This is a genomic window from Paenibacillus tabacirhizosphaerae (assembly GCF_040812395.1).
Lineage (GTDB): Bacteria > Bacillota > Bacilli > Paenibacillales > NBRC-103111 > Paenibacillus_E.
Genome location: NZ_JBFNXH010000008.1, coordinates 171424 through 229094 on the forward strand (window position 1 = coordinate 171424; position 57671 = coordinate 229094).

The window sequence follows — 57671 nt, forward strand, 5'->3', positions numbered from 1 at the left end:
GCTGGTGATTTCCGTGCTTATCGAACGATAGAAGATGGCTTTCGCGATCAAGATTTGTTATTTCAATTTTCTCGTTATGCGAGAGTGAGACAAGCGGCTAGTGCGGAAGAACAAACGAATGCGCTGCAGAGTAGTGGGTACGCAACGGATCCTGATTATTCTATAAAGCTAAATCAATTGATTCAGACATCCCGATTAAAACAATATGACGAGGAGGTTATGCATATGCTGGAGGAGATGCAGAAACAAATAGAGATTTTGCAAAAACAAGTCGCTGCCTTAGAGGGTCAGTCGTCACTTGATGTTATCCCGACATGGGCGCAAGCTGCTGTTGACGCGGCTGTCGCCGCTGGACTAATTGATACGCCACTTGGAGGGAGTTATGATTTCTACAGGCTGCTCACGGTGCTTCATCGCAAAGGAGTTGTCTAAGTGAAGTTCCAGAAAAAAAGGCCACAGGTGTTGGGGAACTCCCTTAATACACCATGCGGCCTTTTATTTTGACATTTTCACCGTACTTGGCTTTCATGAGCTTGCTTTGTTCCAGCATATAAGCATAAATTTCTTTCAAGCGATTTTTACGAGGCTTAATAGTTTCTTTAATTTCTCCATTGACTACGATGTCATAGACGATCATGTTACACACTCCTTTATTATTCGGCTATAGATATATTGTATGCTGAGAATATTAAATGACGATTAAATTTATTTATCAATTTTGTGAACAAGCTGAAGGTATTGTTAACAGAATGTTAAAGTTTTTGAAAATACGATCATTTTTTTTTATCAGTAAACGTTTAATTTACCATGTGTATAACTTTATACACATTATCCCCTATATAAATAGACGGATTGTTCCACATATTAACATTTTACCCACAAGATATGCACAATGTTCTGTGGATAACGGAACGCTTGTTCTAAATTTTGCCGCATGATAATATAATTACAAATTCTAGGATAAAGGTGATTTCAGGTGAGACTTATTAGTGATGAAACATTGATTGACTCTTATTACAAAGCGCTAGATTTGAGATTAGAGTCAGATTTTGTCGACCTGTTGCTCGCAGAGATAAAGAGACGTAATTTGAAATTAAATGTGTATGTGAAAGATGAAGTCCCTCTTAACTAAACGGACTAGGTTCCTCTAGTTCATCTTATCGTTGATCGATTTGAACGGTGAAGTTGTGCGAGCAAGCGGTGCAGGTAAAGAGATGGAGGCATGGCTTCTGCTCATGCTGAATTTCTCCCATCGAGATTTGATCTATATCACGGTAAGGGGAATAAGGACCGAGGTAATCATCGAATCTGCCGCAATCCGTAGCTTGATGAGCACAAACCGGACATGCTGCCTGGACAACAAACATGCCATTGCAAACTGAACATATATATGACAAAGGGGTATTCCTCCTAATCCGTAGATTAGGAATAGAATACCCCGTTTTATTTCATACGATCATTAAAATTTCAAGTTGCTGCTGTGGCCAGGCGATAATTTCGCAGATGGGTCAATATATACTTTCGCGTTGTTAATGGCAGTCGGCGCTTCACCGAAACCAACGGCGATCAACTTCAATTTGCCCGGATATGTTGTAATGTCTCCGGCAGCGAAAATACCTGGAACGTTCGTTTCCATTCTGGAATCAACGACAATGGAGCCATTCTCAATAGTTAATCCCCATTCGGAAATCGGTCCGAGCGAAGATACGAAACCGAAGTTTACAATGACAGCATCCACATCACGAAGCGTCTCTTCACCGGATTTGATATCTTTCAAAGTGACTTGTTCGATGCGATCGCTACCATGCAGTTTCGTAATCTCTGTCGGCATCACAATGTTTACTTTGGAATTCATCAAGTTCTCAACGCTATGCTCGTGCGCGCGGAACTTGTCACGACGGTGAATCAGTGTCACTTTTTCAGCGATCGGTTCGAGCATGAGCGCCCAATCGACTGCGGAATCGCCTCCGCCGCTGATTAACACTTTTTGACCTGCGAAAGCATTCAAGTCGCTTACAAAATAATGAAGGTTCCTTTTTTCAAATTGAGCAGCTTCCGGTAATTCCAGACGACGTGGTTCGAATGCCCCTACACCTCCAGTAATGATAACCGCATGGCTGTAATGCACGGCTTTATCTGTAGTGACTTCGAAGAGACGCTCCTCTTTTTTATTCACTTGGTGAACTTTCTCTTCGAGACGAACGTCGATAGGGAAGTGTTTCATTTGAGCGAGCAAATTATTAACTAAGTCTTGGGCTGTTACTTTCGGGAAGCCCGCCACGTCATAAATATACTTCTCAGGATATAAGGCCGCTAATTGTCCACCCAGTTGCGGCATGCTTTCAATGACCTTAACGGAAGCTTGGCGCATTCCGGCATAGAAGGATGCAAACATCCCAGCAGGACCACCGCCAATTACAATAATATCAACAACTTCTTGATTGGTTTCTCTCTCGCTCATCCCAGCCTCTCCTCCAGTTCAATTCCTTTGATGATTTTCCACAGGTACACACATATATAATTATTTACTTATTATAATCTGTTCTTCTATTGAAGGAGACAAAAAGCATGATTTCTTTATTTAAATCGCTTATGAATAGGATACGTTCATCTTACTTTGTGAGGACAGGCAAAATTCGCCTTAATGCCCCATTTTAAGCCAAAATAGCACTTGATATTTACTTATGAACATTATATTATATCATGAGTATCGGTTTATGCATGTTGTGTGATAAATCTCATGCTGTTTCATTATAAATCGCTGCGTGTAAGTGCAAAATAGAATCAGTATGCTACTTTGAAGCTGTTTGTGTAATATTTCACAATATAGAGAGCCATAGAACAATAAAATCGGATATGGAAGTGAGAGAAATATGAGTAGAATACCAAGAATCGTCATCTTAGGTGCCGGTTATGGCGGGATCCTTTCGGCAATCCGTCTACAGAAAGAACTCAACTACAACGAAGCTGACGTAACTCTCGTTAATAAACATGATTATCACTACATTACAACACATCTTCATATGCCTGCGGCAGGAACGGATAATCCTGAAAATGCACGCGTGAACATTTTAAAACTTATTGATGAATTCAAAGTAGATTTCGTGAAATCAACCGTTACGCAAATTCGTCCGCACGAGAAGAAAGTCATCTTGGAAGACGGTACGCTATCCTATGATTATCTGGTAATCGGCTTGGGCGGAGAATCGGAAACGTTCGGAATCCCGGGTTTGAAAGAAAATGCGCTCAACATTCGCAGTATCAACAGCGTTCGTTTCATCCGTGAGCATATTGAATATCAATTCGCTAAATATAAACGTGAGCCAGACCGCAAGGACTATCTGACTTTCGTTATTGGCGGTGCAGGGTTTACCGGAATCGAGTTTATCGGTGAATTGGCTGACCGTGTTCCTGAGCTTTGCAAAGAATTCGACGTGGATCCTTCCCTTGTGAAAATATATAATATTGAAGCGGCACCTACGGCACTGCCTGGATTCGATCCTGAGCTTGTCGAGTATGCTATGAAAGTTCTTACGGATAAAGGTGTAACTTTCAAAATCGGTACAGCGATTAAAGAGTGCACACCTGAGGGTGTTCTTATCGCAGGCGATGAATTCATCAAAGCTGCAACGGTGGTTTGGACAGGCGGTATCCGCGGAAACCACATGCTTGACGATGCGGGCTTCGAAACGATGCGCGGCAGAATCAAAGTCGATGAATTTTTGCGTGCTCCGCAGTTCGATAATGTCTATGTAGTAGGCGATTGCTCTATTGTGATGAACGACGAAGGCAGACCGTTTCCTCCTACAGCGCAAATCGCGATGCAGCAAGGGGAAGCTGTCGCTCACAACCTGATCGCTTCCATTCGCGGTTCGCAAATGAAAGGTTTCAAGTTCTCCAACAAAGGGACGGTTGCTTCTTTAGGTAAAGGACAAGCGATCGGTATCGTTGGTTCCCGCAAGCTTAAAGGGAATGTAGCGGCTATGATGAAAAAAGTGGTCGATATGAGATACTTGTATATCATTGGCGGCATTCCGCTCGTGATTCGCAAAGGGCGTTTCTAGTCATTATTGTTAATCGGGGGGATCGCCATGCGGCATTGCAGTGTCCAAGTAAGAGGACTTCTTACCCGGGATGAACTGGACCGCTACAATGCGCTGATCGACGTAGGTCATTACCTAGAGACCGAGAAACGTTACGATTATGTAGCAGTCGTACAAAAGGAAATCGATATTCTCATCTTGCCGGCGATCGAACGGTTGAAAGATAAAAGCCGTCAGCGCGATCGTGATACCGAAGAATATCTGGCTCGTAAGAAACAGATGGAAGCTGAACTTGAAGCTGCACTTCGCGACGACGAGGATGAGGAGTAAGTCGGTGCAAATAGCAAAAGGAAGCGGGCTCTTGATAGCCGGCTTCCTTTTTTCGTGAGGACGATTAAATTTGAATCAATTTGGCAAATTTGTCTGGTGTCAGCAGGTTGCCGACGTAGAAGTCGCCGAACTCGCCAAAGCGCGCGCTTACTTCATCGAAGCGCATTTCATAAACGAGTTTTTTGAATTGAAGCGCATCTTCAGCGAACAAAGTAACGCCCCATTCCCAGTCATCCAAACCAACGGAGCCTGTGATGATTTGTTTGACTTTTCCGGCATAGGTACGGCCGATCATCCCGTGGCTTCTCATCATTGTTTTGCGATCATCCGCAGGGAGCATATACCAGTTGTCGTTGCCATCACGGCGTTTGTTCATCGGATAGAAGCAGATGTGCTTCGCTTTCGGCAAGGTAGGCTTCAAGCGGGCTTGGAGCTCAGGATCATCGGCTGGATCAACCCCTGGCTTGGCCAAATAGCTGCTTAGTTCTACGATCGAAACATAGGAATAAACCGGAATTGTAAAGGCGGCAAAGCTCGATTTATTAAAGGCATTTTCCAAATCGTTCAGCTCTTCCAGCGTTTCGCGCAATTGCATGAATACAAAGTCGGCTTTTTGGCCTACAATGCTATAAACGGCTGTGCTGCCAAGCTTATCATTTTCGACTTGCTGCCATTCAGTCAGGAATGTATTCAGCTCGTCAGCTGCGTGTTTGCGTTCCTGTGGGGTTGCTGCGTTCCATGCGTTCCAATCGATTAGACGGAAGTCATGAAGCGCATACCAGCCCTCCAGTGTTTGTACGGCTTCGCTCATGTAAAGTCCTCCTTGGAGCTTCCATCTGGAAGCTTACGTCGTAAGCACATAGGCTTGAGATTTTTCCTACATTGTATCCAATTCATAGAAAAAGGGCAAATGGACAAAGCGTGACGTGAAAAAATGTTCAATTTGTGTACACTTTACCTGTGCGAATGGGTCGATTACAATTGAGAAGGAAGTTGCATAATTAAAGGGGGAGAATGTTTTGTTTCAAATGATCATTGCCACAGTCTTGATGCTGGTTTTATTTTTTGGGCTGGGCTTTATTCTGAATATGTTAATGAAAACAACGTGGTTTCCGCTCTACGCGTATATCGTTTTGATTATTGGTGTCATCATTTATGGATCCATGGGGACGGCATCGTTTTTGTCCACTGATACAAGTTTCACCTTCGTAGACTTTGTTCCCGCTGTTGGTGGACTAATTGGCGCCATTTTGAGCGGATCAGCCATTAAAACGTTGCGAATTAAAGGCTTCAAAATGTTCTGAATTTACAGATTTTTCAGTGATACGCTTACCCTAGGGTTGGCGTTTTTTTGCATTTGCATCTAAATATTGGGTTGGTGTTGTTCAGGAAAAATTATCTTTTGTCTGTTCCGTTCCAAGCATGTCGATTTTTGTGGTAGACTGATAGAGAGAAGCTGTACAAGCTAGGCTTGACTCGGATTAAGGCAGGATGGTGCTGTAACAGGATGCGAATGACGAATATGCTGCATTTTACAGAAAATCACCGCTTTTGCGTGAGCAGGGATTTCTCTTTGAGCAGCCTGGATTATAAAATGCTTGCGATGATGTATCAACCTATGATCGGAGGCTATGCCATTAGCCTCTATCAACTGCTCTATCAGCAGATTAGCGCTGAGAGAGTAGGTTATTCGCCGCTGGAGCAGCAGCGGAAGTTATTTCTGCTGCTGGAGCTGGAGCAGGGAGAGCGGGGGCGCAAGTACTTGATTGAGCAGTCCTCCAAGCTGGAGGCGATCGGGCTGCTTCAGACAACCCGCAAGTTTCTGACGGCTGAGGAAGATTACATTTTCGAGTACACCTTGTTCGCGCCGCTCGGACCGAACGAATTTTTCCGCAATCAGCATTTGACGCTGTTGCTGCGGGATAAGGTCGGAAAGTTCATGCTGCTCTCCCTTCGGGAGGAACTGCTGGCGCCAGAGCCGGAGGAATGCAGAGACGCTAGCGAAGAGGATTTGTCAGTGCCCTTCTATGACTTGTTCCGTCTCAATACGCAGGTGATTGACTATGAGTTGGAACAAGCGCTCTATGAAGCTTCTGCGGCAAAGCAGGGGGATGGACGCCTCGATGTGACAACCAAAGGATTCCAGTATGCCGATATTATTATGAGATTTCCTCGGGGGGCAAGCAATCGGGTCTTCGTCGAGGCGTTGAAACATAAGCCTGATCAGATGGCAGCGATTAATATTGTGGCGAAGAAATACAACTTGTCCCTGCAGGAGACATGCCGCCTGCTGGATGAGGATGGCGTGTTTGCCGAGGATGGCGAGTTGCAGATGGATTTGCTTCAATATAATGCGAATCTGTTCTATCGCCAGACGAAGAAGCGCGGCGAAGAGCGCGAGCGGACGTTGGCGCGGTCGGAAGAAAGAGGACAAGGCGAGGAACGCGAAGGTACGGAAGAGAACGCGTCAGAAAAGTCAGTGGAAATGCAGTTTTATTTGGAAGTTCCACAACAGTTGCGTGGCGAGTGTACGGATCACCAGTACAATTACATTATGCGTAATGAGCCTTACACGGCGGTGTTGAAGATGTTTTTCACACAGGGCTCGATCCCGGATGGGGTACTTAATATTTTTGAAAAAATTGATTTGAATTATAAATTGCGTGAGGAAGTTATCAATGTGCTCATTCATTTTCTGCATATTGACCGGCGTTCCTGGGCCAAATCTTCGATTGAAGCCGTTGCTTCCGATATGCTGGGTAAACAAATATCAACGTATGAGCAGGCTGTCGATTATGTGCGGGAGAAGATCAGCTACAAGATGAAGGCAGCGTCCAAAGTGGAGGCGGCCAAAGCTGGCGGCGGCGCAGTAACGCGCGGGCGGCAAGGCAAGACACAAAAGCCGCATATCCCGATTGTTGTTCCGGATGCAGGTGCAACGGCTTCTTCCAGGCTTACGGATGAGGAATTGGAAGCGGCGTTGAGGAAAGCGCAGAAGTTGGATGAGCGATTCAACCGCAAGAGTTAACCCGAGGATGATCTGTGAAGCTGGACAAGAGGGCTGCTTCAAGCTTGATTAATTGTCGGTGCATGTGCAAGGTTAGAAGCGCTGTGGAGGAACGTGGGTGCGCTATTTTCGCCAAAAACAGCTTTTTCAGTGGCTGGCGGAACTAGAGTTCGCTATTTTGTTGTTGTTGGCATCCGGGCGCTCTATTTTCCGCGAATAACGCACTCGTGTTCCGCTGCATCGATAAATAGAGCATGTTTATCTCAATTAGCGGATTGTAGTTCCTCATCAGAAGATGAGAGTAGAGAGCTTTAGCAAAACGCTTAGGAGGTGCTGACGATGGAATCCCTGTCACATTTGCTTAAATCAATGCCCGACTCGGAATGGAGAAGGAACGCGGAAGCGAAGATTCGTGTCGTTATGCAGGATCCGCTGATTGCCAAGTTCCGTCAGAAATACCCGTTCGTGGATGATTATACGGTGAAGATTAATATGAACAAGCTGTACCAGCACGTGACTGAGTATAAGAACTGTTCGAATTGTCCCGGGTTGGAGCTCTGTCCCAATGACATGCCGGGTCATTATACGATGCTCATGGCGGAATCGGTGAACGGAACATCTTTCATTCATGAAGAGAAAGTAGCCTGCAAGAAGTTCATCGGCAAGCAGATGCAGGATGCCATTTCCAGCCGGATTCGCACGTTTCACGTCGATCCCGGTTTAATCAATCGTAACTATTCGTTTGGCGATATTATTAGAACAGACTTAGATCGTGCGAAAGCTGTTACTCAAATCAATGATTACGTGGAAATGACGATTGAGGAAGGGCTGCAAGCCAGAGGGCTCTACCTGTCTGGATCGTTCGGCACAGGAAAAACGTTCTTGATGGGTTACATGCTTCATCAGCTCGCCAAAGTGGGGATGACAGGCGCGATCGTTTATATGCCTGATTTTGCAGAAGATTTGAAGGGCATGTTCGCAGAGCCCTACAAGCTCAAGGAAACAATCGACCTGTTGAAGGAAACCGATCTCTTGGTCTTCGACGATATCGGAGCGGAGAATTTGAATCCCTGGCTGCGCGATCATGTAATTGGCGCTATTTTGAATCACCGGATGAATAGGAAACCGACATTTTTTACGTCTAATTATGATCTGTCGGGCCTGGAGAAGCACTTTAGCTTCACGAATAAAGACGGGGATGAGGAGTACAAAGGCCAAAGAATCATGGACCGTATTCGGCCTTTTGTCGATGTAGTGCCGGTGAATGGCACGAATAAGCGCGGAAGATAATAAAAGCAGTACGCACAAGGGAAACTCGTGCGTACTGCTTTTTTGATCCGAATTAATCTTTCTTCAGCTGTTCCAGCTCGACGGTGACATGTTCGATCATTTGCACGAAGGAAGTGAGCTCTTCCGCACTTGCCGCCTGCGTACGAGCGTATTGGGTCGTCTCATGGGCGCCTTTTTTAACAACTTCGAGCTTTTGTGAAATGAGCTTGAGCTTGGATTGAATTTGGTCCAGCGCTTCCCGGGAATGCGAAGCCAGTTTGCGGACTTCGTTCGCAACGACTTCGAACCCGCGGCCATGCTCGCCTGAACGAGCGGCTTCAATCGCGGCATTAAGCCCAAGCAAATGGGTCTGGTCGGAAATTTCCTTCATGACCGAGCCCATTTTGGCAATATCCTTGATCTCGTCATTTAGCTCATCAATCCGTTGGTTGGAGGATTCTTGGGACTCTGCCGTTTGGATGGCGGTATCGGCTACCGTTTGGGAGCTGCCGCCCAGTTCAACCATCATGGAAGCAAGATCCTGCACGGCTCGAGTGATCGTTGACAGTATTGCTTTTTGATCGTCCGCTAGCACTTGGATTTTTTGTTTTTCTTCATATTCATAAGCTTCGAGCACCAGCTGTGAATCCAGATTGAACATTTTGGTTAGGGCGTGAATCACATTGATCCAATCTTCAGGCATGACTTGTTTGAAATGGATAGTGGCTAAATCCGTATATTTCAAGTATGTACCCAGATACCATGCGGTCGTAAGACCGATTTTAGAGTGAATGTTGCCGATCTGTAAGCGCCTATTTATATAATTATCATCAATAAGGCCGGATGCCATGGACATGAAATACCAGCGTTGCGTTTCTTTTAAACGTTCGACTGTGCTGTGCTGCTCAATAATTGCTTTTAATTCTGGCCAAGAGATAATGTCGGCGTATAACTGATCGACCAATGCATCCACAACTTGCCGGAAGGCAGCTTCTTTGCTTTTCAGCAGATGGAGGTCGTCTTCCGTTAAACCGATGTAGGTAAGTAATTTCTTGCGTTCTGGCAGGCTAAGTTTAATCATAAGTGCGTGTTGTCTCCTTCTCGGTGAGGGTCATTGTTGTGTTCATTTTACAAGAAAAAAACCACTTCGCATGTTGTGCAAAGCGGCTCTTTTTTGTAAGCATAATTCTTATTTCATCACTTGAATAACCGTAGCAATGACGGCTACAACGAATAAAACGCCGAAGAAAACGCCGAAGCCCATGCCAACATCCATGAAATCGTTGCGCGGTTCTTCGTAAACGTGTAGCTCAGGGTGTTTAGGATCGCTCATGTGTGTTACCCCCTAACGTCCGACATTCGTATTGTGTAAGCTTAGTATACCCAAATACGCCGAAAGTTGTAAAGCTTGTTAAGTGACAATTATGCAAACAATATCAGTTAGTTGCGGAAATAAGAAAAAAACACTTGACTCTGACATTAGTGTCATGGTTTACAATAAAGACATCCTTACTTGATCAAGAGGGAAAAGGAAAAAGGTGAGCAGCATGCGGATTAGTGAGTTATCCAAGCTTACAGGCGCCAGTATTCGCTCCTTGCGGTATTACGAGAACAAAGGGTTGATTGCTACAGACCGTGAGGATAACGGATATCGTGTGTTTAACCAAATGGCTGTCGAGCGGGTCAAGACCATTCAGTTTTATTTGAGCTTGGGCTTCACGACGGAGCAGATTGAAAGTTTTCTGAACTGTGTGATGAAGAATCAGGAGTCGCAGTGCGATGACTTGCTGCCGCTTTACACGGATAAGCTGAAAGAGATCGAACAGCAAATGGAAATGCTGCAATTGTTGCAGGCGAATCTGAAAGATCGGATCGCTTATATTGAGCAGCAAAGGCTTCACGGACAGCCTGTGAGCCCAATCAGCTAATCGGGGAATGCCAGCTTTTCACTAGCTTGCGGTTCGGTTGAAATGACCACCCAATGTGGTATACTTTACATGTTAACGTTCATCAGTAGCTTATGATCTACTTGATGTTATAAATTCAAATCCATTCTTAGAAGGAGGAACTATCATGGCAATCGTGAATGTTTCCGATAACAGTTTTAAAGCTGAAGTTGAAGGAGAAGGTACAGTACTTGTAGACTTCTGGGCACCATGGTGCGGACCTTGCAAAATGATCGCTCCCGTACTGGAAGAGCTTGATAAAGAAGTAGAATCTTTGAAAATCGCAAAAGTAAACGTGGATGACAATCCAGAGTCTGCTGCGCGTTTTGGCGTTATGAGCATCCCGACGCTGATCGTTTTTAAAGACGGCCAGCCGGTTGATAAAGTGGTTGGTTTCCAATCCAAAGACGCGCTGAAAAATGTAGTAACGCGTCACCAATAATCAAACATGTGTTCTAGAAAATAACGTGAGAAAAAGCTCTTTTTCTGCTATGCTGAGAAAGAGCTTTTTTTTTGTGGGAAAGGGGAAGAAACGCGTGAACGAACATGAGGATTGGGTGGAGCGAGAGCAGAGTTTGGAAGCTATTCGCCATAAGCTGTCTCTGCTGCCCGACAAGCCAGGCTGTTATATTATGAAAAACCGCGAGGGCACTATTATTTACGTGGGCAAGGCCAAAGTATTGAAAAATCGTGTACGCTCCTATTTCACGGGCAGCCATACGGCGAAGACACAGAGACTCGTCAGTGAAATTCGCGACTTTGAATATATTATTACCTCCAGCAATATGGAGGCTTTGATACTGGAATGCAATCTCATTAAGCAGCATCATCCAAGGTACAATGTATTGCTGAAGGATGATAAGACGTTTCCCTACATTAAAATCACGCACGAAGAGCAGCCGCGTCTGGAAGTCACGCGGCGGGTGTTCAAGGATAAGGGGAAATACTTCGGCCCTTATCCGAATGCCTTCGCGGCGCAGCAGACGAAGAAGCTGCTGGACCGGCTTTATCCGCTCCGCAAGTGCAGGACGCTGCCCGACAAAGTATGCCTATACTATCATATCGGGCAGTGTCTGGCGCCTTGCGAATACGATATATCCGCTGAGACGAACGAGCGGATGGTGCAGGAGATCACCCGTTTCCTGAACGGGGGACACGACGAAATTAAAGATGAGCTGACGGCGAAGATGCATGCCGCAGCAGAGGAACTGAACTTCGAGCGCGCGAAAGAGCTGCGCGATCATATTATGAACATCGACGCCGTGATGGAGAAGCAGAAAATTACGACGAAGGATGCGGTGGATCGAGATGTGTTTGGCTATGCGGTCGATAAGGGCTGGATGGCTGTGCATATTCAGTATATGCGGCAAGGTAAGCTCATTGAGCGGCACGTCTCGCTATTTCCTTATTACGGAGATGAGTACAATGATTTCATCACCTACGTGACCCAGGTATACAGCGACAATCCTGCGCTGCCGAAGGAAATCTTCCTGCCTGGTTTCCCGGATTCGGAAACGGTGACAGCGAGCGCTGATGAGGCTCACACAGCGAGTTCGGACAGCTTGGGAAGTGACGGAGTTGCAGTGCTAAACGAGCTGCCAGCATCGGAGGGTGCGGCTCATAACGAAGCAGAAGAGAAGGATGTCCGTGAAGCGCTGGAGTCATGGTTGAAGGTTAAGGTGCATTTCCCGCAGCGTGGCTTGAAAAAGCAGATGGTCGATATGGCCAAGGACAATGCGCGCAATGCGCTGGAGGAGAAGTTCCGTTTGGTAGAACGCGATGAGCGACGGACGATCAAAGCGGTTGAAAATCTCGGCGAGTGGTTGGGAACCGGAACAATCCGCCGCATCGAGGCGTTCGATAACTCGAATATCCAAGGGACGAATCCCGTATCGGCGATGGTTGTCTTCGTGGACGGAAAGCCGGATCGGAAGGAGTACCGCAAATATAAAGTCAAAACGGTACAAGGGCCGGATGATTACGAAACGATGCGCGAGGTTGTCAGGCGCAGGTACGAACGTGTGCTGAAGGATAATCTGACCATGCCAGACCTGATCGTCGTCGACGGCGGCAAAGGGCAAATTTCCGCAGCGATTGATGTGCTTGAGAATGAATTAGGGCTGTTCATTCCGATATGCGGACTGGTGAAGGACGCCAAGCATAAGACCGCGCAGCTGATGATCGGCGATCCGGCAGAAGTTGTTCCTTTGCCGCGAGACTCGCAGGAATTTTATTTGCTGCAGCGCATCCAAGACGAAGTACACCGATTTGCCATTACGTTTCACAGGGAAACGAGGGCCAAATCGATGGTCGCTTCCCAGTTGGATGCTATTCCAGGCATAGGCGAGAAGCGGAGGAAAGCCCTGCTGAAGCATTTCGGCTCGGTTCGCAAAATAAAAGAGGCCGAAGTCGCTGACTTCAAGCCTCTAGGTATTGGTGAAAAGCTGGCAAGCGAGATTCTCAAAGCGCTTCAAGGCGAGGCGGCGGCTCCCCAGGAGTAAGGGGATCCCGCCTTTTTCCATGCAGCCAAGCGAGCACCCATCCGATGAGTGCAGGCAGCAAGATGTAGAAGATGCCAGCAAGCACGTCACTGGTATGCCCAAGCGAGAAGAGCGACATGCCCATGAGAATGCTGTCCATGCAGGCATGTGCAAAAACAGCCGTCATAAAGCCATATTTTAAGAACACATAACCAAGAATAATGCCGATGATGGTAACTTCGACCAATCTCGTATACACGGGATAAATCGGGTACTGCGTATGGCTGGCCGCCCAAATGATGCTTGGCACGAGGATGGCAATGAAGTTAGAACGAAATAATTTCTTGAAAATCATAATGCCAAGCAAACGGTACGTGGCTTCCTCTGAAATAGCGGCGACCCACGCCATCAGCGGGAACAGCCGAGGTTCCAGCATATTCAGCACAGAGTCTGAGGGATCGTTCACCGCCCATACGTCGAAGCTGACCTCACCTGTATAGAAAAGCACTTGTTGGATGCCTAAAATAAAGAGAGCAAGCAAATACCCGCGTCCCATGCCGTGGAAAACTTCCTTGCCAAACCGACGTTCACGCCAGGATGGCCAAGGCCGAGTGCCGAGTGCCTCCCACAAACCGTTGCCAGCCGTTAAGGCGAGATAGAGCGAAACGCCCAGCAGCATCGTAACCACATTCATGAATAAGGTAGCAGCAAGTGTTGCGATTCCGCTATTCGCGGTTCCGGCCATCGCCTTAAATGCAGGGTACATATTGATATTATTGATCACATAGATGGTGATAAAAATTAAGGTCAGCAGCAAACCGCGCCGGAAGTTGATTTGTTTGCGGTATTTGATTGCGTATACGACGGCTGCTATGGACATGAGCAAGGTGAATCCCATGGAAACCCAGGTCATGATCGAAGCGGAGCGGTCTTGCTGGTCCAACCAAGCTTGATGTGAATCTGGCACGCTGAAAAGGGTGGTATATCCGATCAACGCGTTGTCATCGAAATCCATGCGCAGCCGCAATTTGGCTTCGCCGATAGGCTCCGTTTGTTTCTCGTAGAACAGCGTCGTTCCTTTCTCCACCTCACCTACGGGCTTCTCAATGGCTGTAAAATCATCCGGATTCAGTCCTTGGCTCCGCATTTCCTGTTTAGCCAGAATGTCAGCTTTCTGCTTGCTCATGGCAGAACCCGCAGCCGCGATTTCTGTCCAGCCTGTGATACTTGCGTTTGTGTAATTCACTTCAACTTCATATTGCTTTTTCGTTGCTGGATCTAAAAGGCTGACCTGATAATAATCAATGGGAAAGCGTTCTCCGTACTGCTTCTCGTAAGATTCGGATAAATGCTCTTTCTGCAAGTAACCGCTTCTTACTTTTTTGGATTGGTAGACCACGAAAGTTTTCGCGCCGTGAACCCCATATCTTTCGCTTATAAAGTGTTCAGCGCTTTCAGCCGCTTGCTGCTTGGTTATCGCTGGATTTTCTGCAGGAGCAGGTTCCTCCTTTTGCAGTCCATATAGCGCGTTCACACCCACATACAGGGCAATTCCGATGCAAGCAAGTAAAAGCAAAGCCCGGTTCAATTTCGGTTGGAGCATAGATCAGTCCCCTTAGCGTTATTCATGAAAATAGTTACTTTAAAGTTATCATAGTTTACATAGAAAACCAATTTAGTTAAAATCACTCGAAAACCGTGGAAAATGAGCGATTTCGATGGGTATCTCCATCACCAGCTTACGAGAAGCGATAGAATTATCAAAAAACACACTCAAATCCTCTAAAACGAGCTTTGTATGTGGATGCAAACAGATATATAATTCATATCAATTGAATAAAAAGCCGAATTTCTTTTTGAAAACGGGGGAACCATGTAAGTGGGGTGAATTTTGCTTCAGGCTATAAGGTCTGGCAAATAGGGTGGTCCGCGCATCCGAATCCGTCAGCTAACCTCGCAGGCTTTACGTCAGGAACCATAACCTACAAGGCATTGGATTTCCAGTGTCTTTTTTTGCATGCACAGGGGGCAATATGAAGAAAAAAGTGAACATTTGGCAGCTTACTCCGCCGCAAATTCTCGTATTAGGTTTTGCTGCCATTATTTTTATTGGAGCGGGTCTTTTGACGCTTCCTTTTGCCTCGGCAACGGGAGAATCATTGCGATTCATCGATGCGCTGTTTACCGCCACTTCGGCAACATGTGTAACAGGACTCGTCGTCGTGGATACGGGAAGCGCCTACACGATGTTTGGGCAAATTGTTATTGTGAGTTTGATTCAAGTCGGCGGGCTGGGCTTTATGACGATGTCTACCTTAATCGCGTTTGCGTTTCGCAAAAAGATTACGCTCAAAGAACGGCTTGTGCTGCAAGAAGCCTTCAATCACGGCAGCATGGAAGGCATTGTCAGGCTTATCCGCAAAGTGATTATTTACTCGCTGAGTATTGAAGCCATTGCTGCAGTTGTTTTTACAATTCGCTGGACCTTCGACCTGGGATTTAGCAAAGCGCTTTATTTCGGGATATGGCATGCGATCTCGATGTTCAATAATGCCGGCTTTGATTTATTCGGTACGGTTGACGCGCCTTTCGTCTCCTTTACTGGTTACGCGAATGATTTTGTAGTTAATTTTGTCGCGATGGCCTTAATTGTACTTGGAGGTATTGGTTTTATCGTCATGTCCGATCTGATGGATTTCCGCAAAACGAAAAAACTGTCGCTGCATGCCAAAGTTGTGCTTAGCATGACTGGATTTCTCATCGTGTTCGGAGCCATCGTCATTTTCATATTCGAATTTACGAATGTGAAAACACTAGGTTCGCTGCACATGGGCGGTAAAGTACTGGCGTCCTTCTTCCAATCCGTAGCTCCTCGGACTGCTGGCCCGAATACCATTGATATTGGCGCCATGCGGCAAGCTTCTCAATTCTTCATCGTTATCCTTATGTTTATCGGGGCTTCCCCAGGCTCAACCGGGGGCGGTATTAAAACGACGACGTTCACGATTCTCATCAGCGCCATCGTTACGATGGTCCGCGGCAAAGAGGATATTGTCATTTTCCGTTTCCGACTGGCAAAGGATCGCATTCTTAAAGCGATTACATTAACGATGATCGCTCTCTTCCTTGTCATCTTCGTCACGATGCTGCTATCCACAACGGAAGATGCGCATTTGCTTAAAATATTGTTTGAAGTCACTTCAGCTTTCGGAACAGTCGGAATGACCATGGGGCTTACACCGGAACTGACGGCCTTCGGCAAAATCATGATTAGTTTAACGATGTTTGCCGGACGTCTGGGTCCGATTACGCTCGCGTACGCGCTGCAGCCGAAGCAAGAGAAAGAATTATATAGATACCCAGAGGGTAAAATCACCATTGGATAGGGGATAAAGAAAGATGAAGAGTCAATATGCGGTGATTGGATTGGGACGTTTCGGCGCCAGTATTTCTAGGGAGCTTATAAACCTGGGTCATGAGGTACTGGGCATTGACAAGGACGAGGAAGCAGTAGATGAACTGAGCTCTGAGCTTACGCATGCTGTTGTAGCGGATTCTACGGATGAAGATGTGCTCAAGTCTTTAGGGCTTCGCAATTTTGATTGTGCGGTTGTCGCGATTGGCGATGATATTCAATCCAGTATTTTGACAGCGATTGTATTGAAAGATATGGGCGTTAAAAAGGTTGTGGCCAAAGCCCTGTCTGAACTGCACGGGAAAGTGCTGAATAAAATTGGGGTAGATCGCGTGATCTATCCGGAGCGGGATATGGGCATTCGCGTGGCGCATCAGCTTGTGTCGCCGAATTTGCTCGACTATATCGAACTATCCAAGGACTATACGATTGCAGAGCTTTCCGTTCCGAAACGGATCTGCGGATTAACAGTCCGAGAACTGGATCCGCGGGCGAAATATGGCTGCAGCATTGTAGCGATTAACAAGAAAACGGGCGTTATCATCGCTCCGACGGCGACGGATGTGGTTAATGAGCAGGATATTATGGTCATCATTGGTACGAATGATCAAATTGAAGAGTTTGAAAGTGAAGTTATCGGTTAATGGAAAATGCGACATCTGTCCTCATTGATCATGTCATTATTTTGCTCGTACTCATTTTCGGGTTAGGCATGCTGTTTGGGAAAATGGCTCAGTGGCTGCGACTGCCGGATGTTGCGCTATTTTTAGTTGCCGGTATGATTGTCGGTCAGGGGTTTCATTGGATTGATGAATCCAGTACTTCCTTTACGAATCAATTTATTCTGGTCATAGGATCTGCACTTATATTATTTGATGGCGGCCGGAATATTAAGCTTTCGGGACTTCGCAAAGTGTGGATAACGGTGAGCTTACTCAGTATCCCGGGTGTACTTGTAACTTGCGGAGCTGTAGCCATTACGGCGCATATGCTTCTGGATCTTCCATGGCTCTATGCGTTGCTGCTGGGCGCCATTATCAGTTCAACCGATCCTGCTACGCTGATTCCCGTGTTTAAGCAGGTGCGAATCCGCACCAAAGTAAGGGAAACGGTTGAAAGCGAGTCGGCATTCAATGATGCGACAGGCTCGATTCTTACATTCTCTTTGCTTGCTATTATTATGGGAACCCAAGCTGTATCCGTGTCCTCCGGTGTCGGCGAGTTCGTGAAAACAGCGCTGGGCGGACTCGTAGTTGGCGGTGGTATTGGACTTATTATGTCCTATCTGACAGCGCATATGAAGCTGGGCTTTCTTCGAGATTACGCAACCATCGCTATGGTAGTAACCTCTTTGGGCGCGTACATGGCCGCGGAGGCGATAGGCGTCAGCGGATTAATGGCAACATTCACAGCGGGGCTCATCTGGGGAAATGCAGAGACCTTTAAGCTGAATATGAATGATAAACGGCGTGAAATGGAGCACTTTTCCGAAAATATTACGGTTATCATGCGCATGCTGATTTTCATTCTCCTTGGCAGCCAGGTTAATTTCCCACTTATTCTTGCGCATTTCTGGACAAGCCTTGGGGTTATCTTCGTCTTTATGTTCATAGCTCGTCCGTTGACCGTGCTGCTCTGTACGCTGCCTGACCGGAAAGCGAAGTGGACATGGAAGGAAATCATATTCATGTTCTGGGTACGGGAAACGGGCGTGATTCCCGCGGCTTTATGCGGGATGGTGGCGGGTCTGGGGATCAAGCATAGCGATTTGATCGCGAGCGTAACGTTCATGGCTGTGCTGATTACGATTCTATTTCAGGCAAGCACCACGGCTTATGCAGCTCGCAAGCTTGGCTTGGAGGTCAAACCGGGGGAGGAAGAACCGATCTAGGGCTCACTCTAATCTCATAGGAAGCAACGTTATGTAAGCAAAGATTTTACTTTAATAACGTTGCTTTTTGTTGTACATTTAGCTAAGATTTCAACTTGTTGATCTTGTAACTTTTATAGTATATTATGTCTAGGAAAAAACATTTTTCGACATTCAATCACATCATGACTACTATCAGCGAAAGCTGACCTAACGATTTCCTTGTCATTTCCTAACAAGAGGACTTCGCAGATGAGGTGGGCTCAGCCAATGTATAAGGTATTACTTATAGAAGATGATGCCATGATTGGCGACATGGTTTCAATGTACTTAGGTGAAGAAGGCTTTCAAGTCGTTCGATATGAGAATGGTACGGAGGGATTTCGGGCTGTCCAGCAGTTCAGCCCTGATATCCTTTTGCTAGATCTGATGCTGCCTGATATGGACGGGCTTGAGTTGTGTCAGCAAGTTCGGGAAACGTCGAAAATACCGATTATGATCGTTTCGATGAAAAACAAGGTGGTTGAACGCGTCCATGCGCTTTCCGTAGGCGCTGATGATTATATGTGCAAACCCTTTAGCATGCATGAAATGAGTGCCAGGGTGCACGCCTTGATTCGTCGTTCTAAGCTATACCAGACCAAACGGCCGACGGCAGTACCCCACACCGGATCAGGTGTGCTGCTTATCGACCGCGAAGATTGTGTGGTTCATCTGGATCAAGATACCCGTTCAATGTGGGTGCATGGCGATTTAGTTGAAACCACGTACTCTGAATTTGAGATTATGAAATGCTTTGTGAAGCACCCGGGCAGAGTATTTAGCCGTGAAGATTTGTTGCAGATGGTCCGCGGGTTTGACTCCTTCGTAACCGACCGGGCGATAGACGTGCACATCGCTAATTTACGTAAAAAAATCGAAGACAATCCTAAGGAGCCTAAGCGAATCCGCACGGTATGGGGTGTCGGGTATAAATTTGTGCTTTGAATATTTTTTTGACGAATAGCTCAACTTGTTGCGATCTCTTGAAATTAGGAGCGCAGCGGTTAGAGCTTATTTGTTTTCCGCGAAATAGGTGGTAGCTTGAGCAACAAACTGCATGATAGGCGCGTTGTCTGCAGTGCTTTCGGCATAAATCAGGGATGTGGTTCGTTTCGTCTGTTCAAGTTCAACCAAGTCCCGAAGAATCAATTCATTATTCCGGATCAAGTCCTCACGCAGGTAGGATTTCGGAAGCAAAGTCGCTGTTTTGCAAGTGGAAACAAGCCGGATAATCGCTTCGAAAGAATCGATTTCCATTTGAACATTAGGAATAATAGAGAAGCGGTGAAACAACTCATCCATCAGGATGCGATACCACGTGCCTTTGGAGAAAAGGATCATCGGCAAGTCATTCAAATCGCTTACGGCAATGCGCGGCCGATCGATATAGGCATGCCCTAGCGGCAGAACCAGGCACAGATGGTCATCAAACAGCGGCTTGCAGATCAGCCCCGAGGCGTTGATTTGGGAAGCGACAATTCCGATATCTACCTTCTTTTCTTTAACCATGGTGACAACTTCATGAGTTTTGCCTGTCAGCAGCTTGATCTCGGTTAGCGGATATTCGCTTAAATAATCGGTGATTAAGTCCGGAAGCGTTGCTTGCAGTGTGGTCAGACTGGCGCCAATCGTCATGGAGATATGGTGGCCTGCCGTTTTGTAGGTTTGGATGGCTTGCATGAACTTGCGATCCAGATGACGCAGCTCCAGGGCATGGTCATAGCAAATTTGCCCGACTTTCGTCAGTTCCAGGCGCTTGCCTTTGCGGATAAATAGCTCAACGCCCAGTTCTTCCTCTAATTTCATGATTTTGCGCGAAAGGGCGGGCTGTGACAAATTTAAGATTTGTGACGCTTTATTCAAGCTTGCCTGTTCGACAACAACAGCGAATACATCGAAAAGCTCCATGTGCCCATTCAGCTCCTAAACGAGATGCATATGTGTATTTGTTATAAGTGTATATAAATAATCAGCACTTCCATTATAAGCGTGAAAGGAGTAGGATGGTAGATGTGACATTATTGTTCACATTTTTGTGTCAATCTTGAATAATTCCTGACTCATTTGGCAAAATAGGCTTGGATGATTCTGGGTTGACGCTCGTTTGCGGCGAGAGTACAATGGTAGGTGGCTTGTCTGGAAATGTCGGAAATTATTTAGGGGGGAATTGGTTCAATGACGGGCAATTCGTATTACTTTCGAAAGATCCACTCTTTGCTTGGTGTTATTCCAGTGGGTTTCTTTCTCATCGAGCATGTGCTCACGAACTATGAAGCTACAAAAGGGCATGCTGCTTTTATAGAGCAACTTAATTGGCTGAACGGGCTGCCGTTGCTTCCGTTTCTTGAATTCTTCGGAATCTGGCTTCCGCTTCTTTATCATGCCGTTTATGGTTTGTATGTGGCGTATCAAGCTCGCAATAACGTCAGCAGCTACGGTTACTTCCGTAATCAAATGTTCTTGCTGCAGCGCGTCACAGGCGTAATTACATTCCTTTTCGTGGCATGGCACTTCTTTCAAACCAAGTTTTTATTGGTCATCGGAGCTGTAGAGCATGAACAGTTAGGCATAACCATGCATGATATCGCAACGAATCCGATTTATTTCACGGTTTATCTGATTGGTTCCGTTTCTGCGGCATTCCACTTCTGTAACGGAATGTGGTCCTTCCTCGTAAGCTGGGGTATCACAGTTGGACCGCGCGCACAACGCTTTTCATCTTACATTTGGATGGCTCTATTCATTGTAATGGCAGTCATGTTTATTATGTCTTTGACAGCATTTACGGATTCTCAATTTCAGCAGCTTCCTGCAGAAGCGCATACCGGTCATTAAGGGAGGGTGAACGAAAGTGGCAAATTCTAAAATTATCGTCGTCGGCGGAGGCCTTGCGGGACTCATGGCGACCATTAAAGCAGCGGAAGCCGGAGTTCACGTGCAATTGTTCTCCTTGGTTCCGGTAAAGCGATCTCACTCCGTATGTGCTCAAGGCGGCATCAACGGTGCGGTTAATACAAAAGGTGAAGGTGACTCCACATGGGAGCACTTTGATGATACAGTTTATGGCGGAGATTTCTTGGCGAATCAACCGCCGGTTAAGGCGCTTTGCGATGCGGCTCCAGGCATTATTCACTTGATGGACCGTATGGGCGTTATGTTTAACCGTACGCCGGAAGGTTTGCTTGATTTCCGTCGTTTCGGCGGAACGAAATATCACCGTACGGCGTTCGCGGGAGCGACGACCGGACAACAATTGCTGTATGCGCTCGATGAGCAAGTACGCCGCTGGGAAACCGCTGGTCTCGTCACGAAGTTCGAGCACTGGGAATTCCTGGGCGCTGTCATCGATGACGATGGTGTGTGCCGCGGTATCGCCGCGCAAGATCTGCGCAGCATGGAAGTTCAAACATTCCCGGCTGACGCGGTTATTCTGGCGACTGGCGGCCCTGGTATCATCTTCGGTAAGACTACGAACTCCGTCATCAACACGGGGACGGCTGCAAGTGCGGTTTATCAGCAAGGCGTGAAATATGCGAACGGTGAAATGATTCAAATTCACCCGACGGCGATTCCTGGAGACGACAAGCTTCGCTTGATGTCCGAGTCGGCGCGCGGTGAGGGCGGACGGATCTGGACGTACAAAGACGGCAAGCCTTGGTACTTCCTTGAAGAGAAATATCCGGCTTACGGAAACTTGGTTCCGCGTGATATTGCGACGCGTGAGATCTTCTCTGTTTGCGTGGATCAGAAGCTCGGCATTAACGGCGAGAACATGGTTTACCTGGATCTTTCCCATAAAGACCCGAAAGAGTTGGACGTGAAACTTGGCGGTATCATGGAGATTTACGAGAAATTCATGGGCGACGACCCGCGTAAAATTCCAATGAAGATTTTCCCTGCGGTTCACTATTCCATGGGCGGCATGTGGGTAGATTACAATATGATGACGAATGTTCCTGGCTTGTTTGCTGCCGGCGAGTGCGAGTATCAACATCACGGCGCGAACCGTTTGGGCGCGAACTCACTTGTATCCGCGATCTATGACGGAATGGTTTCCGGTCCTAAAGCGGTCGAGTATATCCGCGGACTTACGAAACATGCCGATGACACGTCTTCCGCGATTTATGACCGCGAGAAGAAACGCCATACCGACCGTTATGAGAGCTTGCTCAAAATGAACAGCGGTACGGAAAATGCGTACGTGCTTCACAAAGAGCTTGGCGATATGATGAATGCGACGATGACGGTTGTTCGTCATAACGATCGTCTCCAAGAAACAATCAATACCATCAAAGATTTGAAAGAACGATATGCGAATATCAATATCACGGATACGGCTCGCTGGAACAATCAAGGGGTTGCCTTTACGCGCCAACTGTGGAACATGTTCGAGCTTGCAGAAGCGATGACTGTCGGCGCATTGCTGCGTAACGAGAGTCGTGGAGCGCACTACAAGCCGGAATTCCCAGAACGCGACGATGAGAACTTCATGAAGACAACCATTGCGGATTGGACGCCGGATGGTCCGAAAATTAGCTATGAAGACATCGATGTATCCTTGATCAAGCCACGGAAACGTGATTACTCCACGGATAAGAAAAAGGGAGGGAATTAATCATGGCAGAGACACAATCCGCGCAAAAAACAGTGAAGTTTATTGTGACTCGTCAAGAGAGTCCTGAATCCAAACCTTATACCGAAGAGTTTGAAGTTCCGTACCGTCCGAATATGAACGTCATCAGCGCGCTGATGGAAGTTCAACGGAATCCGAAAAATGCCAAAGGTGACAAAACGACGCCTGTATGTTGGGAATCCAACTGTCTGGAAGAAGTTTGCGGCGCCTGCTCCATGGTCATTAACGGAAAACCGCGTCAAGCCTGCTCGGCGCTCGTAGACAAGTTGGAACAGCCGGTTCGCGTTGCTCCAATGAATACGTTCCCTGTTATGCGTGACCTTGTTATCGACCGTGGACGCATGTTCAATGCGCTCAAGAAAGTAAAAGCATGGGTTCCTATCGACGGCACTTACGATCTTGGACCTGGTCCTCGTATGGCTGAGTCGAAACGCCAATGGGCCTATGAATTGTCCAAATGTATGACTTGCGGCGTTTGCTTGGAAGCATGCCCGAACGTGAATGATAAGAACTCCTTTATCGGTCCTTCGGCGCTTTCCCAAGTTCGTTTGTTTAACGCGCACCCAACGGGTGAAATGAACAAAGACGAACGTTTGGACGCCCTGATGACGGATGGCGGTATCGAAGGCTGCGGGAACTCGCAGAACTGTGTGCGTTCTTGTCCGAAAGGCATTCCGCTCACAACTTCTATCGCAGCGTTGAATGGTGATACGACGAAGCATTTGTTCAAAAAATGGTTAGGCGTGTAAGTGAAAAAAATATAGCCCGATACCCTGTGAAAGCTCCAGGGTGTCGGGCTTTTTTAATGGAGCAGGTTCATGGATGCAGGCTCGGGCGGCGAATCGAGGCTCTTGCCGAACATGAAATAAGGGGGTTAGGGATTCTGATCTAGCTTTGCAAAAGCTTCTGACTCAATTGCAACAAACGGAATTGCAAGGGGGGTTAGGAGAGGCACTTCGGCAATATAGTTATCACCATGCGGGGATGGTGAAGACGGGGCTGATGTCAATAAGGCCTCTTGAATAGGGCTTTTATCTAACAAGTGAATGTGAAAGTGAACGGAAAACATCGAGAACGCCTCCATTCAGGTTGTTATATGTTATATATTATTACATAATATATTGTTTTGACAATACATTATTTGTTTATGTTAGATATAATAACATAAAACTTGCTTGAAACTATGAAAAATACAATTCTACAAATTGGTTTTCGAAAACAGTTGTAGGTGATGCGGGCTAATTAATAAGAAGGTGATGAAGATTACTCATCACCTTCTTTGGCATGAATCGCGGATAATAATTTCTGGTTCAACAAGAACAGATGAGGATTCAATCTGATTGTTGATCAAATCGAAGAGCATGTGTGCGGCGAATAGCCCGATTTTCTCATGGTCTTGACGTATCGTGGTAAGTGGAGGATTTGTGTATTTGCAGGCATCGATGTCATCGCAACCGATGATTGCCATGTCACCTGGTACGGACAGGTTATGCTCATAAAGCGCGCGCATGGCACCGATGGCTAGCAGGTCGGATGCGGCAAAAATTGCAGATGGCAGCTTGTCCTGCTCGAGCATCATCTTCATCAATTGATAGCCGGTATTCTCGAAAAAATCCGTGCCGTTGATGATCCATTCCTGATTAATCGGCAGGCCGAAGCTAGTTAGAGCCTGCTTGAATGATTCTTCGCGAATTCTCGAAATTTCTGATTTGAAGGAAGAGCCGATAAATCCGATATCCCGATAACCATTTAAGTAAAAGTGCTCGACTACTTTCAAAGAGACCTTGGTATTGTCGGTCATAATGTGGCCTGAGTTTCTGCCTTTCAGGTTAAGGTCGATGCCGATGCAGGGAATATCACTTTGATCCAGCTCATGAATGGCGTGCTCGATATCGTCGCCAGCGAAAATCACGCATCCATCCACATTAAAATAACGGCAGCGGGACAGGTAATCCTTCTCTGCGTGGTGGAACTGCTTTTCGTTGGAGAAGAATAGAAGGTCAAATCCGTACAAGCCGATTCGTTTCTTAAACATGTTAAGAACATGGAGGAAGAATTGATGGTTCATCTCAATATTGAACTCGCCAGCGAAAATGACCCCGATCAAGTTAGAACGGCCCTTATTCGAGGTATGAGTAGAGCTGAACGTGGGGGAGTAGCCCTGCTGTTCCATGATTCCAAGCACTTTTTTTCTCGTTTCTTCACCCACATCGCTATAGTTGTTCAAGATTTTGGAAACAGTTGAAACTGATACTCCGGCCATTTCGGCAATGGTTTTTATTTTTATCTTCTTCATTCCATTTGTTCCTCCCGATGTCCACTGCCTGTATATTGGGTTTTGCGGTGAAGATTTTCGAAAAATTTCGTTGTTATTATTGTATCTAGCAAACCCGAAAACGTCAATGTGCACGCTAAATCAAACATAGAATTACATCTGAGCATGCGTGCGAGATTTAATTCCGAGATACTGTCAAAGTGTACAAGATACGAAAAAGTGATGAATTAATTTCGATGGATGATTATATTTTTCTGTATATTTTCGTTACATTTCACTTAAAAACGTACTTATCCACTGAATTTCGAGAAAAATTATGGAAATAACTTCGCTTTTTGTATTTACAAACGGAAAATTTTAGGTAATAATGAACTCAATAGCGTGATTTTCGAATAATTACAGAAAATATTTTCGTAAATTTGAAAGGAACCGCTGGATAGACCATCAAATAACAATTATCTGGGGGTAATGACGAATGTTGAAAAAAGCTTCTGCTTTATCTGCAATTGTCGCTTTGTCGTTGACAGCTGCGGCTTGCGGCGGGAATACGGCTCAAGAAACAGCGAAATCGACCGATGCGCCGAAGGCGGCTGCAGGTTCAAAAAAAGTCATCAAGATGGTGACATGGAAGCAAGCGGGCCAAACTGACTGGTTTGAAGCGTTTAACAAGAAGTTCGAAGAGAAATATCCGGAGTATAAAGTCGATTTGACGGTTACTTTGCCTGACGATCCATTCAAACAAATGGTTCTTTCCCGTTTGAATGCGAACGATGTAGATATCGTGCCTCATTTGTCTTCCTTCATTCGCGGTCCAAAAGATTTCACGCCGGGCGCAGATAAGCCGGATTGGCAGCAATATATCGAATCGGGACTGTTGGCTGATCTTACGGGTCAAGCATTAATTAAAAATTTCAATGAAAACGATATCAAGAATGCAACAACTTTCAATAATAAGGTGTATGGCGTTCCAACAGGTACGGTTTCTTTCAGCGGTATGTTCTACAACAAAGACATTTTCGCGAAAAACAATCTGCAAGTGCCAAAAACATGGACGGAATTTGTCACTGTTATGGAAACGCTTAAAAAGAATAACGTGACTCCAATAGCCATGGCGGGCAAAGATAAGTGGCCAATCAAATTAGCGGTCATGGGGCTTCAAGCATCTATTATTGACGACCAATCGAAGCTTGTAGAAGGGCTCTGGAAGGGGACTGCGAAATACAGCGATGCTCAGCCGGTTGAGGTTCTGGACAAGATTAAAACCATCATGGATAAATACACGATCGAAGGCTTTATGGGCGTAGATTATGCAACGCTTCCTTCTCTCTTTACTTCGGGCAAAGTTGCTATGATCGCAGACGGGACTTGGGATGCGGTTACAATTGCGAAAGCAGATCCTAATCTGAAATTCGGTTATTTCCCGATTCCTGGAAGTGAAGATGCAGCTAAGAACGCAAGCCTTGCAGGTAAATACGACCTGACTTTGACAGTTGCAGAAAAAGGTCCTAATAAAGCAGGCGCTATCAAGTGGTTGGAAGAGTTTTCCCAGCCAGAGAACTATGCGAGCTTTGTGAAATCAGCAGGCTTCTTGCCAACTCAGCCGAATGTGAAGTTGGAAAGTCCGTTCGTAGATGAGCTTGCTCCATACCTCAAAGGCTTCAAGTTGGGTTATGAGCAAGTGATGATCGACAGAGCGAACTTGGGTGAATACATCAATAATGCTGATGTTCATGGTGAACTGCTTGCTCCAGGAGGTCCGTTCAAGACAGCGAAAGACCTTGCACAAGCGCAACAGAAGCAATGGGACGCGGCAAAGAAATAAATATAAGCAAATCCAGGTAAGAAGTATAGAAAGTCAGGGTCTGAGAACGCCATCTTCAGACCCTGATCCTGCGTTCGGATGAAAGAAAAGTCATGGAGTGTGTGAGGTGTATCGCAAATGTATCCATTTGGAAAAGGTTTAAGCCGGTCTGTACCCTACTTATTGCTTGTGTTGCCAATAGCCTTGTATGTCATTTTTTACGTTGGCCCTTCGATTATGTCGATTGTATATTCGTTCACGAATGTGACGAACGTCGTTGGCAAACCTTATCATTTTGTCGGGCTGGATAACTATGACAAGCTGTTTTTCTCCAGTAATTCGCCGGAACGGTGGAAGTCAATCGGAAGAACGCTGTATTTCACTTTTACTGTAACTATTATTCAGAATATTATCGGTTTGTTTGTTGCCGTCATTATCAATCAGAAGCTGAAGGGGGATAAATTCTACCGTTCGGTTTTATTTCTTCCGGTCGTGCTCGGTGTTACTGTCGTTGCTTTGGTGTGGACATTCATGATGGACCCGATCAATGGCCCCGTACAAAAATTGTACAAATTATTCGATTATTCGGATGTGTTTTTCGGTAGTTTCGACCACGCCTTTAATTATGTTATCTTTGTTCAAATTTGGCAGTATATGGGCTATTCCATGCTCATTTTTCTAGCTGGTCTTCAATCTATTCCGAAGGACTTGTACGAATCGGGATACATTGATGGTACCAACAAATGGCAATCTTTCAAGAACATAACGTTCCCGTTAATCGCGCCAGCCTTTACTGTCAACGTGCTGCTTTCCATCATCGGCGCGATGCAAACCTTTGATATCATCTACGCGTTGACGAAGGGGAATTTCAATACAAGAACCATTGCATTTGATGTGTATCGTGAAATATTCGGGCTCGGCAAAGTGGAACAAGGGCTTCCGGCGGCTTTGTCTGTTGTTCAATTTTTGCTCATTCTGGTGTTTGTTGTCATCGCCCAGTATGTGCTGCGCAAAAGAGAGGTGGAGTTGTGATGCAGCAAACCAAAACCTCGGCATTTTTTTCCTATGGCGTCGTTGCATTGCTAGTCTTGCTTTATGTGCTTCCGCTGTTGATTTTGTTTAACGTATCGTTTAAATCGCTGGATGAGTTTGTGGCAAGCCCGCTTTCGCTTACTACGAGTTTTCATTTCAGCAATTACGTGAGCGCCTGGAAAGAGGGGAAGTTCTCGACATTGATAGGGAACAGCTTGCTTTACACGGGTGTTTCCACAGTGTTCACGGTTGGGTTATCTTTGGTGGCAGCCTTTCCCGTGGCTCGCAAGTATGTGGCGTGGAGCGGCTTTCTCTATATGTTTTTTCTCGCTTCACAATTTCTGCCTAACCCGCTTGTGGCTCAGTTTAAGTTAATGCTCACACTCAATCTTTACAATACCCAGCTTGGCTATATTCTGCTTCGGACGAGTGGTGCCGGATTGATCTTTATGATGTTCGTTGGATTTATCAAGTCGATCAACCGTGAGCTTGATGAGGCTGCTGGGATAGACGGTTGCGGGTATATCCGCTATATGTTTCAGATCACTTTGCCGCTGATGAAGCCTATCGTTGCGACAGGTGTCATTTTGACGGCGATTGGAACGTGGAACGATTTGATTGTGCCAACGATGTATATTTCGGATCAAACTAAGTGGCCGATAACCGCCGGGTTAATCAATTTTCAAGGACAATACGGCAACAATTGGCCGCTGCTTGCTTGCGGTACGATGATTGTAGCAGGTCCGCTTATTTTGCTTTATGTTTTTATTCAACGTTATATCGTGGACGGTGCCATGGCGGGGGCTGTGAAATCGTAAGAGATGGAAGATGAAGAGTCCTGATGAAGCAAGTTTTCAGGACTCGAATTGATGTGTCAAGGGGAAGTATGGATATGGTGACGGAAGTAAGAAGCAACACATCTGACGGCTTTAGTTATTTATCCAATGAACATCTGGAAGTTGAAATTGCCAATGTTGGCGGATATGCCGGATCAAGATTCGATTGGACTGGTTTTGTTACACAGGTTTATTTGAAGCAGGGGAACCATACGTTTTGCACCTTCGAACATAAATCTGGTACACTGGCTGCCGGAGGGGGCGGATTATGCGGAGAATTTGGCATTTTCAAGCCGATCGGCTATGAGGAAGTTGAGGTTGGCGGTTTATTTCCCAAGCTTGGAGTAGGGCTACTCAAACGTGTGGATTCGTTGCCGTTTGCATTTGACGCGAAGTATCCAATTGAGCCGTTTCAAGTGGTTGTAGATGCAAAAGCGACCAGCATCCAATATACGATACAGCCAAAGGAATGCCGGGGGTACGCAGTAAAGTTGATCAAAAAGTTAGTTCTTTCGGGCTCATCGTTGAAAGTGGACTATTCGTTGGAGAATGTAGGCACACATACGATTAACACTCACGAATACGTACACAACTTTGTCAACATTGATGGACATTCCATAGGGCCAGATTATCGGTTATCGTTCTCAGTTCCCTTTGAAGCAGACCTGGTCGAGTCGGAGTATACGCCAACCATTTTGAACTTCTCCGGACAGGAGATTCGATGGACGCAAGTGCCGTCACGCGATTTTTACAGTACATTAGTGGGGTATTCCAATCACGAAGCGATAGCATGGGAGCTGGTGCATGAACCGAGTCAAGTCGGGATTCGCGAAACGGCTGCATTTCCGGTATCCATGATCGCTTTGTGGGGACGATCTGATGTTGTATCACCCGAGTTGTTCATTGATCTGGAACTGGAGCCGGGTGAAACTCGGTGTTGGTCGCGCCACTATGATTTTTTCAGTACTTCCTAACACAGGAAGAAGTGAATGGCTGAAAATGAACTGGTTTTCCGGAAGAACGCCGAAACTCTTTTATTCACAAGAGATTTCGGCGTTTTTGTCTAATTCCCCATAGAAATCGTCGGCCGTTTCGCTTGACGGTTCTCCATGTTTCATCCTGTTCGCTGAACGTTTCCTTGGAAAAAACCATCCCGGACGGAAGAGTCCGTCGGGATGGTTGGCTTACTATTTAGCTTACTGTATATGTGTGTAGGAAACTGAATCGGTTTGAATGCTTCCTTTATTGTAAGTAAACCAATATTCAATCGAGTTGCCTGTACTTAGTCCGGATACGATGGTTTCCCACGTTCCCCCATTGTTGATCATGCGGAAGTTGCTCTGGTTGCCGCCGTTGATCTTGTAATGCACATCTACATAAGCGGATGAGTAGCCGTTAGGTGCAAAATAGATTCTCGCTTGGCTGGCGGAAGGTTTGGTTGTGCCTGCTGTGTAATCCGCTGTAGTAAAGGGGCCTGAGCCGCCCGTACTTGCAGCAAGCGTTGTAGCGGAAAGACTGGAGCTTGCTGTAGAGCGGTTGCCAGCGGCATCATAGGCTATGATTGTGTAACTGTAGGTGGTTTCTGCGGCAAGATCGCTGTTCGTGAAACTGGTAGTCGCAGAAGTTCCAATCACAGAACCGTTACGTAAAATTTCGTAACCGGTAACTCCAGTATTGTCCGTCGAAGCCGTCCAGCTTAGCGTCAGGCTGCTGCTTGTTTTCGAAGGATTCGTCACATTTGACGGCGCAGTAGGGGGCTGAGTATCTCCGCCGGAGGAACCTGTAGTGACGTTTACCTCTGGGGTTGCCGCAGATCGGTTGCCGGCTGCGTCGTAAGCTTTGACCGAATAGATATAGTTGGTGTTGACATTGAGTCCGACATCTGTGAAGTTTGTTGACGTTGTTGAAGCGATCTTGATCCCTGCGCGCAAAATATCATACCCTGCAACGCCGATATTATCCGTCGAAGGCGTCCATGAGAGTGTTATGCTAGCGTTCGTGTTCGTTGTCGATAAATTCGTTGGTGTCGTTGGAGCCTGTGTGTCCGTGCCGGTGGCAGCTGTTGTTGTTACACTAAGCGCAGAACTGGCGGAAGAACGATTGCCAGCGGCGTCATAGGCAATGATGGTGTAGCTGTAGGATGTGCTAGCAGCGAGTCCGTTGTCTGTGTAGCTGGTCGTCGCTGAAGTTCCGATCACAGAGCCGTTTCGTAAAATTTCATAGCCTGTAACCCCAACATTGTCCGTTGAAGCCGCCCAATTTAGGGTCGCGCTGCTGCTGGTTTTCGCAGGGTTCGCCACATTTGTAGGTGTTGATGGTGCAATCGTGTCCGATGGAGGCGGGGTCGTTCCTCCGTTAAAGCTGTTTGCAGGAACGGTAACGGTTGTGCCGTCTGAGAATGTCACTGTTTTACTGGCGTTCGTCATATTGTACACGACGTAGGTCTTTACGCCATTTTTGTTGAAAACTACGGCTAGCGGATAGTTGGCAGTAATACTTTTGTCTGCATTCCCCATAGTGTCCAGATTATAAATCCAGTGATACGTATTCGCTTTTGAATTGCCTTCCTCTGGTGTGATCGATCCTATGCCTGCGTTAAACTGGTTTTTAGCATCGGCAGGATCGGAAATGGCGCGGTACATCCAGATAAGATCGCTCCACGCATCCCAGTTTGTTCCGCCATTTTCAGCCACCATGGCGTTATAGTTTTTGGCTGTATATGCCGGGTAGTGCGTCAGATATAAGTGGCCTGCTGTAAGGGGTAAATAGTTGATGCCGTGAACCTGCTCCGGATTACTCGTGAACCAGGTTCCGTTGGCGCCTTTGCCGCCCCAGATCATCGTTACGACAGAAGGGGAGTAGGAAGCTGGATGCGTGTTGTCGTTGACGTCGAACCAATACTCGTTGATAGCGTTCATCTCGGTCGTGTACAAATAAATACCCAGATCGCGAATCGCTGTATTGCCAGTCGCTTCGCCCCATAGGATGATTCCGCTCCATGCGTTCATCGCTTCCGACGAGGACTCGTTATTGTTGCCGTCGCCGAAATTTCCATGACCTGACGCCCAACTGTGGCCTGCATAAATATCAAAGTTACGCAGGAACGGGAACATGGTGTCATTGCGGTCTCCGTTTGCAAAATCGCGAATGAGCAAATTCACCATTTGGCCCCAGTTGGAATCATTTGCCCATGTTTTGTCGACGCGAGCGATCTCTGCGGCTGCTTTAATGAAATAGCCGTAGTGGAAGTGATGATCGTTCAATTCTTCGCTGCTGCCGAAGCTTGAAGGGTAGCCAATCAGTGTCCCCCAATTGTTGTTATAGTAGAATACCTTTTGACTTTCCAAATTGCCGCTGGCGTCGCTGGCTTTCAAATAATCCTGCAAGTAGCCTTTGATATCATTCCGGAACTTGGTTGCTGCCGTTGTATCTCCCACTTGATCGGCAATAGGTGCCAGAGTGGCTAGTTTGCCCATCTCTTTGCCCAACCAATAAGTATCAGATCCGCCGGTGTAAGCTTGAGCTTCGGCCTGATCGATATAGCCTGCTAACGTCGTTTTATTATAGGAGCCCTTGTCAGGCAGGGAAGGAAGCACCCCGGTAAATTTCATGCTCGTTGAAAAAGAAGAGCCTTCGCCCGTCTTCATGGTTCCGCGTACCGAGTTGTACCTATAGCTCAGCAGTGTGCTCGAACTATTTTTCCATTGGTGTGGATACAATGCGAAAATCGTACCAGAGCCGGTTCCCTCCTTCGCGGTTGTCGTATAAGAATAGTTAGTTGTAACGGTGCTGTTGGATGGGTTATAGGAGTAGTCTACTGTAGTGTTGGTCACGTGGTTGTAAGCATATTGTTGAAACTTGCTTAAAGTAGCGGAGGTGTTATCAGGCAAAAGAGCGATGGAGAAATAGTTCTTGTTATTCAAATTATTTGTTAAAACGGCAGTGCCGATACCGCTCCATGTTGAACCTGTCGGGCCGAAAAGCGCATAGTTCTTACCGTTATAAGTAACGCCGAGCACTGGCGTATTGGCATTGCCAGACCAGATCGTAGGAGCTGTTGGGAACGTCAGTTTTGGATTACCGCCTGAGTAAGTAAAGTAAACATATGGAGAACCGTGTCCATAAGTGGCCTTCATGCTGTTGGAACCGCTTACGAAAGAGGAAGTGACGAACCAGTCGTTGAAGGAATCCACCTTTGCATCGGGGAATGTCGCCTGGGCACTGTGCCCAATCGTGAAATCATCGTTTCCGTTAGCGTCTGCAGGAGCGGGCATCCATCCGCAGATGCATCCATTGTTGGCTGTAATGGTCGGATAGTAGACCTGAAAGCCCTCCGCTTTGTTTTTCACAGCCAATGGGTGCGGGTACATGCGCTCGGAGTATTGGGTCCATGCCAAGCTACTCCACCAATCGTTGGTGGGCATTTTTTGCGTGACTGCGCTTGTTTTGTAAATGGTTGGCTGCACATCGACAGCGCCGGGAGGCAATACGGTGGAGTAGCTGCCTAAGCCTAAGGGGACTTCGCCGGAAAAGGCGCTTGCAGTTGACGGTATTGCCAGCATAAGGAGAAGGATAATGGCCAGATAAAGAGGAAAATGCTTTTTCATTAGATGGAACCTCCTGTTTTTTATTTTGCTTTTTCTTTTGCTTTGCGAGAGCCTGGGCTTTCTAAGCTGTTACCTCCTTTCCTGGAAAATGTAATCGCTCTCAAAGTAAGATGAGATTTTACGAAAATAATTTCCGATAAATTTCGTGAATGCCAACTCATTGTTCGGGAATTATTTAGTTTTATAGTACGAAAAATCGTGTAATAATGCAAATTCTATTTACCTTTTTGTGGTTTTAGTTAAATTTTCTCAGTGAAATTCGGAAATAATTTTCGTATTTGAATTATTTTGTGTAAATTTTCGTGAAAATATTCGTTGATGTACTTGGGATAACGAGAAAAAGCCGGATGATCTGCAAAGGAGCAGGGTCCGGCGTTCTTTATCAATCCCATCTCTAGGGTGAATAGGTTTCAAAGCTTTACGAATATGAGACCTGCGAACAACAGTGCTAGAGCGAGGCCTTGCAGGATCGTCAGCTTTTCTTTATAGACGAGAACAGAGCCAACAACGACTACGAGGCCATAAGTAGAAAAAATCGGAGCGACGATGGAGCCAGGCCCCATCTGCAGCGCAGCAGAATACAGTTGAAGGCCTCCGTAGGAGAAGCAGCCTGATAGCAATCCCCACAGAAGTCCTGTTCGGCGGGCGGCATCGCTAGTGACGATGGTGTCTGGCTGTGCAGGACTTTGCTGTGTTTTGGCAGCTGCAAAAGCGAACCAGATGGCTGACAACAGATAGCTGTAGCAGAGAATAGGCGTATTCGCCAACCCAAGCTCAGCGGTGACCTTCAAACCGCCATTGCGGAAAAAGAACAGCAGGCCGCCTAACGCGACGAGCCCGAACCATTTCTTCTCTTTAATGGTGAGGGGTTCTTTTAATCGGATGGATACTAAGACGGCGGAGGCCAGGAGGAGCACGACGCCACCGACTTCAATTCCTTGAATGGTTTCGCCATAGAACCAGACAGACATGAGAATGACAAGTACGATGTTTAAATTCATTAGTGGTGCGGTCAAACTGGCAGGCCCATTGTCGAGTGCCTTCATGAACACCAAGTTGCCCCAACCGGAACCAATGCCAATAATGAGGCCTCCCAGCCAGAGGCGCCAATCTCCTAAGTGGAAGGAACTTTCCAGTAAGCTGTTAACGGCAAAACCTAGCGTACCAGTGAGATATAAGCCTAGCAGCAGATGAGGGGTGGAGCCTTTGCGCATTTGACTGACTTTCATAAAAAAGCCGGTAAGGCCGAATAACACGGCGCTGCCGACGGCAACGATAAACCACATGGTGGGTGCAGCTCCTTCGAGTTTTTCGCGTAAGCATTCTAATAGTATATCAAATTAGGTAGATGTCGAAAATTTGACGGCAGATTCCCAAGCCGATACAATGAATTAAAGCGTTTTAAGAGGGATAATGAAGGGATTTCATATGAGTCGAACCAAACAGCCAACGATTGTGGATGTTGCTCAGGAAGCTGGCGTTTCCATTGCTACAGTATCCAACGTGCTGAACCGCAGGAAGGTGCCCATGGCGCAAGAGACGATCCGTAAAGTAGAAGAAGCAGTAGAACGGCTAGGTTATCGCCGTAATGTGCTCGCAACGAACCTTAGCCGTCGCCGTTCTTATGAGTTGGGACTCATCATCCCGCATTTCGGAGGCTACTACGGACGTTTCGCGGAGATGTTGGAGCAGAAGGTGCACCGCTTTGGCTATCATTTATCTATATTTTCGGCAGCAGGCATGAATCCGGAGATCGAACGGCGGCATTTGGAGCTGTTGCTGCAGCGGCGTGTGGATGGGCTGGTGTGCCACGGTCTAGCGATGAGTATGGAATCCACACAGCAGATTGTTGGGGAAGGCACACCGTTAGTCGTTTTTAATGGTTGGGGTTGGCCAAGCGATATCGTCAAGCTAGCGGTTAATTTGGATTTCGCGCAGGCTTCCTCGGAAGCTGTGCGACATTTTCGCCAGAGCGGTTGTCGGTCTATCGTATACGCAGGCAGGCGCAAAGGGCTCGGCGCGAACGAGCAGCGGATACAAGGGTTTGCCGCTGGAATTCGCGACTATGCAGATGACTGCGTCCATGCCGTGTTGGATGCAGGGGAGCTTGGGGTCGAAGGCACGCTGGATGAAGCGCTGCGACTAAGCGGCGACTCGAAACCGCTTGGCATCTACACGTTCAATGATGCGCTGGCACTGGAGATTCTGGCGGTGTGCCATGCCCGGGGCATCCGGGTGCCTGAAGACATTCAGCTGATCGGTATGGATAATGAGCTGTTTTCGCAGGCTAGCTTTCCTGCCATCACGAGTTTCGATATGCCGGTCGAGCTGCAAACAAGCCTTGTCTCGGCCTTTCTGATGAGGCAAATCGGCGAAGTATTAAACGATGAAAGTTCAGCGCTGCTGGACGCTCATCTTCCTCATGCCAAGGACCATGAGCTGCTCATCGAACTTGGAATGATTGCGCGCCAATCTACAGGTACAGTTGAAAGACCGTTACGCTCCTAGAGCAATAACGGTCTTTTTTAATGGAAGCTTAAGTGCGCCAAAAGATGAGTTTATAGGACTTAATGCTTTGAGGAGACGAGAAATATATGAAACGATTTCGTATCAGGTCAAAAGCTCTCTGCGCTTCTCCTCTTCTTTGTGCTTCAAAAACTCTTTGCCATACTCGCCGTGCGGGTTAATATTCGCATGTTCGATCTGGATCGTGGAATGGGCGATGCCATATTTGTTTTTCAGCGTTTCATTTACCGCAAGGATGACGCAGAATGGCTGGATTTTCGGATCGATGAAGACATGAGCCGTTAACGAATAGTGATCGGTAGAAACGGACCATAAATGCATCTCGTGCACATCTTCAACGCCTTCAACGCGTTTAATCGCGCTGCGTATTTCATCAAGGTCGAACTGTTCAGGCACCGATTCCATTAGAATCAAGTAGGATTCGCGAATGATTTTGCTGCCGCCTGTAAAAATAATGCCCCCAATCACCATTGAGATCAAAGGGTCGAACCAGAGCAGATCCGTATAATAAATAATGATCGAAGAAACAATGACGCCAACCGAGCTAAGCAAATCACCGAAAAAGTGCCACAGGGCGCTTTTTACATTCAAATTATCCTCTTCTTTGACACTGTTATGAAGGACCAAGGTGAGCACTAGATTGACAATGAACCCAATGGATGCAATCCCAAGCATGAGTCCAAGTTTAATCGGATGCGGATGGATGACACGCTGAATCCCTTCAATAAAAATACCTAAAGCAATGACACAAAGCGCTAATCCATTCAGAAAAGAAGCGATAATCTCAAATCGCAGAAATCCAAATGTAAACCGGGCATTCGGCTGCCGAGTCGCCAAGTGCAGAGCGATCATGCTCAGACCCAGAGCGATTACGTCCGAAATCATATGAGCAGAGTCCGAGAGCAGAGCGAGAGAGTCGGAGAGCACCCCTCCAACGATTTCTACCGCTGTGAAGAAAGCTGTTAAAATGAGAGTTACCCATAATGTTTTTCTGGATTTACTTTGTTCTTTGACGTGATGGAGATGATGAAAGTCATATTCAATAGCCATGTGCGTTCCTCCTGAGTGCCTCTATTGAGAATGAGAATGATTCTCTTATTTAGAATTATTCTAATTAACTAATATCAGTATATGCCAGACCACCCGGAGGTGCAACAGTCAATTTTATTGGATCAAATATAATAACGCTTTCAAATTTGTTACACAAATGAAATATTTCTGTTATGGTTTCATAATGTTGGTGAGGTACTATAATAAACAAGACCCCCTTTTAATATAAAAACTTTGAACCTGGCCCCGTTGGCTGGGTTCCTTTTTTTTGTGTAGCGCAAATAACCCTAGTAAGGAAAGCCACTGACTGGAATGTGTCAGTGGCTTTTGACAGAATGTTTAAAACCTTTACAGAAGTAAAGCGTAGGGATGCCCTTTCTAACACGCTAGAAAGCATTTGTCGACAGGTTTGTGTATGACGCGCTCGCAAAGCAGAGAGATTTCGCACGCATCGTGTGGTACGAGCATTTGACAGGATGGACATAGAAGATTCGGAAGTGCCACAGCGGTTTGGATCATTGCAATATTGCAATTCCGCCTCGATCTGCGATAGAACGTCATTTTGCACGGGTGAGCGGAACGTGGGTGCGTTATGAGGCGGTATTTTCAGTCGTAGGGACATTTCGCGGAACTACCGTACCCTATGAGCAGGAAATGCTGGGTTGTAGGCACGTTTTCGCTCATTTAACGCACCACAGTTCCGCTTCGGGGGGAGAAAAGGGGCGTTACCATGGAATAAGGCATCGTAGTTCCGTCGATATCGCTATGCATGGGGAATTGGCGGTCCGGCAGCACCTCCGCGGTTTTCTTGCGAAGCTTGCGGAGGCGGAATGTACCCGAAATCTTACGCTTACAGGGGGATTCATGGATAGGAATACCGGATGGAAGACAGGTTAGTCAAAAGAGAAGTGGAAGGCAGCACAGAGTCGAATAGAAGAGGGAAGAATCCGTGTGCCTCTTGGATGAATTAGCAATGTCTTCGTTTATTTACGAAAAAATATGACAAACAAGCTCAGCTCAAACCGTCTAGGACGAATTTGGAACTAAGCTTGTTTGTTTAAGGAAATTTAGATGCCTTTAAACGTGAAGGAATAGGCATAGCTGCGGTTGGCGAACAGCGTAAACTCTGGATGTGTTCGTGCTCCCCAACTGTCGTCGCCGCCGACGCCCATCTGCTTGTAATTGATCCGCACCGCGATTTTGTCGCTTGGTGGCAGCTTGTAGGGATGGTCGTGCGCTTCCAACTCGGACGGCAAGTAAGGCAGCGCGTTTAGCTCGATCGTCGGCAGGCCGGCTATCCGAAGACCGCGGCCATTCGCGTCGGTGAGCGTCGCCCAGCGAACGTCGGTCTTGTTGCCGCATTCCTGCGGACGCAGGTAAGGGACGAACTGCTCTTCCACTGTGCTTCTGTAAACGCCTAGCTTAGCGCCGATTGCACGATCCCAGTAGTTCTCGTGGGGACCACGGCCGTACCACTGGAGGTTGTGAAAGGCGCTGTCCATTTGGAGCAGCATGCCGACTTCCGGTATTTCCGGCAGTTGGGACGCTCCCGGCACAAGTTCCATGCGCACTTGCACTTCCCCGTCCGGTGCGACGGTATACATGACCTGTGCGACGGAAACCGGAGCCGTTGGCAGCGCGAACCGAACGCAAACCTCAGCGCTTCCGCCGCTTGCCGGATACGCGACCAGCTCTAGCAGCGTTTTGCCGCTGCCAGCTTCACGCCACGGCGCGCAGCGCACATCATGCTGGTTGCCGCGGTCGTTGTCTGTGTAGGCCCGCCAGAAGTTCGGCACGGGGCCTGTTTGAAACAACTCTATCCCTCGGTAGAGATAGGAGGTGAGATCGCCGCTCGCCGCGTCAAACCGAAGCGAGAAATCGCGGCCGCTCAGCCGGATGTCACTCGTGCTTCGCTCAATGCCAACGACAGCTTCTGTGTCAGCACCTATGGCAATAGCAGCGGATTCAGCTTGTTTCAGCGGCGCTGCGCTTGATCCTGCGAGGGTTAGCAAGAACTGCTCCCAAGCAATTTCGTGGCCTTTCGCCGCCCATAATGTATCCTCTCTAAGATGAAGACTGATCGTTAACACAAGCTCTCCGCTAAGCGAATCGCAGATGTCACTGTCGTAAGGCAACGTGATCAGAGCCGATTCGCCCGGCTGCACTGCAAAGCTTCCCGATTTTGCCGCAACGACAGTCTCACCATTTTGCAGAATGGTCCAAGACCAATCGAATTCACTTAAATTTGTAAATAAAAACTGATTCGTAACGCGAATTTGCCCTTGAGTCAGATCGCTGCTTTCGATCTTTACGTTCTGGTAGCATTTTTTCACTTCATGAATTTTAGGAGATACCGAGCGGTCTGCAAAGAGGAGTCCATTTCCACAAAAATTGCCATCATTTGGCGTATCTCCGAAGTCGCCGCCGTAAGCCAGGTACGTGGTGCCATCTGGCGTTGTTGTACGGATAGACTGATCGATCCAATCCCAAATAAAGCCGCCCTGCAGGACCGGATATCGGTCAAAGAGCTCCCAATACTTGAACAGATTCCCGCAAGAATTGCCCATCGCATGGCTGTACTCGCACAAAATAAACGGTTTTTTCGGATTGTTCTTTGCATATTCCTCAACTCGGTCTACTCTTGTATACATCTGGCTTTCCATGTCGGAGGCTCGATCCGAATCCCTAAAGTGGAAGATGCCTTCATAATGAACGGGTCTAGTCGGGTCCGCCTCCCGCAAGAAATCATGCATGTGAATAAAGTTGTCGCCGCCGAAAGCTTCGTTGCCGAGCGACCAAATGACGATGGAGGCATGATTTTTATCCCTCTGGAGCATCGAATTGCAGCGATCCAGCACGGCGCCGGTCCATTCCGGCTTACTGCCAGGCACGGTCGTTCCCTCATCGGTTTGTCCATAGCTCCACGAGCCATGCGTCTCCAAATTCGTTTCATCAATGACATAAAGCCCATAGGTATCGCACAGCTCATACCAATAAGGTTGATTCGGATAATGCGAAGTGCGTACCGCGTTAATATTGTATTGCTTCATTAAAAGCACATCAGCAAGCATGCTGGCCGCATCGACAGATCGACCGCGTTCACAATCGAACTCATGGCGGTTAACTCCCTTAAACACAATGCGCTCGCCGTTAATCCGCATGAGACCGTCTTTGATTTCGAATGCGCGGAAGCCAACCTTGCAGCTTTCGGTCTCAAGCAACTGGCCCGAATCATCTTTTAAGCCGAGCACGAGGGTGTAGAGATAAGGCTTTTCCGCGCTCCAGAGGTGAGGGTGATCAATTTGCGCCGATAGAGCGACCTCTTGCGAGAGCGTATTGCTTACATCAATACCGATGCTCAGCGGTTGGCGCCATAACGGATGCTGATCCGAGTCATACAGCATCGCTTCGACCGTGCGCGGACCGGCACTTAGCGCACTATAATTCGTTACTTTCGCTCGGACGCACAGTTTCGCGTTCTCGTAAGCAGCGTCAAGATCGGTACGCACAGAGAAGTCATAGATATGCGTTTGAGGCGTTGCGTACAGATACACATCGCGGAATATTCCGCTCATCCGCCAAAAATCCTGATCCTCGAGCCAGCTTGCGTCGCACCAGCGATAGACCTCTACCGCTATTTGATTCTCGCCCTCTACTAAATAAGGAGTAAGGTCAAATTCCGCTGGCGTGAACGTATCCTCGCTGTATCCGACGAAGTCGCCGTTTACCCACACGTAGAAAGCGGATTCCACGCCTTGAAAGCTAATGTAAACCGGTTGCCCTGCCCACGTTTCTGGCACTGTGAAATATCGCGCGTATGAGCCGACAGGATTATACTTAACAGGGGCGAAAGGAGGCTGAATATCCTCATGTCCGACCCAGGGATAGATAACGTTCGTATACTGCGGGTAATCATATCCTTGCAGCTGCCAATGGGAAGGCACCGTGATTTCCGCCCAAGTGCTGTGATCATAGTCTGTTCGATAAAAATCGGCCGGACGAACTTCAGCATTTTCAGCCCAATGAAATTTCCAGCTTCCGTTCAGTGAATGATACCATTCCGAAGCCGTCCTTTCTCCAGCCAGCGCCTCGGGTACGGTTCGGTAAGGCATTAGCGTAGCGTGTGCTTCCATGCGATTTAATTGAAAAATGTCTGGATTGTTGTTCCATTCCGGATAACCATTTTGAGGTGGGACATAGTTGAATTTGGTCGTCATTTCGCTTCCCCACTTTGCAGTTTGTATGATTTTTATCAACGATACCTGTATTGTACAGGACTTGAAATTCTTTTAAAATATAAGATATAGCGCATCGGATATTAAAAAATGAAAGAGATGATCATCATTCCTATGACTGAAGATTACAGGAAATTTTTCGTCATTACAGAAGGAGATCGGAAGCTTCCATTAATTATGGAAACCGTCGGATTTGAGAATGAGCAATCGCCGATGAAAAGGGATGAGGGCTATCCGTGCTTTCATTGGCTGCAGACGACAGAGGGAAGCGGCGACATTGAGCTTCATCATGGAACCATCAAGCTTGGCGAGCAGCAAGGGATGCTTCTGCCGCCTGGCATACCGCATGCTTATAGAGCGTCGAACACCAACTGGTCTACCTGGTATTTGACCTTCGATGGCGCGCTGGCGGCGTCAATCGTTCATGCGCTGCAGCTGCCATTGATGACGCCGGTCAGTTGGGGACTGGACACGCCGCTCGCCTGCATCCATGAAGGATTCTATGATAAATACCGCTACAGCTACGACTTCACAGGAGTTAACGGCTCGCAGGAGGTTTATCAATTTCTAACGCTTCTGAAACAGCACTGCCATGTGAACCGGGGAGCCTCTTTCTCGCAGAGCCATGAGCGGCTGCTGCCGCTTTTATTCAGGTTGGAAGAATGCTATGCTCAGTCTGAAGTTGGTCTAGCATGGATGGCGGGTTTGCTCGGGGTAAGTCCGCAGCATGTTAACAATTTATTCCGCAAGGCGTTTGGGACATCGCCCTATCAATATTTGCTGCAGCTGCGCCTTCAGAAGTCCAAAGAAATGCTGATTTCTGAACCGCTGCGTACCGTGAAACAGATTGCCGAAGCGACAGGTTTCCTGGACGCCTCTCATTTCATTTCCACATTCCGCAAATCGGAAGGGATGACCCCGGATATTTTCCGGAATCGGTATTAAACTTACAAGATGCAAGCATTGTCTTTTTTATAAAATCTACGTATAATTATAGGGTGAAATTATGTTTATCCATCGTGAACGTTATTTCAAATGATGCGAAAGGACGGAGACATATGGGTGGAGATAAGCTGGAGAAAATCATCGACGCGGCAAGAATGTACTATCAATTAGATTATAGCCAACAAGATATTGCTAAGAAATTAGGAGTATCTCGTCCTACGGTTTCTCGATTTTTGCAGCAGGCGAAAGCCGAAGGCATTGTTCAAATAAAGATTATGGATCCAACAGAAAATAATGAGAATTTGGCCTCGCAATTAGAGGAGAAGTTCAAGCTGAAGAAGGTAGTTGTCACTTCTGTTCCCCAATATGAGGAGCATATCGTCAAGAAATATATTGGCGAGGCCGCGGCGAATTATTTGTACGAAACCGTGAAAGCCGGAGACACGATTGCGACAACCTGGGGAACTACGCTATATGAAGTCGCTGTCCATTTGCAAAACAAGCATGTGAAAGATGTAGCTGTCGTTCAGCTGAACGGCGGCGTCAGTTACTCGGAGACGAATACATATGCTTCGGAGATTATCCATCTCTTCGGCGCTGCTTTCAACACGAGTCCCCATCTGCTGCCGCTGCCGGCGATTGTTGATCACGCTGTCGTCAAGCAGGCGATTGAGGCCGACCGGCATATACGTAAAATTTTGGATATGGGCAAGAAGGCGAATATTGCCGTATTCACGGTCGGAGCTCCTTCGGAGGATTCTGTACTGATCAAAGCCAACTACTTTTCTCCCGGGGATTTGGACATTATACATGCGAAGGGCGTAGGCGATATTTGCTCCCGCTATATTGACCTGGAAGGCAGCATTTGCAGCGAAGAGCTGGACCGGCGGACGATCGGCATTGATTTGGCCGAGCTTCGAACGAAAGAAAAGTCCATTCTCGTTGCCGGCGGTATGAAGAAAATAGAGCCTATTTATGGTGCCATAAGCGGGAAATATGCGAACACTTTAATTACGGATCAGTTTACAGCTAAATATTTGCTTGAATATCAAAAATGAATAGATGGAAGTGGAGAAAACGATGACACAAATTGAAATTGCCAAATTGATTGATCACACGTTATTGAAGCCTGATGCTTCGCGAGACGAAATCATTAAACTTTGCGGCGAAGCCAAGCAATATAGCTTTGCTACAGTATGCGTGAATCCGCATTGGGTTACTTTGGCGGCCAAAGAGCTGGAAGGTTCAACCGTTGGCATCACCACGGTGATTGGCTTTCCTTTGGGGGCGACCACGACATTCGCCAAAATGGCTGAAGCCCGTGATGCCATTGCAAACGGTGCAACGGAAATCGACATGGTGCTGAATATCGGTGCGCTGAAATCAGGCGAGCTCGGCACAGTGCAAAAGGATGTAGAAGGCGTCGTCCAGGCCGCGAATGGGCAGGCTGTTGTGAAGGTTATTCTCGAAACAGGCCTCCTGACGGATGAAGAGAAAGTACAAGCGTGTTCGATCTGCAAGCTGGCGGGAGCCGATTTTGTCAAAACTTCGACCGGTTTTGGCCATGGCGGAGCAACGGTGGAAGATATCGCGTTAATGAGAAAAACCGTCGGCCCGGAGATGGGTGTGAAAGCATCAGGCGGCGTGAGAGACAACGAAACGGCCCGTAAAATTATCGCTGCCGGCGCGACCCGCATCGGAGCAAGCTCCAGCATTGCGATCGTGACAGGCGGTCAAGGCGAAGGCTACTAAGCAGAAAAAAAGAGAAACAGGATGGCAGTTTACTGTCGTCTGGTTCTCTTTTTTTGTCATTCTTTCGAAAATACCATATAATGGTAGTGAATGTCGGTTTTGATCAGATAGGATGAAGGAGAGGATGACCATGTTCAATCGGCCTATATTGAATATCCCGAGAACGAAACTCGAGGCCGTTCATAACGTGAGTGCCATCATTGTCATGCTGGCCGTTTTGAGTTATCTGGCTGCTGTGTGGACTTCGCTGCCTGAACAGTTTCCAACCCATTTTGATTTTTCCGGTAAGCCTAATGGATGGGGTGGCAAGGGAGGCTTGATTCTGCTGCCTATTTTAAGTGCATTGGTTTATGGGGGACTAACGTTACTGGGTAAAATACCGCATAAATTCAACTATCTTCGTGAGATTACGGAAGAAAATGCACAGCGGCAATATGTGATTGCCCTCCACATGATCTCCTGGATGAAAGTGCTCATTGTTGTATTGTTCAGCTCCATCGAGTGGAATATGATCCGCGCGGCGTTCGGCAACGAACCTGCGGCATGGTCGATGCTTTCATTTGTGGTCGTTCTTTTGGGTACGATCGCCTTTTATATAAGGAAGTCTCTGAGAGCGGCATAGTACAAGCCAATTCGCCCTACTCTAAAATAATTATTTTTGTAACACAATTGGAACATTCCCGTTATACGCCCATAACATATGTGGGGTATTATAATAACCAAGACCCCCTTTTTTAATATAACATTTGGACCTGGCCCCGTTGGCTAGGTCCCTTTTTTTGTTCTCATATGGATGATCACAGGGCGGGTTGGTATGGTAATTTGAAGAAATTCCCGGAGATGTCTAAAAACAAAGGGTTTTTTTGACGATAACAGAAATGAACAATAGAAATTGTTCGGCGGGGAGTAGAGAAGAATGAGAGCAATATATTACACGACGATCACTTTAGTATTTGTTATATTGATTTCCTCTGTTGAAGTCGTCATCCGAAATTACCAAAACTCGCTGTTTCAGGGGCTTAAAACTTCAGAGGAATCCCAATTGTTCTCGCGAGCTCTCGCTCTGGAATCGGTTGTTCAGAGGAATTTCAATCTCATGGCTAGCTTGGAAGCTTATGTTGAGGCGGGATATTTACAAGGCAAAACCGATCAAGAAATCATGAGTTATTTGACCTTACTATATAATGGCGTCGACAGCTCTGCTTTTAACCTATTAATTGCCCCCAAGGGTATTGTCTCCTATGTGTATCCGCTGCAAGGAAACGAGAGCTTTGTGAACTGGGATTTATTGAATGACCCGCGGGTCAATGTACAAGAGCAAATTCATCGGGCATTAGAGACGAAAAAAGCAACTGTAGACGGTCCGTTTAAACTACTCCAGGGCAATAGCGGCATAGTGGCCAGGAAACCCCTTTATGATAACTCTGGTTTCTGGGGTTTCGTTTCTGTCGGATTGGATCTGGACAAGCTCTTGATGGATGCGGAGATAAAAGGGCAGGACAAGGGGAACCTTCAGCTGGCGATTCGTAATGTTGGCCAGGTTGCCTTTTATGGGGATGACCGCATTTTCCAAATGAACTCGATTCGCACTACGGTTACTTTCTCTGACCTTAAATGGGAGCTGGCAGCACTGCCGCAGAACAGCGCGATTCATAGTATCGATCAACAAATTACACTTATCCGCATCGCCTACTTGCTCGTTTTGATGCTTGGTTTGCTTTTCTATTTGTATATTGTGAGGCAGCGGAATCATCTGAGCCGGGTTGTCATGGAGCGCACCCAAGAGATCCTTGAGGCGAATGAGCATCTCATGGCGATGAACGAGGAACTGAAAGCCGGGGAGCAGGAATTGCTCCAGTATACGGAACGGCTGCAAGAATCGGAGCAAAAGCTTTCGTATATTGCCTATCACGATGTATTGACGGGCATTTATAATCGGGCGCACTTTCAAACGCTTTTAAAAGAGCAGATTAATTATGTTTGCGATCAGACTTGCTCGCTAGCTGTGTTATTTTTTGATCTGGACAATTTCAAAATGGTCAACGATACGCACGGTCATCACACGGGGGATTTGCTGCTTCGGGAAGTCGTAAACCGAATTCAACAGGCAGATCTTGCTTATCATACCTTAGCTCGATTCGGCGGCGACGAGTTCGCCATGCTGCTCACAGATTGCCCGGACGAGCAAGATATTCGGAATGTTTGCGAACGTTTGCTTGGCTTGTTCAAGAAGCCTTGCATGATTGAGAACCGATCCTTTTTTGCCAGTATGAGCATAGGCATTGCGCAGTATCCGCAAGGGGGAACGACATGGGAAACGCTGCTGAAAAATGCGGATATGGCTATGTATATAGCGAAGAAGGAGACCGGCAGCTCATATATATTTTTCAATCAGCAAATGGAAAATAACTCATTGACGAAGCTCCAGATGGGCAATCATTTAAGGCAATCGATAGAACGCGGCGAATTGGAAATTATGTACCAGCCGCAAGTCGATTGCATACTTGGCAAAATTGTTGGCGTGGAGGCACTCCTGCGTTGGAAACATTCAACGATGGGCTATATATCGCCAGCTGAATTTATTCCACTGGCTGAAGAAATCGGCATGATCGTGCCGATTGGCGAGTGGATTTTACGTGGTGCCTGCTTGCAGATGAAGGCATGGCACAACTTGCTGGAGCAGCCTTTGGCAATTTCGGTCAATTTGTCCGTGAAACAGCTGCATGATGAGCGGTTTGTCGATAAAGTGCGTCTCATTTTGAAGGAGTCGGGCCTGGAGGCTAATTATTTGGAAATGGAAATCACGGAAAATGTCGCGATGAAGGACGAGCAGTTGGATGCCCTTCGTCGTCTGCGCGGCTTAGGCATTGCAATTTCTGTTGATGATTTCGGCACTCATTATTCTTCGCTTAGCTACCTGAAGCGATTCCCTGTTACCAAAATCAAGCTGGACCAATCCTTTGTCCGCGGCGTTCAATCGGATGACAAAGACAGGGCCATGATCAAAGCGATTATCTCTGTAGCGAACTCCTTCCAGCTGGAAATTATTGCAGAAGGCGTGGAGACGGAGGAACAAGCAAGCTTCCTTGTTAATAATGGGTGCAGACACATTCAAGGCTATTATTTCTTCAAGCCGATGAAGGCCGATCAAGTGATAGAGGTACTCGGGCGAAGCCTGCATGACAAGCTTCATTTTATGGAAGCGGCGTCTGCCGGAGAAGAGTAAAACAAAAAAATCTCCATGCTTATCGAACATAAGCAGAGGAGATTTTTTTCTGTAGGAAGCATACAGACGAGAAGTCTTGTGCCATTTCTTCTATAACGGAACAATCTGTTTCTGTTTATTTTTAAAGTAAACCCAATGCTTGAAGCCAATTTCTTTCAGCTTTGCGCTTACTTCATTCCAATCGTCGCCAACACGACTAGGAATGTGAGCATCCGATCCGAAGGTGACTTCTACGCCGTGATGCAGGGCTTGCTCAAGAATTTCAACGGACGGATACCAGCCTCCGACATCTTTGGTTTTGCCTGACGTATTAATTTCAATCGCAACGCCGCATTCGCCGATCACTTTGAGCGTCTCGTTGACCTTTGGTGTGGCAATGTCTGAGAAGGATGGGTAGAATCCTTTCATGGCGTCGATATGCCCAAGGAACTGGAACATGCCAGAGCGAGCAGACTCCTGAATGAGTCGGTAGTACTCCTCTTTCTGCTCGACTTTCTGCACGTCGGAAAGTCCATTCCAGCGTCTGCGGTTAAAGATGCTGACGCCGCCGGATAAATGAACAGAGCCAATGATGTAGTCGAAAGGATATTTCGCATATTCATGGCGATAAATGTCAGCATGCTCAGGAAAGAAATCCGATTCTACCCCGAGCAGCACATCGATTTTGCCTTCATACTCTTGTTTTAATTGAAGAACTTCCTCGATATAGCGGGGAAATTCGCTTTTGGCCATCGCGATCAAGGGCTGTGCTTGATCTTGCGAGCTGCCGAAGTAGGGCGAGTGGTCAGAGATGCCGATAACGTTCAAACCGCCGGCAATGGCTGCCTCAATGTAGTCGCGAATCTTGTTCTGAGCGTGTCCGCAGCGGTCGTGATGGGTATGCAGGTCGAATTTCATATGTAAATAGGCCTCCTTCATTCAGATCCGAGAAATTGGGTTTCCGGCATTCCCTTCAAGTCCCGAAGGAATTGCTGCATGGCCGAATTCAAATAACGGCCCGATTTATATACTACACCTACGGGATGGGTATTATCCAGTTCATTCACTTTCAGCATCTTCAGGGTGCCGTGCCGCAGTTCATCAGCGACGGAAAGCTTGGATATGATCGCTACGCCTAGGTTTAATTCCACCATGCGTTTCACCTCTTCGCTGCTGGACAGCTCCATAACGATATGCGGCGATACCTCATAGGCGGCAAAAATTTGATCGACGAACCGTCGTCCCGCCGTTTCCGGGGAGAGCATAATGAAGGGAATATTCCGAAGCTTATCGATCGATAAATGTGAAAAACGGCTGAGCGGATGCATCGAAGATACAATTAACTCAAATGTATCGTAGTATAAGACAGATGTTTCCAGCGACTGATTTTTCTCAAACAAATAAGTGATGCCAATATCAATCTGGCCATTATCTACACTTTGCATAATTTGCGAAGACGTCATGGAATGAATCGTTGTCTTGATCAAAGGGAATTGGTCTTGGAAGTAAGAGAGGACCCTTGGCAAGATTTGCATGGCGATAGACGTCGTTGTTCCAATGTGAATATGTCCCTGAGGCGTTTGGTGCAAGTCAACTAGCCGCTGTTTCAAGTCACTGGCTATACGTAGTATTTTCTCCGCATGTTCCAAAAATAATTTGCCGCTGTCCGTCAAGGTGACAGGCTGATTGCGGTCGATCAATATCGTCCCGAATTCATCTTCTAAGCTTTTGATTTGCGCGGAAACAGCAGGTTGGGTCAAATTAAGAATTTCCCCAGCTTTTCGAAAACTCATCGTTTTCGAAATGGTAAGCAGCGTCTCCAACTGGTTCATATTCATGAGAAAACTCCTGCCTGTATGGAATAGGTACAAATAAAATTTATCGAAATTGTAAAGAATATAAAATCCTTTTCTAACTTCATTATATGATAAGTAAAGGGCTGTAGGCAACGATGGGTATAAAGTGAGAAAAGTGGATGTAATCTAAAGGCAGGAATAAATGGGTATAGTTGTTTTCTCTATTGCCAATTACTCAAATTTGAATATAATAATTAATATAATTTATAACTATATGGACAAAGGAGAGTATTCATGTCTTTATCACGTAAGTCAAATCCGACATGGACCGTCGTCGGATTAATGCTGGGCCTACTGCTAGCTTCGCTTGATCAGACGATCGTTTCGACGGCCATGCCGACTATTGTTTCAAAATTGGGCGGTTTTAATCAATTCGTTTGGGTATTTTCAGCGTATTTGATCGCTAATGTGACGGCGATGCCGATCTTCGGCAAATTGTCCGACATGTATGGACGAAAGCTGTTTTTCCTTATTGGGGTCATTGTGTTTATGGTTGGTTCTGCGCTATGCGGAACAGCTTCATCCATGACCCAGTTGATTGTCTACCGTGCCATTCAAGGCATCGGGGGCGGCGCGTTAATGCCGATTACATTTGCGATTATTTTTGATATTTTCCCTCCCGAGAAACGCGGGAAAATGCAAGGTCTGTTTGGAGCAGTATTCGGATTGTCGAGTGTGCTCGGACCGATTATCGGCGCGTATTTCACGGACCATGTGACGTGGGAATGGATTTTCTTCATCAATCTTCCGCTTGGCGTCGTTGCCTTGCTGTTAATCATTTTCTCTTATCACGAGTCCGTGGAGCACAGCAAAGCGAAGATCGATTGGGGCGGTACGATCCTGTTAACAGCGTCGATCATGTCCTTAATGTTCGCCCTGGAGCTTGGCGGTAAAGACTATGCATGGGGCTCCATGCAAATCATTGGTTTGTTTGCAGGTTTTGTTGTTCTGCTTGGCATATTCATTACGATAGAGAAATATGCGGCTGAGCCGATCGTGCCTTTGGACCTTTTCAGAAATAGGCTGTTTACCTCCAGTATGGGTGTAAGCTTTGCTTACGGCGCGGTTCTCATCTCGGCGGGAACGTATATTCCTTTGTTTATTCAAGGTGTATTCGAAGGCTCGGCAACGAGCGCTGGCACTGTTTTGACGCCTATGATGTTAGGAGTTGTCGTCAGCAGTGCGCTTGGCGGCCGGTTTATCGGCAAATACGCTTACCGGAATGTGCTGCTCGTTTCAGTGGTTCTTCTCATCATCGCCACCTCCCTTCTGGGCGGAATCTCCATTGATTCGAAGCGGTGGACGATCACCGTATTCATGATTCTATTAGGTCTGGGAATTGGCGCCTGCTTCCCGATTACTTCCATGTCCGCTCTCCATAAGGTTGACTTCCGTCGCAGGGGAACCGTGACTTCGCTCGTTGGTTTCTTTCGTTCCGTAGGGTCAGCTATTGGTGTTGCCGTGTTCGGCAGTGTGCAGGTGAATATTCTGAAGGACAAAATGCTGGCGGCTGTCCCCGACCCTGCGTTGGCGGAAAATATGAAGGACGCGCGTGTTCTGCTGCAGCCTGAATTTCGGGCTAAAATTCCGCCAGAGGTACTGCATAAGCTGATTACGGCTTTAGCAGACTCCATCGCGGTCGTCTTCCAAACGACAATCATACTGGCTGTCATTGGCCTGATCTTCATTCTTTTCATGGGCAACGCGAAGTTGGAGATTGGCAAAGCGCCTGTTAAAGACGCAGCGCCTGCAGCCGTGCACTAAGGAGGCAGGAGCAGATGTCAATGAAGCTCGTTATTCTTGGACTGCTGATGGAAGCCAATCGGCACCCGTATGAAATTCGGCAGATCATGAAAGAACGCGGCATGCATAATTACATGAAAGTGCAGGATGGCTCGCTCTATTATGCGATGGATCAGTTGAAAAAGGACGGATTCGTAGAAGCGCTTGAAGTGGTGCGCGATACGAATCGTCCCGAGAAGACAATCTATCAAGTGACCGATGCAGGCAAGAAGAAATTCCAAGAATTTCTGATGGAGCAGCTGCACGAGGAGATCTGGTATTACCATCCGCTTTATGTTGCATTGCCTTTCACGGTGCATGGGGATCAGAATAAAATTGCTGAAATCCTCGAGCACAAAATTATGGCGCAGAAAATCGTTATGCAGAGAGCGAAAAGTGTTTATGAGGAGCATATAGGCACCGTTCCGCGCGTTGTTTTGCAGATGATGGTTGGCACCTATAAGCGGGCTTTTATGGAGCTGAAATGGCTGGAGCAGCTGCATCAGGACGCTTCTGAAGGCCGATTGCAGGAGAAAGGGACTCCGCTCGACGTAGATTGGGATCGGATTGAATAAGGGAAAGCCGTTAGAGTGGAGCGGTGAGACGACCTTTTTAACGCGTTGGTAGAGAAGATCACCATTCTCTCGCCAACGCGTTATTTATTTACCCTGAAAATTGGACTGGAAATTGAGGAAATCATCGAGTAACCGACTGCACAAGCAACCAATTGCGATAAATGGCATGGATCGATTCGATGCTGTTCGCTCGTTATAATTCCAAAGTATTTATTTTCAAATAAAGCCATTCCTTTTCAGCCGATCTGATAATGAACAGCATCTTTATGGAACAATGTGTTTTGCTGCTCCACGATGATAGATAGATCATCAAACCTCTTACGTAAGCCTTTTAAAATCCATTCAGGAAAATCCTCCAGGGTCACACCTTCCTTCCCATTGTTTAAGTGTGTGTATGTTAACTCTGATGGGAGGGGATGGCAAGTTGTTAACTCCTTCTGACTTTAAACAATATCAGCTAATCCTCACTCGCAATTTATGGTATAATTTAACTATTCTAACAATTTCAACATTACAAAGATTTAAGGATATTGGACATTAGATAAAAAGTATTAAAAAGTCTTTCATAAGGGGATATCAACATGACGAAGCAATATGCAATCGATATAGCGAAAAAGCTTTTTAGAGAAAATAATAAATCATACTTTGTAATCCAAGATCCCGAATCGAATGAGTTCAAGGTAGTGGATAAAGAAGAATGGGATGCAAAGGATTTAAACCCTTATGTCGTATTCAGTATTGAAACGGATTAAATCTAGTGTATGTTGGAGCGCTGGGGAACAAGAATGGTAGGAGTATTTTCATTTTCGATCAGCATACAGCAAATGAAAAGATAGCAACGAAAAAATGCTGGGATTTAATGAATCCTTCGTAAGTATTTCTGAAGATATGTATTATTTAGGGCAAGTGACAACTGATTGGACTATTTTATTAAATGAAGAATTTAATTGGAAAAGTATTGCTGATTTCGCAGTCGGGTTGTCCAAACATATAACTTATTCTTTGATTTCTATTGGTTATTTTGATGATTGTGTTTTTGAACTCAATGTGTTCAGTCATGGATTACATATTACAAAGAAACTTGTTTGTGGTGAAGGCACTGCTGAGGATTATGGATTGGAAATAGTTAATGGTGATCTCGTAGCCTTAGTAAATACTTTAGATATTAAAAGTGATGTGAAGGTGTTGGAAGAGATACTTGAGAATGATGTAATGGATGTAATAGAACCTCTTGAAGAAGAATTTGCTACAGTTATGTCTATAAAAGCAGATTGGTTTGATAGCTTTGAAGAGGAAGTTAAATCGAAATTTGCGAAAGTCATTTTGTAATGTCAAAACGAACTAATTTTAATTTAATGAAAGCACGATTTTATTGCAAGTAATGAGTTTTTATGGAGTTGATGGAATGAATGAATTAAAGAAGCAGGCGTACAAGATGCTTATTTACTTAGCCTTCCTAGACATTAAAAATAGCGGAAGTTTTAATCAGGAGAATTCCTATAGAAATGTACGAATTGCCCATGCATTCCATAACCTTGCAGAATCCTTGGTGGTTGACTTAAAAGATTTTAATGAGGAAAATTTTTGGAACACAATTGAATCATTGGAGAAGCAGTTTGACTTGTACAACTACAGAAAAGCATTTAACGATGCTATCAAGGATAATAAATGAAAGAGCAATTTTATATAAGGATGAGGAATTATGAGTGCAAAATCAAAGAGAACAGTATTGATAAAGGTAAGTTATTTGTTGAATTTAGAGGAGAAAGATGAAGAATTGCTCAATTTACTCGATAAAATTAGCAGAAATATTTCGTATGACCAAAATATAGAAATTGATAATGAAATTAAGAATATTAAGTGGATTGAAACTTCTAAATTAGAACTAAACCCAAATAATATGAATTGTGGAAAATGTTATAATTGTGAAACGTGGACTACTGATAGAGAAAAACCTAATCCTATTATGGAATTATGTAATGGTGCAACTATTGACGGAAAACTCTTATGTGATGAATGTTTACCTGAAGATCATAGATGGGCGTTTTAATAAAACATGGATTTCATCAAGTTAACAACTGGCTGAGGGGAGATAAATGTAATGATAAATAAACATGGAATTGTAGAAATATTAATAATAATATAAACACCAACTTTCTGGTAGGTATGTGAAACGAGTTGCAAAATTGTTTTTTATATATAGCAATAACTTTTTAGGAGGTAAGCGTGCAAGCAGAAAAGTATTTGTCTAATAATCAGGCTTTTGATAGAAAGATTCGGAGCAAATATCTATTATTTGTACCTGGATTATATGCGTTGTTCTTATTTTCCATAATTATTATCACGTTTGTCGGCTATGGGATTGTTTATGTATTCGAAACCTTCATTCCTCCCACTATTGCAATATTTCTAATTGGAGCTTGTATTGGGGTTGGGTGCGGTGTTCTTTTTGGTTTCTATTCTGTCCTAGCTGGATTAATCAGATCAATTTTCCCAAGACCACAATTTGAGGTTGCAGTAGCTATTAATGAAAATGAGGAACCCGAAATATATCGAGTTGTTCGGGATATTTGCAGCCAAATGGGGACACAAATGCCAAACCACATTATTCTTAATGCTAGGAGTCGCTTCTATGTTACAGACGCATCATTGTGTCTACCTAATGGGACGATAAAAGGTAAGATACTTAGCTTGAGTTTGCCAATGTTGGATTTTTTAAAATTAAATGAACTTTATTCCATAATTAGTCACGAGATAGCTCATTTTACGGGTTGGGATACAGATTTCAGTAAAAAAGTATCTCCAGTATATAACGGATCGCTAACTACGCTAAAGCATCTATTTCATGGGACAGTATCAAATCGATCTGATCTGGCTCCCTTTATGTTGCTCCCATCACTTATTCCGATGTTCATTCTCCGTTCTTATTTAAAATGGTTTCATGAAGTGATGTTAGTCGTTTCAAGAGCACGAGAATATCGAGCTGATACATTAGCCGCGCAAACCTGTGGTACTCGTTCTTATACTAGCGCCTTAGAAAAAATGCATAGTATAAACGTTGTTTTTGAAAAGGTTTCAATGCACCACTTGACGGGAGCATACAAAGAAGGTCGTGGAATCATCAACTACTATGAGGTCTTCCGCCAATCATATGATAACCTGCAGGGGGAGATTGCTCAGGAATTGCAGTATTCCTTAAATAGTAAATCTTCTCGGGACGATACTCACCCTACACTAGGGGAGAGATTATCACATTTGCCTAATGATGTGGACAACAAGGTATCGATTTCTAATGATCTAGCTTCTACTTTGCTGATTCATTCGGGAAAATATGAGCGTTTTTTATCCGATGAGTTGTCTTATTATCTAAATAAAAGTTGAGGCGAGATATGACTCAAGTAACAGATATAACAAATGATTTACTCAGTTCGGTAATTGAACTAGTAGCAAAAGATAGCATTAAAAGAGAAGATTCATTGATTCGAGGGTTCTTTTCAGGGCTCTATTATAGGGGGCATAAGAATGCTTGCATTTGTTCAAGTAAAAACAATGTAGGAGGTCTGGTATGAATAATAAAAATCACAATATTTTTATAGCTGCTGCTGTGGGCGACTTCGAATATATAGAAAACTCTATATCAAAAGGTATGGATATGAATAATGTGAGTGAAACGGGTTGGACTTTACTGATGTAGAAAATGAAAGAATAGAAATGGTTGAATTCCTGCTTAATCATGGAGCTGATGTTGATATAAAGGATAATCGAGGATTATCCCCAATAGTTATTGCGAAATCATATGATTCCGAGAAAATTATTCAATTTCTGGAACAATATAAACGAAACTAACAGTATTGGTTTTATACAGAAATCACCAGATTTTTAGTGTGCAGAGAAGAAAAGTTTGATGAAATTTGGTTTTGGGATTTTCTGAAAAAGAGACTTCCCGATAAATATGAATTCTATCATAAAATATTTAATGAGACTCTGCAAAAATAATCCATTTTAAGAGGATAATTCGATTTGACAGCTATTAGATGAAGGAGTTTGTTTGTGAGAAATGAGTTCAAAGTTCGCATATTTTCATTAATCATAATTTTATTGGTTTCAATATTCCCGCTTATTGTAAATTCGATATATCTCTTTATCACAGATAATGTTACGGCGTATAGCTCTGATTTGAGATTTATTTTCAGTATTATATGGGAAATGCTTTCTCTAGGAGCACTTTATTTGGTCTTGAGAAAGCAAGGTCGAGCCTTTAAAGATATAGGCTTCGAGTTTCGGAAAATTGATATATTACATGGATTCCTGCTTTATTTTGGCATCTATATTGTTTACATAATTGCTCTTACTATCGCACCGAATTTTTCTGAGGCACCTAAAAACATTGATTTTTTAAAAACGAATATATCAATATTCTACTTTGTATTCATCATGATAAATCCTTTTTTTGAAGAATTAATTGTCAGGGCATATACAATAACTGAATTGAAGTATCTGATCAAAAAAGAAGAGATGTTAGTTCTTATAAGTACATTAATCCAGACTTCATATCATTTATATCAGGGATTAATACCTGCGCTGTATGTAGGGATTATGTTTTTCATTTTTTCAATTTATTTCGTGAAGAGTAGGAAAATCGTCCCAGTTATTATAGTGCACTTGTTCTTTGACCTCATGGCAATGTTACATTTCGGAAAATAGAGAACCGTTGTTTCGTAACTTAGTGAAAATACTAATTCGTCTCGATTATATCCCTTTCACGGTCGCGACACCAATGTGGAATGCGTGGTAAGGATATATCGGGCAGACTAGTCGATTAGTATTTGTATCTATAATAGCCCTCTTTAAAGCTGAGAGGGCTATTTTCATTCTAAAAATTTATACAAAATTTACTAATTTTCACTTTATTCGACAATATATCTCAGAGATAAGGCGGCTTTTGTACGGTATAGTAGATTCTGATGGAACTAAATACCGAAAGGAGTCAGTATATGACTTGGAAGTGGAGAAAGAAATTATCGAGTTTAGTTTTGGGTTCGGTATTAATGGGTTTATTGCCAGTTTGTGGTGTTTCCGCCGTTACCTTACCACCAACCGATGAAGGAATTTCAACAACCAATTGGTCTACTTTAGGCGAATCAATTCGCCCTCTTAGTGATGTTGCTGCGACTACAATAGCTTCGACGGAATCCACTCAATCATCTGCTATTGAAGATGAGCAACGAGTTATCATTACTTTCAAAGACAAGAAAAAGGTTGCTAAATCACTCATCAAGGGTAAAGTCAAGAGGCAGCATAAGTACTCCCCATCCATTTCCGCCAAGATGACCTCTAAAGAAATTGAAAATCTCAAGAAAAACACAGATGTACAATCGGTTGAGCCGGACATTCAGCTTCAAACAGCCTCGCAAACAATGGACTGGGGCGTGTCTGTCGGCAATGCAACTTATGCATGGAACAATGGATTTACAGGTAAAGGCGTTAAAGTTGCAGTCTTAGATTCTGGAATTGATACCCATCACGAGGATCTTGTTGTAGCAGGTGGAGCTTCATTTGTTGACTATACAACCTCGTATGATGATGATTTTGGTCATGGTACTCATGTGGCTGGAATTATCGGGGCTAAAAACAATGATGTAGGTGTTGTTGGAGTAGCGCCTGATGCAGATTTATACGCAGTCAAGGTGTTGGATTCAACTGGCAAAGGTTATTTATCTGATGTTATCGCTGCTATTGATTGGGCGGTGGACAACCATATGGATATTCTCAATATGAGCATGGCGACTAGCGTAGATTCACCAGCTTTTCATAGTGCTGTTGATCAGGCATATGAAAGTGGATTATTACTTGTTGCTGCGGCGGGAAACACAGGGAATGCTGAGGGGACTGGGAATACGATTCAATATCCTGCTAAGTATAGCTCTGTGATCTCTGTCGGGGCTGTTGATCAGAATAATCAAAGAGCAACATTTTCAGCAACGGGAAGTGAGCTTGAGGTTGTAGCGCCTGGGGTGGGGATTCAAAGTACATATTTGAATAATGGGTACTCGACTCAAAGTGGGACGTCAACTGCTGCATCGTTTGTTTCAGGGGAGTTGGCATTGTTAAAACAAGCTAGACCTTCGGATAAAAACGGAGAATTTCGGATGAAGTTAA

At 45.7% G+C, this 57671-nt stretch carries 52 protein-coding genes and 1 riboswitch (2 of these 53 only partly in view); of the genes, 38 read left to right on the top strand and 14 right to left on the bottom strand.

Annotated features, from left to right (window positions below; translation table 11 throughout):
* Nucleotides 1-432, top strand: the 3' portion of a protein-coding gene (locus ABRS97_RS16260; RefSeq protein ID WP_367815573.1) for a glycoside hydrolase family 73 protein. The gene continues 246 nt to the left of window position 1, outside the view; 432 of the gene's 678 nt are visible here — the last part of the coding sequence; its start codon lies off the left edge, out of view; its stop codon occupies nt 430-432.
* A gap of 43 nt (nt 433-475) precedes the next feature.
* On the opposite strand, the gene ABRS97_RS16265 is transcribed toward ABRS97_RS16260, so the two are convergent.
* The gene (locus tag ABRS97_RS16265) at nt 476-637 is read right to left on the bottom strand and encodes a mechanosensitive ion channel protein MscL (RefSeq protein ID WP_367815575.1); all 162 of its coding nucleotides are present in this window, start codon (nt 635-637) and stop codon (nt 476-478) included.
* 339 nt (nt 638-976) lie between these two features.
* Between ABRS97_RS16265 and sda the strand changes: the two genes are divergently transcribed.
* Complete coding sequence (gene sda, locus ABRS97_RS16270) at nt 977-1132, top strand: sporulation histidine kinase inhibitor Sda (RefSeq protein ID WP_367815577.1); 156 nt, start codon at nt 977-979, stop codon at nt 1130-1132.
* Nucleotides 1133-1459: 327 nt separating this feature from the next.
* Here the strand turns inward: sda and ABRS97_RS16275 are convergent, their stop codons facing one another.
* Nucleotides 1460-2461: an NAD(P)/FAD-dependent oxidoreductase gene (locus ABRS97_RS16275; RefSeq protein WP_367815579.1), complete on the bottom strand. Its 1002-nt coding sequence runs from the start codon at nt 2459-2461 to the stop codon at nt 1460-1462.
* A 412-nt stretch (nt 2462-2873) separates the two neighbouring features.
* Between ABRS97_RS16275 and ABRS97_RS16280 the strand changes: the two genes are divergently transcribed.
* Nucleotides 2874-4064: an NAD(P)/FAD-dependent oxidoreductase gene (locus ABRS97_RS16280; RefSeq protein WP_367815581.1), complete on the top strand. Its 1191-nt coding sequence runs from the start codon at nt 2874-2876 to the stop codon at nt 4062-4064.
* Between the two features lie 27 nt (nt 4065-4091).
* On the top strand, nt 4092-4373 hold the full coding sequence (locus tag ABRS97_RS16285; RefSeq protein ID WP_367815583.1) for a hypothetical protein: 282 nt from the start codon (nt 4092-4094) through the stop codon (nt 4371-4373).
* A 64-nt stretch (nt 4374-4437) separates the two neighbouring features.
* Here the strand turns inward: ABRS97_RS16285 and hemQ are convergent, their stop codons facing one another.
* Nucleotides 4438-5184 (bottom strand): hydrogen peroxide-dependent heme synthase, encoded by a 747-nt coding sequence (hemQ, locus tag ABRS97_RS16290; RefSeq protein WP_367815585.1) that lies wholly within the window; start codon nt 5182-5184, stop codon nt 4438-4440.
* A gap of 208 nt (nt 5185-5392) precedes the next feature.
* On the opposite strand from hemQ, the gene ABRS97_RS16295 reads away from it, so the two are divergent.
* The 3 genes from ABRS97_RS16295 (at nt 5393) to dnaI (ending at nt 8670) form a co-directional block, all read left to right on the top strand.
* Nucleotides 5393-5677, top strand: a complete 285-nt coding sequence (locus ABRS97_RS16295) for a YuiB family protein (RefSeq protein ID WP_367815587.1) — start codon at nt 5393-5395, stop codon at nt 5675-5677.
* A 203-nt stretch (nt 5678-5880) separates the two neighbouring features.
* Complete coding sequence (locus ABRS97_RS16300; protein ID WP_367815589.1) at nt 5881-7401, top strand: replication initiation and membrane attachment family protein; 1521 nt, start codon at nt 5881-5883, stop codon at nt 7399-7401.
* Nucleotides 7402-7719: 318 nt separating this feature from the next.
* Complete coding sequence (dnaI, locus tag ABRS97_RS16305) at nt 7720-8670, top strand: primosomal protein DnaI (RefSeq protein ID WP_367815591.1); 951 nt, start codon at nt 7720-7722, stop codon at nt 8668-8670.
* A gap of 52 nt (nt 8671-8722) precedes the next feature.
* Here dnaI and ABRS97_RS16310 read toward each other — a convergent pair whose 3' ends face one another.
* Nucleotides 8723-9730 carry a protoglobin domain-containing protein gene (locus tag ABRS97_RS16310; RefSeq protein WP_367815593.1) on the bottom strand — a complete coding sequence of 336 codons (1008 nt, stop codon included), beginning with the start codon at nt 9728-9730 and terminating at the stop codon, nt 8723-8725.
* A 108-nt stretch (nt 9731-9838) separates the two neighbouring features.
* Nucleotides 9839-9982, bottom strand: a complete 144-nt coding sequence (locus ABRS97_RS16315) for a YqzM family protein (protein ID WP_367815595.1) — start codon at nt 9980-9982, stop codon at nt 9839-9841.
* Nucleotides 9983-10196: 214 nt separating this feature from the next.
* On the opposite strand from ABRS97_RS16315, the gene ABRS97_RS16320 reads away from it, so the two are divergent.
* From ABRS97_RS16320 to uvrC, 3 genes are all read left to right on the top strand, one after another.
* Entirely contained in the window at nt 10197-10577 is a 381-nt protein-coding gene (locus tag ABRS97_RS16320; protein ID WP_367815667.1) for a MerR family transcriptional regulator, read from the top strand.
* A gap of 145 nt (nt 10578-10722) precedes the next feature.
* Nucleotides 10723-11037 (top strand): thioredoxin, encoded by a 315-nt coding sequence (gene trxA, locus ABRS97_RS16325; protein WP_367815596.1) that lies wholly within the window; start codon nt 10723-10725, stop codon nt 11035-11037.
* Between the two features lie 49 nt (nt 11038-11086).
* A complete protein-coding gene (gene uvrC, locus ABRS97_RS16330; RefSeq protein WP_367815598.1) occupies nt 11087-13096 on the top strand; it encodes an excinuclease ABC subunit UvrC in 2010 nt (669 codons plus the stop codon).
* On the opposite strand, the gene ABRS97_RS16335 is transcribed toward uvrC, so the two are convergent.
* A complete protein-coding gene (locus ABRS97_RS16335; RefSeq protein ID WP_367815600.1) occupies nt 13056-14678 on the bottom strand; it encodes a CPBP family intramembrane glutamic endopeptidase in 1623 nt (540 codons plus the stop codon). The genes uvrC and ABRS97_RS16335 overlap by 41 nt on opposite strands.
* 229 nt (nt 14679-14907) lie before the next feature.
* A riboswitch (cyclic di-AMP (ydaO/yuaA leader) is annotated at nt 14908-15053 on the top strand.
* A 55-nt stretch (nt 15054-15108) separates the two neighbouring features.
* On the opposite strand from ABRS97_RS16335, the gene ABRS97_RS16340 reads away from it, so the two are divergent.
* From ABRS97_RS16340 to ABRS97_RS16355, 4 genes are all read left to right on the top strand, one after another.
* Nucleotides 15109-16461 (top strand): TrkH family potassium uptake protein, encoded by a 1353-nt coding sequence (locus ABRS97_RS16340; RefSeq protein WP_367815602.1) that lies wholly within the window; start codon nt 15109-15111, stop codon nt 16459-16461.
* A 13-nt stretch (nt 16462-16474) separates the two neighbouring features.
* On the top strand, nt 16475-17134 hold the full coding sequence (locus ABRS97_RS16345; protein ID WP_367815604.1) for a potassium channel family protein: 660 nt from the start codon (nt 16475-16477) through the stop codon (nt 17132-17134).
* Nucleotides 17134-18381 (top strand): cation:proton antiporter, encoded by a 1248-nt coding sequence (locus ABRS97_RS16350; protein ID WP_367815606.1) that lies wholly within the window; start codon nt 17134-17136, stop codon nt 18379-18381. The genes ABRS97_RS16345 and ABRS97_RS16350 overlap by 1 nt, the downstream gene beginning before the upstream one ends.
* 249 nt (nt 18382-18630) lie before the next feature.
* Complete coding sequence (locus ABRS97_RS16355; protein ID WP_367815607.1) at nt 18631-19347, top strand: response regulator transcription factor; 717 nt, start codon at nt 18631-18633, stop codon at nt 19345-19347.
* A 66-nt stretch (nt 19348-19413) separates the two neighbouring features.
* Here the strand turns inward: ABRS97_RS16355 and ABRS97_RS16360 are convergent, their stop codons facing one another.
* Nucleotides 19414-20310, bottom strand: a complete 897-nt coding sequence (locus tag ABRS97_RS16360; RefSeq protein ID WP_367815608.1) for a LysR family transcriptional regulator — start codon at nt 20308-20310, stop codon at nt 19414-19416.
* A gap of 267 nt (nt 20311-20577) precedes the next feature.
* On the opposite strand from ABRS97_RS16360, the gene ABRS97_RS16365 reads away from it, so the two are divergent.
* The 3 genes from ABRS97_RS16365 to sdhB are packed head-to-tail and all read left to right on the top strand — an operon-like array spanning nt 20578 to nt 23784.
* A complete protein-coding gene (locus ABRS97_RS16365) occupies nt 20578-21237 on the top strand; it encodes a succinate dehydrogenase cytochrome b558 subunit (RefSeq protein WP_367815609.1) in 660 nt (219 codons plus the stop codon).
* Between the two features lie 16 nt (nt 21238-21253).
* The gene (gene sdhA / locus ABRS97_RS16370; protein WP_367815610.1) at nt 21254-23017 is read left to right on the top strand and encodes a succinate dehydrogenase flavoprotein subunit; all 1764 of its coding nucleotides are present in this window, start codon (nt 21254-21256) and stop codon (nt 23015-23017) included.
* Between the two features lie 2 nt (nt 23018-23019).
* Nucleotides 23020-23784, top strand: a complete 765-nt coding sequence (sdhB, locus tag ABRS97_RS16375) for a succinate dehydrogenase iron-sulfur subunit (RefSeq protein WP_367815611.1) — start codon at nt 23020-23022, stop codon at nt 23782-23784.
* Between the two features lie 521 nt (nt 23785-24305).
* Here sdhB and ABRS97_RS16380 read toward each other — a convergent pair.
* On the bottom strand, nt 24306-25322 hold the full coding sequence (locus tag ABRS97_RS16380) for a LacI family DNA-binding transcriptional regulator (RefSeq protein ID WP_367815668.1): 1017 nt from the start codon (nt 25320-25322) through the stop codon (nt 24306-24308).
* Between the two features lie 463 nt (nt 25323-25785).
* Here ABRS97_RS16380 and ABRS97_RS16385 point away from each other — a divergent pair, with 463 nt between their 5' ends.
* The 4 genes from ABRS97_RS16385 to ABRS97_RS16400 all read left to right on the top strand — a co-directional run bounded on the left by ABRS97_RS16385 (nt 25786) and on the right by ABRS97_RS16400 (nt 29953).
* The gene (locus tag ABRS97_RS16385) at nt 25786-27132 is read left to right on the top strand and encodes an ABC transporter substrate-binding protein (RefSeq protein WP_367815613.1); all 1347 of its coding nucleotides are present in this window, start codon (nt 25786-25788) and stop codon (nt 27130-27132) included.
* 117 nt (nt 27133-27249) lie between these two features.
* Nucleotides 27250-28143 carry a carbohydrate ABC transporter permease gene (locus ABRS97_RS16390; protein ID WP_367815615.1) on the top strand — a complete coding sequence of 298 codons (894 nt, stop codon included), beginning with the start codon at nt 27250-27252 and terminating at the stop codon, nt 28141-28143.
* Entirely contained in the window at nt 28143-28961 is an 819-nt protein-coding gene (locus tag ABRS97_RS16395; RefSeq protein WP_367815617.1) for a carbohydrate ABC transporter permease, read from the top strand. Before ABRS97_RS16390 ends, ABRS97_RS16395 begins: the two co-directional genes overlap by 1 nt.
* Before the next feature lie 74 nt (nt 28962-29035).
* Nucleotides 29036-29953, top strand: coding sequence for a hypothetical protein (locus ABRS97_RS16400; RefSeq protein ID WP_367815619.1), 918 nt, complete (start codon nt 29036-29038; stop codon nt 29951-29953).
* Nucleotides 29954-30175: 222 nt separating this feature from the next.
* Here the strand turns inward: ABRS97_RS16400 and ABRS97_RS16405 are convergent, their stop codons facing one another.
* Nucleotides 30176-33586 carry a glycosyl hydrolase gene (locus tag ABRS97_RS16405; protein WP_367815621.1) on the bottom strand — a complete coding sequence of 1137 codons (3411 nt, stop codon included), beginning with the start codon at nt 33584-33586 and terminating at the stop codon, nt 30176-30178.
* 410 nt (nt 33587-33996) lie between these two features.
* Nucleotides 33997-34872, bottom strand: coding sequence for an EamA family transporter (locus tag ABRS97_RS16410; protein ID WP_367815622.1), 876 nt, complete (start codon nt 34870-34872; stop codon nt 33997-33999).
* Between the two features lie 142 nt (nt 34873-35014).
* Between ABRS97_RS16410 and ABRS97_RS16415 the strand changes: the two genes are divergently transcribed.
* Nucleotides 35015-36094, top strand: coding sequence for a LacI family DNA-binding transcriptional regulator (locus ABRS97_RS16415; protein ID WP_367815624.1), 1080 nt, complete (start codon nt 35015-35017; stop codon nt 36092-36094).
* A 102-nt stretch (nt 36095-36196) separates the two neighbouring features.
* On the opposite strand, the gene ABRS97_RS16420 is transcribed toward ABRS97_RS16415, so the two are convergent.
* On the bottom strand, nt 36197-37162 hold the full coding sequence (locus ABRS97_RS16420; protein ID WP_367815626.1) for a cation diffusion facilitator family transporter: 966 nt from the start codon (nt 37160-37162) through the stop codon (nt 36197-36199).
* Nucleotides 37163-38229: 1067 nt separating this feature from the next.
* Nucleotides 38230-41379, bottom strand: coding sequence for a beta-galactosidase, LacZ type (lacZ, locus tag ABRS97_RS16425; protein WP_367815628.1), 3150 nt, complete (start codon nt 41377-41379; stop codon nt 38230-38232).
* Between the two features lie 108 nt (nt 41380-41487).
* Here lacZ and ABRS97_RS16430 point away from each other — a divergent pair, with 108 nt between their 5' ends.
* The 5 genes from ABRS97_RS16430 (at nt 41488) to ABRS97_RS16450 (ending at nt 47320) form a co-directional block, all read left to right on the top strand.
* Nucleotides 41488-42342, top strand: coding sequence for an AraC family transcriptional regulator (locus ABRS97_RS16430; RefSeq protein WP_367815629.1), 855 nt, complete (start codon nt 41488-41490; stop codon nt 42340-42342).
* Nucleotides 42343-42455: 113 nt separating this feature from the next.
* Nucleotides 42456-43400: a DNA-binding transcriptional repressor DeoR gene (locus tag ABRS97_RS16435; RefSeq protein ID WP_367815630.1), complete on the top strand. Its 945-nt coding sequence runs from the start codon at nt 42456-42458 to the stop codon at nt 43398-43400.
* A gap of 31 nt (nt 43401-43431) precedes the next feature.
* Entirely contained in the window at nt 43432-44094 is a 663-nt protein-coding gene (gene deoC, locus ABRS97_RS16440) for a deoxyribose-phosphate aldolase (protein WP_483312468.1), read from the top strand.
* Nucleotides 44095-44224: 130 nt separating this feature from the next.
* Nucleotides 44225-44716: a DUF1648 domain-containing protein gene (locus ABRS97_RS16445; RefSeq protein WP_367815633.1), complete on the top strand. Its 492-nt coding sequence runs from the start codon at nt 44225-44227 to the stop codon at nt 44714-44716.
* 294 nt (nt 44717-45010) lie between these two features.
* A complete protein-coding gene (locus ABRS97_RS16450; protein ID WP_367815635.1) occupies nt 45011-47320 on the top strand; it encodes a bifunctional diguanylate cyclase/phosphodiesterase in 2310 nt (769 codons plus the stop codon).
* A gap of 90 nt (nt 47321-47410) precedes the next feature.
* Here ABRS97_RS16450 and ABRS97_RS16455 read toward each other — a convergent pair whose 3' ends face one another.
* Together ABRS97_RS16455 and ABRS97_RS16460 are read right to left on the bottom strand one after the other, a co-directional pair.
* Nucleotides 47411-48217 (bottom strand): histidinol-phosphatase, encoded by an 807-nt coding sequence (locus ABRS97_RS16455; protein ID WP_367815637.1) that lies wholly within the window; start codon nt 48215-48217, stop codon nt 47411-47413.
* A 17-nt stretch (nt 48218-48234) separates the two neighbouring features.
* Nucleotides 48235-49137: a LysR family transcriptional regulator gene (locus ABRS97_RS16460; protein WP_367815639.1), complete on the bottom strand. Its 903-nt coding sequence runs from the start codon at nt 49135-49137 to the stop codon at nt 48235-48237.
* A gap of 252 nt (nt 49138-49389) precedes the next feature.
* Here ABRS97_RS16460 and ABRS97_RS16465 point away from each other — a divergent pair, with 252 nt between their 5' ends.
* From ABRS97_RS16465 to ABRS97_RS16515, 11 genes are all read left to right on the top strand, one after another.
* The gene (locus ABRS97_RS16465) at nt 49390-50919 is read left to right on the top strand and encodes an MDR family MFS transporter (protein WP_367815641.1); all 1530 of its coding nucleotides are present in this window, start codon (nt 49390-49392) and stop codon (nt 50917-50919) included.
* A gap of 14 nt (nt 50920-50933) precedes the next feature.
* The gene (locus ABRS97_RS16470) at nt 50934-51512 is read left to right on the top strand and encodes a PadR family transcriptional regulator (protein ID WP_367815643.1); all 579 of its coding nucleotides are present in this window, start codon (nt 50934-50936) and stop codon (nt 51510-51512) included.
* Nucleotides 51513-52093: 581 nt separating this feature from the next.
* A complete protein-coding gene (locus ABRS97_RS16475; RefSeq protein ID WP_367815645.1) occupies nt 52094-52264 on the top strand; it encodes a hypothetical protein in 171 nt (56 codons plus the stop codon).
* 94 nt (nt 52265-52358) lie between these two features.
* Nucleotides 52359-52841, top strand: coding sequence for a hypothetical protein (locus tag ABRS97_RS16480; RefSeq protein ID WP_367815646.1), 483 nt, complete (start codon nt 52359-52361; stop codon nt 52839-52841).
* A gap of 76 nt (nt 52842-52917) precedes the next feature.
* Nucleotides 52918-53184, top strand: coding sequence for a hypothetical protein (locus ABRS97_RS16485; protein WP_367815647.1), 267 nt, complete (start codon nt 52918-52920; stop codon nt 53182-53184).
* A gap of 30 nt (nt 53185-53214) precedes the next feature.
* Nucleotides 53215-53562, top strand: coding sequence for a hypothetical protein (locus ABRS97_RS16490; RefSeq protein ID WP_367815648.1), 348 nt, complete (start codon nt 53215-53217; stop codon nt 53560-53562).
* A gap of 176 nt (nt 53563-53738) precedes the next feature.
* The gene (locus tag ABRS97_RS16495; RefSeq protein WP_367815650.1) at nt 53739-54893 is read left to right on the top strand and encodes a M48 family metallopeptidase; all 1155 of its coding nucleotides are present in this window, start codon (nt 53739-53741) and stop codon (nt 54891-54893) included.
* Nucleotides 54894-55077: 184 nt separating this feature from the next.
* Nucleotides 55078-55206 (top strand): hypothetical protein, encoded by a 129-nt coding sequence (locus ABRS97_RS16500; protein WP_367815652.1) that lies wholly within the window; start codon nt 55078-55080, stop codon nt 55204-55206.
* A complete protein-coding gene (locus tag ABRS97_RS16505; RefSeq protein WP_367815654.1) occupies nt 55188-55358 on the top strand; it encodes an ankyrin repeat domain-containing protein in 171 nt (56 codons plus the stop codon). The genes ABRS97_RS16500 and ABRS97_RS16505 overlap by 19 nt, the downstream gene beginning before the upstream one ends.
* A gap of 360 nt (nt 55359-55718) precedes the next feature.
* Nucleotides 55719-56216 (top strand): CPBP family intramembrane glutamic endopeptidase, encoded by a 498-nt coding sequence (locus tag ABRS97_RS16510; RefSeq protein WP_367815670.1) that lies wholly within the window; start codon nt 55719-55721, stop codon nt 56214-56216.
* Between the two features lie 290 nt (nt 56217-56506).
* Nucleotides 56507-57671 carry the 5' portion of a S8 family serine peptidase gene (locus ABRS97_RS16515; RefSeq protein WP_367815655.1) on the top strand. Its footprint extends 1952 nt past the window's final position, so the window shows 1165 of its 3117 coding nt (coding positions 1-1165); the start codon lies at nt 56507-56509; the stop codon falls past the right edge of the window.

Coding starts and splice junctions, on each gene's coding strand:
- ABRS97_RS16265 (WP_367815575.1), bottom strand. CDS start 637: ATGATCGTCTATGACATCGTAGTCAATGGAGAAATTAAAGAAACTATT.
- ABRS97_RS16275 (WP_367815579.1), bottom strand. CDS start 2,461: ATGAGCGAGAGAGAAACCAATCAAGAAGTTGTTGATATTATTGTAATT.
- ABRS97_RS16280 (WP_367815581.1), top strand. CDS start 2,874: ATGAGTAGAATACCAAGAATCGTCATCTTAGGTGCCGGTTATGGCGGG.
- ABRS97_RS16285 (WP_367815583.1), top strand. CDS start 4,092: ATGCGGCATTGCAGTGTCCAAGTAAGAGGACTTCTTACCCGGGATGAA.
- hemQ (WP_367815585.1), bottom strand. CDS start 5,184: ATGAGCGAAGCCGTACAAACACTGGAGGGCTGGTATGCGCTTCATGAC.
- ABRS97_RS16300 (WP_367815589.1), top strand. CDS start 5,881: ATGCGAATGACGAATATGCTGCATTTTACAGAAAATCACCGCTTTTGC.
- dnaI (WP_367815591.1), top strand. CDS start 7,720: ATGGAATCCCTGTCACATTTGCTTAAATCAATGCCCGACTCGGAATGG.
- ABRS97_RS16310 (WP_367815593.1), bottom strand. CDS start 9,730: ATGATTAAACTTAGCCTGCCAGAACGCAAGAAATTACTTACCTACATC.
- ABRS97_RS16315 (WP_367815595.1), bottom strand. CDS start 9,982: ATGAGCGATCCTAAACACCCTGAGCTACACGTTTACGAAGAACCGCGC.
- ABRS97_RS16320 (WP_367815667.1), top strand. CDS start 10,197: ATGCGGATTAGTGAGTTATCCAAGCTTACAGGCGCCAGTATTCGCTCC.
- trxA (WP_367815596.1), top strand. CDS start 10,723: ATGGCAATCGTGAATGTTTCCGATAACAGTTTTAAAGCTGAAGTTGAA.
- uvrC (WP_367815598.1), top strand. CDS start 11,087: ATGCTGAGAAAGAGCTTTTTTTTTGTGGGAAAGGGGAAGAAACGCGTG.
- ABRS97_RS16335 (WP_367815600.1), bottom strand. CDS start 14,678: ATGCTCCAACCGAAATTGAACCGGGCTTTGCTTTTACTTGCTTGCATC.
- ABRS97_RS16340 (WP_367815602.1), top strand. CDS start 15,109: ATGAAGAAAAAAGTGAACATTTGGCAGCTTACTCCGCCGCAAATTCTC.
- ABRS97_RS16345 (WP_367815604.1), top strand. CDS start 16,475: ATGAAGAGTCAATATGCGGTGATTGGATTGGGACGTTTCGGCGCCAGT.
- ABRS97_RS16350 (WP_367815606.1), top strand. CDS start 17,134: ATGGAAAATGCGACATCTGTCCTCATTGATCATGTCATTATTTTGCTC.
- ABRS97_RS16355 (WP_367815607.1), top strand. CDS start 18,631: ATGTATAAGGTATTACTTATAGAAGATGATGCCATGATTGGCGACATG.
- ABRS97_RS16360 (WP_367815608.1), bottom strand. CDS start 20,310: ATGGAGCTTTTCGATGTATTCGCTGTTGTTGTCGAACAGGCAAGCTTG.
- ABRS97_RS16365 (WP_367815609.1), top strand. CDS start 20,578: ATGACGGGCAATTCGTATTACTTTCGAAAGATCCACTCTTTGCTTGGT.
- sdhB (WP_367815611.1), top strand. CDS start 23,020: ATGGCAGAGACACAATCCGCGCAAAAAACAGTGAAGTTTATTGTGACT.
- ABRS97_RS16385 (WP_367815613.1), top strand. CDS start 25,786: ATGTTGAAAAAAGCTTCTGCTTTATCTGCAATTGTCGCTTTGTCGTTG.
- ABRS97_RS16390 (WP_367815615.1), top strand. CDS start 27,250: ATGTATCCATTTGGAAAAGGTTTAAGCCGGTCTGTACCCTACTTATTG.
- ABRS97_RS16395 (WP_367815617.1), top strand. CDS start 28,143: ATGCAGCAAACCAAAACCTCGGCATTTTTTTCCTATGGCGTCGTTGCA.
- ABRS97_RS16400 (WP_367815619.1), top strand. CDS start 29,036: ATGGTGACGGAAGTAAGAAGCAACACATCTGACGGCTTTAGTTATTTA.
- ABRS97_RS16405 (WP_367815621.1), bottom strand. CDS start 33,586: ATGAAAAAGCATTTTCCTCTTTATCTGGCCATTATCCTTCTCCTTATG.
- ABRS97_RS16410 (WP_367815622.1), bottom strand. CDS start 34,872: ATGTGGTTTATCGTTGCCGTCGGCAGCGCCGTGTTATTCGGCCTTACC.
- ABRS97_RS16415 (WP_367815624.1), top strand. CDS start 35,015: ATGAGTCGAACCAAACAGCCAACGATTGTGGATGTTGCTCAGGAAGCT.
- ABRS97_RS16420 (WP_367815626.1), bottom strand. CDS start 37,162: ATGGCTATTGAATATGACTTTCATCATCTCCATCACGTCAAAGAACAA.
- lacZ (WP_367815628.1), bottom strand. CDS start 41,379: ATGACGACCAAATTCAACTATGTCCCACCTCAAAATGGTTATCCGGAA.
- ABRS97_RS16430 (WP_367815629.1), top strand. CDS start 41,488: ATGAAAGAGATGATCATCATTCCTATGACTGAAGATTACAGGAAATTT.
- ABRS97_RS16435 (WP_367815630.1), top strand. CDS start 42,456: ATGGGTGGAGATAAGCTGGAGAAAATCATCGACGCGGCAAGAATGTAC.
- ABRS97_RS16445 (WP_367815633.1), top strand. CDS start 44,225: ATGTTCAATCGGCCTATATTGAATATCCCGAGAACGAAACTCGAGGCC.
- ABRS97_RS16450 (WP_367815635.1), top strand. CDS start 45,011: ATGAGAGCAATATATTACACGACGATCACTTTAGTATTTGTTATATTG.
- ABRS97_RS16455 (WP_367815637.1), bottom strand. CDS start 48,217: ATGAAATTCGACCTGCATACCCATCACGACCGCTGCGGACACGCTCAG.
- ABRS97_RS16460 (WP_367815639.1), bottom strand. CDS start 49,137: ATGAATATGAACCAGTTGGAGACGCTGCTTACCATTTCGAAAACGATG.
- ABRS97_RS16465 (WP_367815641.1), top strand. CDS start 49,390: ATGTCTTTATCACGTAAGTCAAATCCGACATGGACCGTCGTCGGATTA.
- ABRS97_RS16470 (WP_367815643.1), top strand. CDS start 50,934: ATGTCAATGAAGCTCGTTATTCTTGGACTGCTGATGGAAGCCAATCGG.
- ABRS97_RS16475 (WP_367815645.1), top strand. CDS start 52,094: ATGACGAAGCAATATGCAATCGATATAGCGAAAAAGCTTTTTAGAGAA.
- ABRS97_RS16480 (WP_367815646.1), top strand. CDS start 52,359: ATGCTGGGATTTAATGAATCCTTCGTAAGTATTTCTGAAGATATGTAT.
- ABRS97_RS16485 (WP_367815647.1), top strand. CDS start 52,918: ATGAATGAATTAAAGAAGCAGGCGTACAAGATGCTTATTTACTTAGCC.
- ABRS97_RS16490 (WP_367815648.1), top strand. CDS start 53,215: ATGAGTGCAAAATCAAAGAGAACAGTATTGATAAAGGTAAGTTATTTG.
- ABRS97_RS16500 (WP_367815652.1), top strand. CDS start 55,078: ATGAATAATAAAAATCACAATATTTTTATAGCTGCTGCTGTGGGCGAC.
- ABRS97_RS16510 (WP_367815670.1), top strand. CDS start 55,719: ATGCTTTCTCTAGGAGCACTTTATTTGGTCTTGAGAAAGCAAGGTCGA.